At 68.6% G+C, this 57,671-nt stretch carries 44 protein-coding genes (1 of these 44 running past the window's edge); 15 read left to right on the top strand and 29 right to left on the bottom strand.

Annotated features, from left to right (window positions below; genetic code table 11):
- From ilvC to Q333_RS0100205, 4 genes are all read right to left on the bottom strand, one after another.
- Window positions 1–971: the 5' portion of a ketol-acid reductoisomerase gene (gene ilvC, locus Q333_RS0100220; protein WP_029414730.1), read on the bottom strand. The gene continues 40 nt to the left of window position 1, outside the view; the window shows 971 of its 1,011 coding nt (coding positions 1–971); its start codon is at window positions 969–971; the stop codon falls past the left edge of the window.
- 3 nt (window positions 972–974) lie between these two features.
- Window positions 975–2,702, bottom strand: a complete 1,728-nt coding sequence (ilvD, locus tag Q333_RS0100215; RefSeq protein WP_029414729.1) for a dihydroxy-acid dehydratase — start codon at window positions 2,700–2,702, stop codon at window positions 975–977.
- A 96-nt stretch (window positions 2,703–2,798) separates the two neighbouring features.
- The gene (locus tag Q333_RS17475) at window positions 2,799–2,951 is read right to left on the bottom strand and encodes a hypothetical protein (RefSeq protein WP_157072318.1); all 153 of its coding nucleotides are present in this window, start codon (window positions 2,949–2,951) and stop codon (window positions 2,799–2,801) included.
- Window positions 2,952–3,076: 125 nt separating this feature from the next.
- Window positions 3,077–3,646 carry a TetR/AcrR family transcriptional regulator gene (locus Q333_RS0100205; protein WP_245591442.1) on the bottom strand — a complete coding sequence of 190 codons (570 nt, stop codon included), beginning with the start codon at window positions 3,644–3,646 and terminating at the stop codon, window positions 3,077–3,079.
- A gap of 191 nt (window positions 3,647–3,837) precedes the next feature.
- On the opposite strand from Q333_RS0100205, the gene Q333_RS0100200 reads away from it, so the two are divergent.
- The 6 genes from Q333_RS0100200 to Q333_RS0100175 all read left to right on the top strand — a co-directional run bounded on the left by Q333_RS0100200 (window position 3,838) and on the right by Q333_RS0100175 (window position 17,135).
- Complete coding sequence (locus tag Q333_RS0100200) at window positions 3,838–5,052, top strand: efflux RND transporter periplasmic adaptor subunit (protein ID WP_029414727.1); 1,215 nt, start codon at window positions 3,838–3,840, stop codon at window positions 5,050–5,052.
- Window positions 5,053–5,063: 11 nt separating this feature from the next.
- On the top strand, window positions 5,064–8,351 hold the full coding sequence (locus Q333_RS0100195) for an efflux RND transporter permease subunit (RefSeq protein ID WP_029414726.1): 3,288 nt from the start codon (window positions 5,064–5,066) through the stop codon (window positions 8,349–8,351).
- Window positions 8,348–9,790: an efflux transporter outer membrane subunit gene (locus tag Q333_RS0100190; RefSeq protein WP_029414725.1), complete on the top strand. Its 1,443-nt coding sequence runs from the start codon at window positions 8,348–8,350 to the stop codon at window positions 9,788–9,790. Before Q333_RS0100195 ends, Q333_RS0100190 begins: the two co-directional genes overlap by 4 nt.
- 106 nt (window positions 9,791–9,896) lie before the next feature.
- Window positions 9,897–11,327 carry an NAD(P)-dependent oxidoreductase gene (locus Q333_RS0100185; RefSeq protein WP_029414724.1) on the top strand — a complete coding sequence of 477 codons (1,431 nt, stop codon included), beginning with the start codon at window positions 9,897–9,899 and terminating at the stop codon, window positions 11,325–11,327.
- Window positions 11,324–15,847, top strand: a complete 4,524-nt coding sequence (gene gltB, locus Q333_RS0100180; protein ID WP_029414723.1) for a glutamate synthase large subunit — start codon at window positions 11,324–11,326, stop codon at window positions 15,845–15,847. The genes Q333_RS0100185 and gltB overlap by 4 nt, the downstream gene beginning before the upstream one ends.
- 40 nt (window positions 15,848–15,887) lie before the next feature.
- Window positions 15,888–17,135 carry an ammonium transporter gene (locus tag Q333_RS0100175; RefSeq protein WP_029414722.1) on the top strand — a complete coding sequence of 416 codons (1,248 nt, stop codon included), beginning with the start codon at window positions 15,888–15,890 and terminating at the stop codon, window positions 17,133–17,135.
- 188 nt (window positions 17,136–17,323) lie between these two features.
- Here the strand turns inward: Q333_RS0100175 and Q333_RS0100170 are convergent, their stop codons facing one another.
- From Q333_RS0100170 to Q333_RS0100155, 4 genes are all read right to left on the bottom strand, one after another.
- The gene (locus Q333_RS0100170; RefSeq protein WP_029414721.1) at window positions 17,324–20,899 is read right to left on the bottom strand and encodes an ABC transporter permease/M1 family aminopeptidase; all 3,576 of its coding nucleotides are present in this window, start codon (window positions 20,897–20,899) and stop codon (window positions 17,324–17,326) included.
- Between the two features lie 3 nt (window positions 20,900–20,902).
- Complete coding sequence (locus Q333_RS0100165) at window positions 20,903–21,784, bottom strand: ABC transporter ATP-binding protein (RefSeq protein ID WP_029414720.1); 882 nt, start codon at window positions 21,782–21,784, stop codon at window positions 20,903–20,905.
- A gap of 67 nt (window positions 21,785–21,851) precedes the next feature.
- Window positions 21,852–22,241, bottom strand: coding sequence for an AprI/Inh family metalloprotease inhibitor (locus tag Q333_RS0100160; protein WP_029414719.1), 390 nt, complete (start codon window positions 22,239–22,241; stop codon window positions 21,852–21,854).
- A gap of 49 nt (window positions 22,242–22,290) precedes the next feature.
- Window positions 22,291–24,396: a malate synthase G gene (locus tag Q333_RS0100155; protein WP_029414718.1), complete on the bottom strand. Its 2,106-nt coding sequence runs from the start codon at window positions 24,394–24,396 to the stop codon at window positions 22,291–22,293.
- Between the two features lie 163 nt (window positions 24,397–24,559).
- Here Q333_RS0100155 and Q333_RS0100150 point away from each other — a divergent pair, with 163 nt between their 5' ends.
- A complete protein-coding gene (locus Q333_RS0100150; protein WP_029414717.1) occupies window positions 24,560–26,125 on the top strand; it encodes a carboxylesterase/lipase family protein in 1,566 nt (521 codons plus the stop codon).
- Between the two features lie 276 nt (window positions 26,126–26,401).
- On the top strand, window positions 26,402–27,910 hold the full coding sequence (locus Q333_RS0100145) for a DEAD/DEAH box helicase (protein WP_029414716.1): 1,509 nt from the start codon (window positions 26,402–26,404) through the stop codon (window positions 27,908–27,910).
- Between the two features lie 4 nt (window positions 27,911–27,914).
- On the opposite strand, the gene Q333_RS0100140 is transcribed toward Q333_RS0100145, so the two are convergent.
- Window positions 27,915–29,702 carry a hypothetical protein gene (locus Q333_RS0100140; protein WP_029414715.1) on the bottom strand — a complete coding sequence of 596 codons (1,788 nt, stop codon included), beginning with the start codon at window positions 29,700–29,702 and terminating at the stop codon, window positions 27,915–27,917.
- A 184-nt stretch (window positions 29,703–29,886) separates the two neighbouring features.
- Window positions 29,887–33,207 carry a TonB-dependent receptor gene (locus tag Q333_RS0100135; protein WP_051651004.1) on the bottom strand — a complete coding sequence of 1,107 codons (3,321 nt, stop codon included), beginning with the start codon at window positions 33,205–33,207 and terminating at the stop codon, window positions 29,887–29,889.
- 392 nt (window positions 33,208–33,599) lie between these two features.
- Between Q333_RS0100135 and Q333_RS0100130 the strand changes: the two genes are divergently transcribed.
- Window positions 33,600–34,079, top strand: a complete 480-nt coding sequence (locus tag Q333_RS0100130) for an Lrp/AsnC family transcriptional regulator (protein WP_029414713.1) — start codon at window positions 33,600–33,602, stop codon at window positions 34,077–34,079.
- 24 nt (window positions 34,080–34,103) lie between these two features.
- Here Q333_RS0100130 and Q333_RS0100125 read toward each other — a convergent pair whose 3' ends face one another.
- Both Q333_RS0100125 and Q333_RS0100120 read right to left on the bottom strand, forming a co-directional pair.
- Window positions 34,104–34,520 carry a helix-turn-helix domain-containing protein gene (locus tag Q333_RS0100125; protein ID WP_029414712.1) on the bottom strand — a complete coding sequence of 139 codons (417 nt, stop codon included), beginning with the start codon at window positions 34,518–34,520 and terminating at the stop codon, window positions 34,104–34,106.
- Window positions 34,507–34,779 (bottom strand): hypothetical protein, encoded by a 273-nt coding sequence (locus tag Q333_RS0100120; RefSeq protein WP_029414711.1) that lies wholly within the window; start codon window positions 34,777–34,779, stop codon window positions 34,507–34,509. Before Q333_RS0100120 ends, Q333_RS0100125 begins: the two co-directional genes overlap by 14 nt.
- Before the next feature lie 415 nt (window positions 34,780–35,194).
- Here Q333_RS0100120 and Q333_RS0100115 point away from each other — a divergent pair, with 415 nt between their 5' ends.
- Both Q333_RS0100115 and Q333_RS0100110 read left to right on the top strand, forming a co-directional pair.
- The gene (locus tag Q333_RS0100115) at window positions 35,195–35,899 is read left to right on the top strand and encodes a response regulator transcription factor (protein WP_029414710.1); all 705 of its coding nucleotides are present in this window, start codon (window positions 35,195–35,197) and stop codon (window positions 35,897–35,899) included.
- 129 nt (window positions 35,900–36,028) lie between these two features.
- Entirely contained in the window at window positions 36,029–36,628 is a 600-nt protein-coding gene (locus tag Q333_RS0100110) for a helix-turn-helix domain-containing protein (RefSeq protein WP_029414709.1), read from the top strand.
- A 127-nt stretch (window positions 36,629–36,755) separates the two neighbouring features.
- Here the strand turns inward: Q333_RS0100110 and pufM are convergent, their stop codons facing one another.
- The 9 genes from pufM to Q333_RS0100065 all read right to left on the bottom strand — a co-directional run bounded on the left by pufM (window position 36,756) and on the right by Q333_RS0100065 (window position 45,251).
- Window positions 36,756–37,676 (bottom strand): photosynthetic reaction center subunit M, encoded by a 921-nt coding sequence (gene pufM, locus Q333_RS0100105; protein WP_029414708.1) that lies wholly within the window; start codon window positions 37,674–37,676, stop codon window positions 36,756–36,758.
- A gap of 15 nt (window positions 37,677–37,691) precedes the next feature.
- Window positions 37,692–38,516 (bottom strand): photosynthetic reaction center subunit L, encoded by an 825-nt coding sequence (pufL, locus tag Q333_RS0100100; protein ID WP_029414707.1) that lies wholly within the window; start codon window positions 38,514–38,516, stop codon window positions 37,692–37,694.
- A gap of 117 nt (window positions 38,517–38,633) precedes the next feature.
- On the bottom strand, window positions 38,634–38,801 hold the full coding sequence (pufA, locus tag Q333_RS0100095; RefSeq protein WP_029414706.1) for a light-harvesting antenna LH1, alpha subunit: 168 nt from the start codon (window positions 38,799–38,801) through the stop codon (window positions 38,634–38,636).
- A gap of 83 nt (window positions 38,802–38,884) precedes the next feature.
- Window positions 38,885–39,040, bottom strand: coding sequence for a light-harvesting antenna LH1, beta subunit (gene pufB, locus Q333_RS0100090; protein WP_029414705.1), 156 nt, complete (start codon window positions 39,038–39,040; stop codon window positions 38,885–38,887).
- Between the two features lie 114 nt (window positions 39,041–39,154).
- Window positions 39,155–40,624, bottom strand: a complete 1,470-nt coding sequence (gene bchZ, locus Q333_RS0100085) for a chlorophyllide a reductase subunit Z (RefSeq protein WP_029414704.1) — start codon at window positions 40,622–40,624, stop codon at window positions 39,155–39,157.
- Window positions 40,621–42,141: a chlorophyllide a reductase subunit Y gene (gene bchY, locus Q333_RS0100080; RefSeq protein ID WP_029414703.1), complete on the bottom strand. Its 1,521-nt coding sequence runs from the start codon at window positions 42,139–42,141 to the stop codon at window positions 40,621–40,623. The genes bchZ and bchY overlap by 4 nt, the downstream gene beginning before the upstream one ends.
- Window positions 42,142–42,144: 3 nt before the next feature.
- Window positions 42,145–43,137: a chlorophyllide a reductase iron protein subunit X gene (locus tag Q333_RS0100075; protein WP_029414702.1), complete on the bottom strand. Its 993-nt coding sequence runs from the start codon at window positions 43,135–43,137 to the stop codon at window positions 42,145–42,147.
- A complete protein-coding gene (gene bchC, locus Q333_RS0100070) occupies window positions 43,134–44,057 on the bottom strand; it encodes a chlorophyll synthesis pathway protein BchC (protein WP_029414701.1) in 924 nt (307 codons plus the stop codon). Before bchC ends, Q333_RS0100075 begins: the two co-directional genes overlap by 4 nt.
- A 99-nt stretch (window positions 44,058–44,156) precedes the next feature.
- Entirely contained in the window at window positions 44,157–45,251 is a 1,095-nt protein-coding gene (locus Q333_RS0100065; RefSeq protein ID WP_029414700.1) for a methyltransferase, read from the bottom strand.
- Between the two features lie 92 nt (window positions 45,252–45,343).
- On the opposite strand from Q333_RS0100065, the gene crtD reads away from it, so the two are divergent.
- Window positions 45,344–46,909, top strand: coding sequence for a 1-hydroxycarotenoid 3,4-desaturase CrtD (gene crtD / locus Q333_RS0100060; RefSeq protein WP_029414699.1), 1,566 nt, complete (start codon window positions 45,344–45,346; stop codon window positions 46,907–46,909).
- Between the two features lie 122 nt (window positions 46,910–47,031).
- Complete coding sequence (locus Q333_RS0100055) at window positions 47,032–47,760, top strand: hydratase (RefSeq protein WP_245591440.1); 729 nt, start codon at window positions 47,032–47,034, stop codon at window positions 47,758–47,760.
- Here the strand turns inward: Q333_RS0100055 and Q333_RS0100050 are convergent.
- Genes Q333_RS0100050 through bchI form a run of 4 tightly spaced genes read right to left on the bottom strand, consistent with a single transcriptional unit; the run spans window position 47,689 to window position 51,587 of the window.
- Window positions 47,689–47,877 carry a hypothetical protein gene (locus Q333_RS0100050; RefSeq protein WP_029414697.1) on the bottom strand — a complete coding sequence of 63 codons (189 nt, stop codon included), beginning with the start codon at window positions 47,875–47,877 and terminating at the stop codon, window positions 47,689–47,691. The two genes, Q333_RS0100055 and Q333_RS0100050, sit on opposite strands and share 72 nt — an antisense overlap.
- Window positions 47,874–48,770: an alpha/beta fold hydrolase BchO gene (bchO, locus tag Q333_RS0100045; protein WP_029414696.1), complete on the bottom strand. Its 897-nt coding sequence runs from the start codon at window positions 48,768–48,770 to the stop codon at window positions 47,874–47,876. The genes Q333_RS0100050 and bchO overlap by 4 nt, the downstream gene beginning before the upstream one ends.
- Window positions 48,771–48,772: 2 nt before the next feature.
- On the bottom strand, window positions 48,773–50,530 hold the full coding sequence (locus Q333_RS0100040) for a magnesium chelatase subunit D (protein WP_029414695.1): 1,758 nt from the start codon (window positions 50,528–50,530) through the stop codon (window positions 48,773–48,775).
- A 46-nt stretch (window positions 50,531–50,576) separates the two neighbouring features.
- On the bottom strand, window positions 50,577–51,587 hold the full coding sequence (bchI, locus tag Q333_RS0100035; RefSeq protein WP_029414694.1) for a magnesium chelatase ATPase subunit I: 1,011 nt from the start codon (window positions 51,585–51,587) through the stop codon (window positions 50,577–50,579).
- A gap of 146 nt (window positions 51,588–51,733) precedes the next feature.
- On the opposite strand from bchI, the gene Q333_RS0100030 reads away from it, so the two are divergent.
- Entirely contained in the window at window positions 51,734–53,020 is a 1,287-nt protein-coding gene (locus Q333_RS0100030) for a DUF3422 family protein (RefSeq protein ID WP_029414693.1), read from the top strand.
- A gap of 108 nt (window positions 53,021–53,128) precedes the next feature.
- Window positions 53,129–53,656 (top strand): c-type cytochrome, encoded by a 528-nt coding sequence (locus tag Q333_RS0100025; RefSeq protein ID WP_029414692.1) that lies wholly within the window; start codon window positions 53,129–53,131, stop codon window positions 53,654–53,656.
- A 53-nt stretch (window positions 53,657–53,709) separates the two neighbouring features.
- On the opposite strand, the gene Q333_RS0100020 is transcribed toward Q333_RS0100025, so the two are convergent.
- The 4 genes from Q333_RS0100020 to chlG are packed head-to-tail and all read right to left on the bottom strand — an operon-like array spanning window position 53,710 to window position 57,415.
- A complete protein-coding gene (locus Q333_RS0100020; RefSeq protein ID WP_029414691.1) occupies window positions 53,710–53,967 on the bottom strand; it encodes a hypothetical protein in 258 nt (85 codons plus the stop codon).
- Window positions 53,968–53,971: 4 nt separating this feature from the next.
- Window positions 53,972–55,189: a geranylgeranyl diphosphate reductase gene (locus Q333_RS0100015; protein ID WP_029414690.1), complete on the bottom strand. Its 1,218-nt coding sequence runs from the start codon at window positions 55,187–55,189 to the stop codon at window positions 53,972–53,974.
- Window positions 55,176–56,504 carry a BCD family MFS transporter gene (locus tag Q333_RS0100010; RefSeq protein WP_035293415.1) on the bottom strand — a complete coding sequence of 443 codons (1,329 nt, stop codon included), beginning with the start codon at window positions 56,502–56,504 and terminating at the stop codon, window positions 55,176–55,178. The genes Q333_RS0100015 and Q333_RS0100010 overlap by 14 nt, the downstream gene beginning before the upstream one ends.
- The gene (gene chlG / locus Q333_RS0100005; protein WP_029414688.1) at window positions 56,504–57,415 is read right to left on the bottom strand and encodes a chlorophyll synthase ChlG; all 912 of its coding nucleotides are present in this window, start codon (window positions 57,413–57,415) and stop codon (window positions 56,504–56,506) included. The genes Q333_RS0100010 and chlG overlap by 1 nt, the downstream gene beginning before the upstream one ends.
- Window positions 57,416–57,671: the final 256 nt, after the last annotated feature.

Raw genomic sequence — 57,671 nt, 5'->3', positions numbered from 1 at the left:
ATGCGTTCACGCAGGGACGCTCCGACCGACTCGATCAGATGCTCGCCGTCGGCCTTGACCAGGGCGTCGTAGGCGCCCTTGCCCGCCTCGTTCTCGGCGATCCATTCGCGGGCGAAGGTGCCGTCCTGGATCTCGGTCAGGATTTCCTTCATCCGGGCGCGCGTCTCGCCGTTGATGACGCGCGGACCAGACGAGACCGAGCCCCACTTGGCCGTCTCGGAGATGAACTCGTTCATCTTGGTGACGCCGCCCTCGTAGAACAGGTCCACGATCAGCTTCAGCTCGTGCATGCACTCGAAGTAGGCGATCTCGGGCTGGTAGCCGGCCTCGACCAGGGTGGTGAAGCCGCCCATGACCAGCTCCTTGGCCCCGCCGCACAGGACGGCCTGTTCGCCGAACAGGTCGGTCTCGGTCTCTTCCTTGAAAGTGGTTTCCAGCAGGCCGCCCGTGGCCCCGCCGATGCCCTTGGCATAGCCCATGGCCCGGTCGCGCGCCTTGCCGGTCGCGTCCTGCTCGACGGCGAACAGGGCGGGCACGCCGCGCCCACGCACGTATTCCCGGCGAACCAGATCGCCCGGCCCCTTGGGCGCGACCAGGATGACGTCCATGTCCTTACGCGGCTGGACCCGGCCGTACAGGATCGAGAAGCCGTGGGCGAACAGGATGGCGGAGCCCTTCTTGGCGTGGGGCTCGATCGTCTCCTTGTAGATCGCCGCCTGGGCCATGTCGGGCGTCAGGATGGCGATGATGTCCGCCCCCTTGACCGCGTCCGCGGGCTCGGCCGTGGCGATGCCGTCGGCGGTGGCGTTCCGCCAGCCCTTGCCGCCGTGACGGACCCCGGCGATCACGTCGTGGCCGCTGTCCTTCAGGTTCCGGGCATGGGCGCGGCCCTGGGAGCCATAACCGATGATGGCGATGCGCTGACCGGCGATGGCGCCCGGTCGGATGTCGTCGTTGGTGTAGATCTGCATGGCTCAGGCTTCCTCGGTCTGACGGTTGTCGGCCCGGACTTGAGCGGGCGGCGGGTTGGGGATGGTCACGGCGCCTTGCGCGGCCGAGGCCACGGTGGCGCGATACTTGGCGAAGACGCCCGTGGCGGCCTTCAGCGGCGGCTGGACGTGGCCTGCGCGGCGCGAGGCCAGGTCGGCCGCGACGTCGATCCGGCGGTTCGTGACGTCGATGGTGATGCGGTCGCCGTCGCGGATCAGGGCGATGGGCCCGCCCGCCGCCGCTTCCGGCGACACATGGCCCGCGACGAAGCCATAGCTGGCGCCTGAGAACCGCCCGTCGGTGATCAGGGCGACGTTGTGGACGCCCCGGCCCTTCAGGGCGGCGGTCACCTGCAGCATCTCGCGCATGCCGGGGCCGCCCTGGGGCCCTTCGTAGCGGATGACGATCACGTCGCCCTCGCCCACCGAGCCGTCCTGCACCGCATGGAAGGCGTCTTCCTCACTGTCGAAGACGCAGGCCGGGCCTTCGAAGCGGTCGACCTTGTGGCCGGTCAGCTTGATAACGGCGCCGTCGGGGGCGACGTCGCCATAGATCACGGCGTAGGAGCCGCGCGGGCTGAAGGGCTCGGCGATCGTGGATACGACCTGCTGGCCCGGCGCGGCCTCGGCTTCGGCGGCCTCGGCGAACAGGCTGCGGCCCGAGACGGTCGGGGTGTTGGTGATCTTGCCCGCCTCGGCCAGACGCTGGGTCACCAAGCGCGTGCCGCCGGCCGCGTACAGGTGGCTGGCCAGGAAGCGCCCGCCGGGCTTCAGGTCGCAGATGACCGGCGTGGCCTCGCAGGCCGCGTTCATGTCCTCGACCCCAAAGGCGATCCCGGCCTCCGCCGCGATCGCGGTCAGGTGCAGCACGGCGTTGGTCGATCCGCCCGAGGCGGAGACGGCGGCGGCGGCGTTCTTCAGGCTGGCGCGGGTGATGTATTTGCGGGCCGTGTCGCCGGCGAAGACCCGCTCCACGATCAGGCGGCCGCAACGTTCGCCCTCCCCCGCCTTCGCCGGATCGACGGCGGGCACGTCGTTGGCCCCCATCGGCGACAGGCCCATGACCGACAGGGCCATGGCCATGGTGTTGGCGGTGAACTGACCGCCGCAGGCCCCGGCGCCGGGACAGGCCGCGCTCTCGACCGCCTTCAGGCCGTCGTCGTCCAGCGTTCCCGCGCCATGCGCGCCGATGGCCTCGAACACCTCCTGAATGGAGACCTCGCGCCCGCCGACCACGCCCGGCAGGATGGTGCCGCCGTAGTAGACCAGGCCCGGAATATCCATGCGCGCCAAGGCCATGGCCGCCGCCGGGATGGTCTTGTCGCAGCCGACGATGCAGACCACGCCGTCCAGCTGGTGCCCCTGCACCGCCAGCTCGATGGAGTCGGCGACGACTTCCCGGCTGATCAGCGACGCCTTCATCCCCGGCGTCCCCATGGAGATCCCGTCGGTCACGACGATGGTGTTGAAATCGACCGGATATCCGCCCGCCGCCCGGATGCCTGCGCGCACATCCGCGGCCAGCCGGTCCAGGTGCATGTTGCAGGGCGTGACCGACGACCAGGTGTTGACCACCGCGATCATCGGCTTGTCGAAGTCGGCGTCCTGCATGCCCGCCGCGCGCAGATAGCTGCGGGCCGCCGCCCGGTTGGGACCGCGCGTGACCACCGCGCTGCGGTGCCGGGGGCTGGAGGTGAAATCTTGCGTCGTCACGAAATCGGGTCCGGTGGCTTTTCCGGACCGCGCGCAACAAAAAACCCGCTTCCTTTCGGGAGCGGGTGGCTGCGGGCGATCCTGTTTTGGTTGGGTTCAGGTCGTCAGCGTCCACGCCGCTCCGGCGAGCAGGCCAAGAAGTACGGTGAGAATGAGGGTGTTCAGGGCGATCGAAACGGTCTGGACTCGCGAAGCCGCGACGGCGCGAGCCGTGCGGGCGTTCGGGGTGTGACGGGTCGACTGGCTCACGGCCGGCTCCTTGCTGCCCGCCCATAAGGCCAGACATCGCTGCGCCGCACAAGGGCAAATTGGAAGAATGTTCCAAAACGGGGCATCCGAGCGCCCGCTGTGGCAATTTCAACCCGAGACGGGTCTCAGCCGTCCACCAACTGCTGGAGCATGGGCGCGAGCAGAGCCTTCATCCGTTCGCATTCCTCGGGCGACAGCTTCATGCCGCCGGACAGGTCGCGGCCGACCGCGATCCCCATCAGGATGCCCGCGATGACCCGCGCCCGGATCGGCGCATCCTCTCCGCCAAGCCATTCGGTGAAGGGCTGGTAGAATCCTTCGATCGCCGCCTGCTGCACGATCTCGGCGGCCTTGGGCGAGCCCGCGGATTTCAGCATGATCAGCAGCCAGGCCAGATCCTCGTCCTTGGCCGGGCCATAGACCAGGTCATCGGCCATGCGCTCGCCGAAGGTTGCGCGGTCGCCGTCCATCAGCTCGTCGCCGTCGCAGTCGTCCAAAACCGCGCGAAACAGTTCTTCCTTCGATCCGAAGTAGCGGGAGATCAGGGCCGGATCGACGCCGACGTCGCGGGCGATGTCGCGCATGCCCACCTGCTCGTAGCTCTCGGCCGCGAATCGTTTCGCTGCCGCGTCCAGGATGGCGGTGCGCGTGGCGGCGGCGTTGCGAGGGCGAGGGCAGACGGCGGCGAAACCCAATGTGATCTCCCAGTGGAGGCCCGAATCTGCGGCGTTCAGGTCCTGTCTTGCTGTTATCCCGATATGACGATGTCACCACGTGTTGACAAGCGTGAGGGTTCGCCGCATCTAAGTCAACAGGCGTTGACCACCCCCCGGTAGATTGGGTCGGTGCCTGACAGGGAAATCGCTCCGACAGGGAGATTGCGCGCATGCGCGGGCTGAAGATTCTGGCCGTGTCCGTCCTTCTGACGGGCGCGCTTTACGGCTGTTCGCAACGTTCGGAGGCGCAAGGTCCGCCCCCCGCCGCACCGGTCACGGTCGCCGTGCCGTTGGCCGAGCGCGTGGTCGATTGGGACGATTTCACCGGCCGGTTCGAGGCGACCAGCCAGGTCGAGGTGCGCGCCCGCGTCGGCGGCTTCGTTCAGGCCGTCCACTTCCGCGATGGCGACTTCGTGCGGCGCGGCCAGCTTCTGTTCACGCTCGACCCCCGTCCGGCCCAGGCGCAGCTGGCCGCCGCCCGGGCGGCGCTGAGCCAGGCCGAGGCGCAGTTGGCGCTGGCCCGCACCAATCTGACCCGCTCCGAGGGGTTGCTGGCCAGCCAGGCCGTCAGCCAGTCGGAAGTCGACACCAACCGCGGCGCCGTCGAACAGGCGGAGGCCGCCGTCGCGTCCGCCCAAGCCAACGTCCGCGCCCGCGCGCTGGACCTGGAGTTCACCCGCGTCGTCGCTCCGGCGTCGGGCCGCGTGTCCGACCGCCGCGTCGATCCGGGCAATCTGGTCGCCGGCGGCTCGTCACAGGCGGACGTGCTGACGACCATCGTCTCCTCCTCGCCGATCTATTTCGTGTTCGAGGCGTCCGAAGCCCTGCTGCTCAAGTATCAGCGCGACGCCCGCGCGGGCCGCTCGGCGCCGGTGCGCGTGCGCTTGCAGGACGAGGCCGAGTTCACCCGCTCGGGCACGCTCGACTTCACCGACAACGCCGTCGATCCGGCGTCCGGAACCATCCGCGCCCGCGCCATCATCCCCAACGCCGACGGGTTCTTGAAGCCCGGCATGTTCGCCCAAGGCCGGGTCGCCGGGGCCGGCGCCTATGACGCCCTCCTGGTGCCCGATAGCGCCGTGGCGACCGATCAGGCGCGCCGCGTGGTCATGGTCGTCAACGCCGACGGCACGGTCACGCCGACGCCCGTTCAGCTGGGGCCGCTCGTCGATGGTCTGCGCGTCATCCGCTCGGGCATCCGGCCGACCGACCGCATCATCATCGACGGCCTGCAACGCGCCATGCCCGGCATGAAGGTCCAGCCGACCAACGGCCGCATCCAGCGCCAGGCCCGCCCGGAACAGGCCCCGGTGACCACCGCGCCGCCCGCCGCCACCGGCACCTCGGCCGGCGCGCTGACGCAGTCCACCGTTTCCGGCGACTGAAGGCCTGATCGATGAACATCTCGCGCTTCTTCATCGACAGGCCGATCTTCGCGGCCGTCCTGTCGGTCTTCATCACCCTCGTGGGCGTCTTCGCCTATCCGCTGCTGCCCCTGTCGCAGTATCCGGAGATCGCGCCGCCGACGATCACCATCAACACCGCCTATCCCGGCGCCTCGGCCGAGACCCTGGCCGAGACCGTCGCCGCCCCGATCGAGCAGGAGGTGAACGGCGTTGAGAACATGCTCTATCTGACGTCGTCCTCGACGTCGGACGGGGCGGTGGCCATCACCGTGACCTTCCAGCCGGGCACGGACCTGGATCAGGCCCAGGTGCTGGTCCAGAACCGGGTGGCGCTCGCCGAACCTCGCCTGCCCGAGCAGGTGCGCCAGGTCGGCGTGGTCGTGAACAAGCAGACCACCAGCTTCCTGATGGTCATCGGTCTGACCTCGCCGGACGGAGTCCTGTCCAACGACTATGTCGGCAACTACGCCAACGCCAATCTGCGCGACCGACTGTTGCGGCTCGAGGGTGTGGGCGCCGTTCAGGTGTTCGGCGGCGGCAACTATTCGATGCGGATCTGGATCGATCCGAGCAAGGCCGCCGCGCGCGGGCTGAACGCCACCGACATCACCGCCGCGCTTCAGGCTCAGAACGTCCAGGCCGCCGCCGGCTCCATCGGCCAGCCGCCGTTCGCCACCAATGCGGCGGCCTTCCAGCAGCCGATCCAGGTCCAGGGCCGCCTGTCCGACCCCGAACAGTTCGCCGACATCGTCATCCGGACCGATCCCACGACCGGCGCCGTCACCCGCATCCGCGACGTGGCCCGCGTCGAGCTGGGGGCTCAGGACTACGGCATCCGCGGCTTCTTCGACGGCGAGCGCGGGGTCGGCATGGCCATCCTGCAGCAGCCGGGATCGAATGCTCTGGGCACCGCTGACCGCGTGCTGGCCGAGGTCGAGGCCATCCGCGCTGAACTGCCCCAGGGCATGGAGATCAGCGTCCCCTACAACCCCACGGAATTCGTCGCCAAGTCGGTCGAGAAGCTCCAGACCACCCTGATCGAGGCCGTGGCCCTGGTCGTGCTGGTGGTGCTCATCTTCCTGCAGAGCTGGCGCGCGGCGATCATCCCGATCGTGGCTATTCCTGTCTCTCTGGTCGGCACCTTCGCGGTGCTGCTGGGCCTCGGCTATTCGATCAACTCGCTGTCGCTGTTCGGCCTGGTTCTGGCCGTCGGCATCGTGGTCGACGACGCCATCGTCGTGGTCGAGAACGTCGAACGGTATCTGCGCCAGGGCCTCAGTCCGAAGGAGGCCGCCTACAAGTCGATGCAGGAGGTCTCGGGCGCCCTGATCGCCATCGGCCTGGTGCTGGTCGCCGTGTTCGTGCCGACCATGTTCGTGCCGGGCATTCCGGGCATCTTCTATCGCCAGTTCGCCGTGACCATCGCGGCCGCCTCGGTGATCTCGCTGTTCGTGTCGCTGACGCTGTCGCCGGCCATGTCGGCGGTGCTGCTGCGCCATCACCAGCCCCACGACGAGGCCACCGCCCGGCGCGGCGGCTGGCGCGAGATTCCCTATTGGGCCGGCTGGGCGGGACGTCAGTTCAACCGCGGCTTCGAATGGCTGTCGAACAAGTACGGCCGCTTCACCGCCCGCGCGGTGCGGGTCATCGGCCTGGTGCTGGCCGTCTATGTCGGCATGCTGGCCCTGACCGCCTGGCGTCTGATCGACACTCCGTCCGGCTTCATTCCGGAACAGGACCAGGGCTATCTGATCGGCGTCATCCAGCTGCCGGCCGGGTCGTCTCTGGACCGCACCCAAGCGATCATGACGCAGGCCGCCGACATCATGAAGTCGACGGAAGGCGTTGACGGCACCGTGGCCTTCGCCGGCCTGGACGGCTCCAGCTTCTCGTTCGGCTCCAACGCCGCGACCATCTTCGTGCGGCTGGACGACTTCAAGTATCGCACCACGCGAGAGACGGCGGCCGTGGCTCTGGCCGGGGCCATCACCGGCGCGTCCCAGGGCATCCAGGGGGCCAACATCTTCGTCATCGCCCCGCCGGCGGTTCAGGGTCTGGGCAACGGCAACGGCTTCAAGATGATGATCCAGGACCGCCAGTCCGCCGGCTACGGCGCGCTGGAGGGGGCCACCTTCGCCATGATGGGCGCGGCGGCCCAGACGCCGGATCGGGTGCAGCAGGTGTTCTCGCTCTACAACACCGGCTCGCCGCGCGTGACCGCCGACGTCGACCGCGACCGCGCCCTGATGATGGGGGTGCAGCCCAACGACGTATTCAACACGCTGGGCGTCTATCTCGGCTCGTCCTACGTCAACGACTTCAACCTGCTGGGCCGCACCTTCCGGGTGACCGCCCAGGCCGAGCCCGCCTATCGCGACGACCTGGCCGACATCGCCAATCTGAAGGTCCGTGCGTCGTCTGGCGCCATGGTCCCCATCGGTTCGCTGGCGACGCTGAAGGAGGAATCCGGCCCGGCCCGCGTGGTGCGCTACAACCTGTTCACCGCGTCCGAGCTTCAGGGTTCAGCAGCCCCGGGCGTCTCATCCGGTCAGGCCCTGGCCCACATGGAGCAGATGGCCGGACAGGTTCTGCCGCCGGGCTTCAGCTACGAATGGACCGAGCTGGCGCTGCAGGAGAAGGCGGCGGCCGGGGGCGCGGCCCCCATCTTCATCGTCGCCGTGCTGATGGTCTTCCTGGTGCTCGCCGCCCAGTACGAGGCCTTCACCCTGCCGCTGGCGGTGCTGCTGATCGTGCCGCTCTGTCTGCTCGCCGCCATGCTGGGGGTGAACGCACTCGGGCTCGACAACAACATCCTGGTGCAGGTGGGCCTGATCGTGCTGATCGCGCTCGCCGCCAAGAACGCCATCCTGATCGTGGAGTTCGCCAAACAGGCCGAGGACGATCACGGGCTGGACACCCGGGATGCCGCCGTCGAGGCCGCCCGCATCCGCCTGCGCCCGATCCTGATGACCTCCTTCGCCTTCGTGCTTGGGGTGCTGCCCCTGGTGCTGGCGACCGGTCCGGGGGCGGAGATGAGCCGCTCGCTCGGCGCCGCCGTCTTCTTCGGCATGCTAGGCGTGACCCTGTTCGGCCTCGTCTTCACACCGGTCTTCTACGTGATCACCCGGGCGCTGGCGAAGCGGCTGCCGCAGGGCGCGAAGAAGAAGCCGCCGACGCCTGGCGGCCACGGCGAGGGCGACTTCGCTGGACCGTCCTCCATCACCCAGCCTGGACCCGCGCCTGCGCTCGGCGCGCCGCGCCAGGGAGACGCCGCATGATCCGCTCCAAGATCACCCCCCTCCTGACCGCGGTCGCCGCCACCGCCCTGTTGGCGGCCTGCGCGGTCGGGCCGAAGGCGCCTGACGCCCCTCTCCCCCCCTCGGCGTCAAGCGCCTTCGTGAGCACGCCGATCGGGACCGCCAACGGCGCCGTCCAGACGGCCGAGGCACGCGACGACTGGTGGCGGCTGTACGACGATCCGGTGCTCGATAGTCTGATCGAACAGGCCTTCGCCGAGAACAACGAGCTGGAAGCCGCCATCGCCAACGTCCGCTCGGTGCGCGCGACGCTGAGCGAGACGCGCGGCGGTCGCCTGCCGACCCTCAGCGCCACGGCATCGGGCACCTACAGCCGTCAGTCGGCCGGCTCGATCCCGCCCGGCCAGGGTCCGGGCGGGACGCAGGAAGAGCTTGAGACCTACGACGTGGGGCTGGAGACCAGCTATGAGGTCGACCTGTTCGGCCGCGTCTCGGCCGCGATCCGCGCCGCCCGCGCCGACGCCGAGGCCGCCGAGGCCGCCATGCGCACGGTCCAGATCATCGTCGCGGCCGAGACCGCCCGCGCCTATGCCGACGCCTGTTCCGCCAACGCCCAGATCGCGGTCGCCGAACGGACCATCTCGCTGCAAGGCCGCACGGCCGACCTGACCCAGCGTCTTCTGGATGGGGGAGCAGGGTCGGGTCTCGATGTCGCGCGCGCCCAGTCCCAGCTGGCCTCCACCCGCGCCCAGTTGCCCACGCTTCGCGCCCAGAGGGACGGGGCCCTGTTCCGCCTCGCCACCCTGACCGGCCGCACGCCCGCCGAAGCCAGCGAGGCCGCCCGCGCCTGCACCCGCCCGCCCCAGCTGTCCCAGCCTATCCCCGTCGGCGACGGCGCGGCGCTGCTGGCTCGTCGCCCCGACGTGCACGAAGCCGAACGTCGACTGATCGCGGCGGCGGCGCGGGTCAATGTGGCGGTGGCCAATCTCTATCCCCGCATCACGCTTGGCGGCTCTTTGGGCGCCACCGCGCTCGACATCGGCGACCTGGGCGACGAGGACAACTTCCGCTTCAGCCTGGGACCGCTGCTGACCTGGTCCTACACCAACCCCGGCGTTGCCCAGGGACGGGTCAACCGGGCGGAGGCCAACACCGACGTGGCGCTCGCCACCTTCGACCAGACCGTTCTCCTGGCGCTCCAGGAAACCGAGACGGCGCTGACCAACTACGCCAACGAGCTGGACCGCCGCTCAGCCCTGACCGAGGCCCGCGACCAGGCCGCCGAGGCCGCGCGCCTGGCCCGCCTGCGGTTCGACGCCGGGGCCGACAGCTTCCTTTCGGTTCTCGACGCCGAACGCACCGAAGCCGCGGCCGAGGCCACGCTGGCGCAATCGGAAGCCCTCGTCACGACCTACCAGATCGCCTTGTTCAAGGCTCTGGCCGGAGGTTGGGAAGCCTGACCTCGTAAAGGGGCATCGAAGCATATTTCATGCCCTGACGGGCCTGAATGTCGCGTGGATGGGAAATCATTTGCGCTGGCGGCCCTGCTTGTCGTTAAATGCTGCCATGCAGCAAAAGGGCCCCTCCGAGCCGCAAGGCTTCGTCGTCCAACCGCGCCGCCTGCCCAAGGCGGACGCGACCGCCCGCGTGCGCGATTTCGGCGAGATCATCGTCAAGCCGACGGCCGAGGCGCTGGAGACCCAGGCCGGACGATGCACCGACTGCGGCGTGCCCTTCTGCCAGAACGCCTGCCCGCTTCAGAACAACATTCCCGACTGGCTGAACCTGACCGCCGAGGACGATCTGCGCGAGGCCTGGCGCGTCGCGTCGGCGACCTCGACCATGCCCGAGATCTGCGGCCGCATCTGTCCGCAGGACCGGCTGTGCGAAGGCTCCTGCACGCTCAACCAGTCCGGCTGGGAGGCCGTGACCATCGGCTCAGTCGAGGCCTTCATCGGCGACACGGCCTTCGACAACGGCTGGGTCGAGCCGATCCATCCGGCCCATGAACGTGGCGAGAGCGTCGGCATCGTCGGCGCGGGGCCGGCAGGGCTCGCCGCCGCCGACCGCCTGCGCGAGCAGGGCTACGCCGTCACCGTCTACGACCGGCATGACCGGCCCGGCGGTCTGCTGATCTACGGCATCCCCGGCTTCAAGCTGGAGAAGCGCATCGTCCAGCGCCGCATCGACCGCCTGGTCGACGGAGGCGTGGTCTTCGTCACCGGCTGCGAGGTCGGACGCGATGTGACCCTGGCGGAACTGCGGGAACGGCACGACGCCGTGCTGCTGGCCTTCGGCGTCTATCAGGCGCGGGCCTTGCAGGTCCCGGGCGCGGGGCCCGGCGACACGGTCGCCGCGCTCGACTTCCTGATCCACCAGAACCGCCGCGACCTGGGCGACGCCGCCGGGGCCGACTGGCACACCGCCGAGGGCCGCGAGGTCGTGGTCGTCGGCGGCGGCGACACGGCCATGGACTGCGTCCGCACCGCCGTCCGCCAAGGAGCCAAGTCGGTCACCTGCCTCTATCGCCGCGACCGCGAGAACATGCCGGGCTCGGCCCGCGAGGTCGCCAACGCTGAGGAAGAGGGCGTCGTCTTCGAATGGCTGGCCGCGCCCAAGGCCCTGATGTCCAAGGGCGAGGCCGTGACCGCCGTCCGCGCCGCCCGCATGGCCCTGTCCGAGCCCGAGTTCGGCAAGCGCCGCGAGATCGTGCCGGTCCCCGGCGCCGACTTCGACGTCAAGGCGGACATGGTGATCGAGGCTCTCGGCTTCGAACCCGAGGCCTTCGCCGCCCACGACCCGGACCTGGCCCTGACCGACTGGGGCACGCTGAAGGTCGCGGGCCGCAGCAGCGCCACCAGCCTGCCGGGGGTCTTCGCGGCGGGAGACGCCGTGCGCGGCGCCTCACTCGTCGTCTGGGCCGTGAAGGACGGTCAGGACGCCGCCGCCGAGATCGACCGCTACCTCCGCGCCCGCACGCAGGAGGTCGCGGCATGAGCTGGCTGACACAATACGAGGCGGATCGCGCCCGGCTGATCGACGCCCACGCCTATGACCCCTCATCCGAGCGCGATGCCTGCGGCGTGGGTCTCGTCGCCGCCATCGACGGCAAGCCGCGCCGCGAGGTGGTCGAACTCGCCATCAAGTCCCTGAAGAACGTCGCCCACCGCGGCGCGGTCGATCCCGACGGCCTGTCGGGCGACGGCGCGGGCCTGATGGTCGAGGCGCCGCAAGGATTCTTCGCCGAACAGGTCCGCACCATCGGCCAGAGCCTGCGGCCCGGCCCTATCGCCATCGGCCAGGTCTTCCTGCCGCGCACCGATCTGGGCGCCCAGGACCGCGCCCGCGCGATCGTCGAGACCGAGGTGCTGCGGGCCGGCTTCTATATCTACGGCTGGCGCCAGACGCCGATCGATCTGTCGGTCGTGGGCTCCAAGGCCGACGCAACCCGGCCCGAGATCGAGCAGATCATGCTGGCCTGTCCCGCCGATCTGATCGACGGCCGGGACGATTCTGGGGAGGTACTGGAGCGCGAGCTCTATCTGGTCCGCCGCCGCATTGAGAAGGCGATCACGGCCGAGGCCGTGCCCGGCTTCTACGTCTGTTCGCTGTCGTCGCGGTCGCTGATCTACAAGGGCATGGTTCGGGCCGAGCTGCTGGATCGGCTCTATCCCGACCTGCTCGATCCACGCTTCGAGGCGGCTTACGCCATCTTCCACCAGCGGTATTCGACCAACACCTTCCCGGAATGGCGCCTCGCCCAGCCGTTCCGCATGCTGGCCCACAACGGCGAGATCAACACGCTGAAGGGCAATCTGAACTGGATGCGGAGCCACGAAATCCGCATGGCCGCCACGGCCTTTGGCGATCACGGCGAGGACGTGAAGCCGGTGGTCCAGGCGGGCGGGTCGGACTCCGCCTCGCTGGACAACGTCTTCGAGGTGCTGGTTCGCGCCGGCCGGCCCGCGCCCATGGCCAAGGCTCTGCTCATCCCCGAGGCCTGGGCCAAGGACGAGGGCCTGATGAAGGCCGAGCATCGGGCGCTCTACGCCTACTGCAACGCCGTGATGGAGCCGTGGGACGGTCCCGCCGCCATCTGCGCCACCGACGGCCGCTGGATCGTCGCGGGCAAGGACAGGAACGGCTTGCGCCCTCTTCGCGCCATGGAGACCCACGACGGCCTGTTGCTCGCAGGCTCTGAAGCGGGTCTGGCGGGCCTGCCGGAATCCCGCATCAAGCGCCGTCTGCCCATCGGCCCCGGCCGCATGATCGTCGCCGACCTCAAGACTGGCGTGGTGCTGGACGAGGCCCAGGCCATCGACGCCCTGGCCGCCGACCATCCCTATACGGAGTGGCTGGAGAACATGGTCGATCTGGAGCCCCTGATCGGCCCCGGACCCGAGCCCCGCGCCGCCACCGGCGAGGCCCTGACGCGCCGCCAGATCGCGGCGGGATACTCGCGCGAAGACCTCGATCTGCTGCTCGATCCCCTGATCAAGGAAGGCAAGGAGGCGGTCGGCTCGATGGGCGACGACGCCCCGCCGGCGGTGCTGTCGGCCCTGCCACGCCCGCTGGCCCACTACTTCCGCCAGAACTTCTCCCAGGTCACAAACCCGCCGATCGACCCTTTGCGCGAAGCCGGGGCCATGAGTCTGAAGACCCGGTTCAAGAACCTGGGCAACATCCTGGCCGAGGAAGAGGCCCAGACGAACGTCTTCGTGCTGGACAGCCCGGTCCTGACGACCGGCATGTATGAGCGGATGCTGGATGTTGTGGGCGCGGGTTCCACCGTCGTCATCGACTGCTCCTATCCTCTGCCAGCGTCCGAAGATCGGGCGGGCGCTGGTTTGCGCGCGGCGCTGGACCGCATTCAGGCGGAAGCCGAAGCGGCCGTCCGGGGCGGCTCAGGGCTCGTGGTGCTGACCGACGAACGCGCGTCCGAGACCCGCATCACCATCCCGATGATCCTGGCAACCGCGGCGGTGCACAAGAGACTGACCGACACGGGACTGCGCAGTTTCGTCTCCATCGTCGTGCGCTCGGCCGAGGTGCTGGACCCCCACGGGTTCGCCGTTCTGGTCGGCGTCGGCGCCACCGCCGTCAACGCCTGGCTGGCGCAGGAGATGTTCCAGGAGCGGCTGGATCGCGGCGCCTACCCCGGCCTGTCGCTCCGCGACGCCTGCCTGAACTACAAGGCCGGCATCGAGGCGGGGCTGATGAAGACCCTGGCGCGCAAGGGCATCAGCGTCATCTCCGCCTATCGTGGCGGCTGCGAGTTCGAGGTGCTGGGCCTCAGCCGCGCCGTCACGGCCGAGTTCTTCCCCGGCGCCCCGTCGCGCATTTCCGGCATCGGCCTGGCGGGTCTGGAGAAGGCGGCCATGACCCGCCATGCCCTGGCCTGGACCGAGGCGACGCCGACCCCGGCCATGGGCGGCTTCTTCCGCATCCGCGCGGGCGGCGAGGCCCACGCCAACGAGGCTCGGACGATCCACCTGCTGCAGGACGCCTGCAATCGTGGCGACTACCGCCGCTTCAAGCAGTACTCCGAGGCCGTGCGCGAGCAGCCCGATCTGGCCCCGCGCGACCTGCTGGACTGGAAGGAAGGCCTGACGCCGGTCCCAATCCATGAGGTCGAGAGCGTCTCTGACATCCGCCGCCGCTTCCTGACGCCGGGCATGAGCCTGGGCGCGCTCAGCCCCGAGGCCCACGGCGTGCTCAACGTCGCCATGAACCGGATCGGCGCGCGCAGCGTCTCGGGCGAAGGCGGCGAGGATCCGGAGCGGTACGCCACGCGCCCGGACGGCGACAACATGAACTCGGCGGTCAAGCAGATCGCGTCGGGCCGCTTCGGCGTCACGGCCGAGTATCTGAACCAGTGCCGCGAGATCGAGATCAAGATCGCCCAAGGCGCCAAGCCCGGCGAGGGCGGTCAGCTGCCCGGCTTCAAGGTCACCGAGTTCATCGCCCGGATGCGGCATTCGACACCCGGGACGACCTTGATCAGTCCGCCGCCGCACCACGACATCTATTCGATCGAGGACCTGGCCCAGCTGATCTACGACCTGAAGTCGATCAACCCGGACGCCCGGGTGACGGCGAAGCTGGTCTCGGCCTCCGGCATCGGCGCCATCGCGTCTGGCGTCGCCAAGGCCAAGGCCGACTGCATCCTGATCGCCGGCCACAACGGCGGCACGGGCGCCTCGCCCCAGTCCTCGATCAAGCACGCGGGCCTGCCGTGGGAAATCGGCCTGGCCGAGACCCATCAGGTGCTCAGCCTGAACAACCTGCGCAGCCACGTCGTCGTCCGCGCCGACGGCGGCATGCGGACGGGCCGAGACATCGTCGTCGCCGCCATCCTGGGCGCGGAGGAGTTCAACATCGGCACGGCCAGCCTGATCGCCATGGGCTGTCTGATGGTGCGCCAGTGCCACTCCAACACCTGTCCGGTCGGCGTCTGCTCCCAGGACCCGCGTCTGCGCGAGAAGTTCACCGGCACGGCCGACAAGGTCGTGAACCTGTTCAGCTTCATCGCCGAGGAGGTGCGCGAGATCCTGGCCTCACTGGGCGCGCGGACCCTGGACGAGATCGTCGGGCGCACCGACCTGTTGCGCCAGGTCCGGCGCGGCGGCTCGCATCTGGATGACCTCGATCTCAACCCTCTGCTGGTCCGCGTCGAGGCCGCCGAGAAGAAGGCCTGGGCCGAAAAGGGCCGCGCCGAGGTCCCGCCGACGCTGGACGCGCGCATCCTGAACGACGCCTGGGCCTTCCTCGACCGGGGCCAGACGTCGGAGCTCAGCTACCCGATCTCCAACGTCATGCGCACGATCGGGGCGGGGATCAGCTCGGCCATCGTGCGCCGCTGGGGGCCAACGGGTCCGACAGGCGTGCTGACGCTGAAGCTGGTGGGTTCGGCCGGTCAGTCCTTCGGCGCCTTCGGGGCCAAGGGGCTGAAGCTGGAGCTGACGGGCGAGGCCAACGACTATGTCGGCAAGGGCCTGTCCGGCGCCGACATCGTGGTCAAGCCCATCGAGTGGCGCGAGCACCAGCCCGCCATCGGCAACACGACCCTGTATGGCGCGACGTCCGGACGGCTGTTCGTAGCGGGCAGCGCGGGCGAGCGGTTCGCGGTGCGGAACTCGGGCGCGCAGGCCGTGGTCGAGGGAGCCGGCGCCCACGCCTGCGAATACATGACCGGCGGTCGGGTCGCGATCCTTGGTCCGGTCGGCTGGAACCTGGCGGCGGGCATGTCCGGCGGCGAACTGTTCGTGCTGGACGAAGCCGGCCGCACAGGACTGGCGCTGAATGGCGACCTGGCCTCCTTCGGGCCGGTCACCGAAGCAGCGGCGGGACGGCTGAAGGCCCTGATCGAGGCGCATCTGGCGGCGACGGGATCGCCTCTGGCGCGGCGGCTTCTGGGGGCCTGGGGCGACAGCCTGAAGCGGTTCGTCCGCATCGTGCCGACCCCGGTCGCCGAGGCCGAGCGCAAGCTTGACCAGGGAGAAGCCGTCCCCGCATGATCCGTCCACCCGCATAGATCATCTCAAGGCCTCCCCGCCGATGACGACGCCCGCCCTCCTCGCGCATCAGGCGCCGCTGGCCATCGACGCGGCGGCGACAGGTTGGATTCTGGTCTCGACGGCGCTGGTCCTCATGATGACCCTGCCCGGGCTGGCGCTGTTCTACGGCGGCATGGTCCGCAAGAAGAACATCATCTCGACCATCGCTCATTCGGCTGCGTCCTTCATGGTCGTGACGGTGCTTTGGTTCGTGGTCGGCTACAGCCTGTCCTTCGGCGTCTCGGGCGAACCGACCAACGGCTTCATCGGCGGCCTGCAGGCCCTGTTCCTCAACGGGGTCACCATCGAGACGGCGCACAGCCTCGCGCCCGGCCTGCCCGAATACCTCTGGATCGCGTTCCAGCTGACCTTCGCCATCATAACGCCCGCCATCATCGCCGGCGCCTTCGCAGAGCGGATGAAGTTCTCGGCCAGCGTCCTGTTCTTCGCCCTGTGGCACCTGATTGTCTACGCACCCGTATGTCATCAGGTCTGGGGCGGCGGCTGGCTGGGCGGCTGGGGCGTTCTGGACTTCGCGGGTGGGGCGGTGGTGCACGTCAACGCGGGCGTGGCGGGGCTGGTCTGCGCGCTGGTCCTGGGTCCGCGCCACGGCTTCGGTCGAGACAACATGGCGCCCGCCAACCTGGCCTATGCCGCCATCGGTACGGGCCTACTGTTTGTCGGCTGGCTGGGCTTCAATGCGGGCTCAGCCTGGGCGGCGGACGGCATCGCGGCGGTGGCGGCGCTGAACACCATCCTGGCCCCAGCGGCTGCCGCCTTCGGCTGGATGGTGGTGGAGTGGATCGACCAGAAGCGGCCGACGCTGCTGGGCCTCCTGTCCGGTCTGGTCGGCGGCCTGGTGGCGGTGACGCCGGCGGCGGGCTTCGTCGACCCGAAGGGCGCCTTCCTGATCGGCCTGGTCGGCGGCCCCGCCTGCTACGCCGGATCGGTCTGGCTGAAGCGCGCTTTGAAGTACGACGACAGCCTCGACGCCTTCGGCATCCACGGGGTGGGCGGCATCGTCGGCGCGGTTCTGACCGGCCTGCTCGCCAGCGCCTCGATCAACGCCCTGTCGGAGGGGGCCGACGTCGTGAAGCAGGTTCTCGGCCTGTTCGCCGTCATCGCCTGGAGCGCGGTCGGCACCTGGATCGTGCTGATGGTCTGCCGCTTCACCACCGGCCTGCGCGTCGACCGCGAGGGCGAGATCGAGGGGCTGGACTACTCCCAGCACGGCGAAACCATTCACTGACTTCGCTACCCTCTCCCAAAGGGAGAGGGCTTGAGGTTCGGAGAGCGAAGCGATCCGCCAACCGAAAGGGTGAGGGGTTTCCCTCCTACCGGTTGGCCCCGTAACCCCTCACCCTTTCGCGCAAGGCCGATCGCCCTGACGGGCTCTCGGGCGCTCAAGCCCTCTCCCCCTGGGAGAGGGATCAAACATCACTCCAGCGCCCGCACGTTGTCGTTCGAGTTCCGGTCGATCCACTTGTTGTAGGGATCGACCCCCGCGAACTCGGGCCTCTGCGCCGTCGTGAAGCGGAAGGTCTGCACCCCCGTCCGCAACGGTCGCCGCTCGAACAGCAGGACGTCGCGCGCATCGAACGCCCTGTCCCCCGGCTCGGCGGCGAAAAGGCCGATGTCGAAGGTCTCGTTCAGCGGGGCCTCGGTCTCCTCGCCCTGGCCGTTGGCGTAGAGCTTGCGGGCCTCGACCGTGACCGTAACGTCCCAGCGGCCGTCCGACCGCCGCGTCGCCGTGGTCTCATTGACCTTCACGTCATAGAGCGTGATCCGCTCGAACAGGTCGGTGATCAGGGCCTGCTTGTCCGCTGGGGCCTGGGCCCGCAGCGCCGCCACCAGGTCCAGCGAGCGCGGATAGGGCGCGCCCTGGAAGGCGAACCTCTGCAACAGGGTCCGCAGCGCGGCGTTGACCCGATCCTCGCCGATCTGGTCGGCCAGCAGATACATCACCGACCCACCCTTCTGGTAGTGGATGTAGCCCTGGTTCTCGACGCGATAGAGCGGCAACTCCTCCAGACGCTCGGTGCCCCGGGCGCGCAGATAGCGGTCCAGCTCATACTTCAGGAACCGGCGGATCTGATCGGCCCCATAGCTCTCCTTCATCACCATCAGGGCCGAGTACTGCGCCAGCGTCTCGGTCAGGGTCGTGGACCCTTGCGAGTCCGCGCTGACCACCTGATGCGCCCACCACTGGTGCCCCAACTCGTGGGCCGTGATGTAGGTGACGTAGTCGATCTTCTCCGGATCGCGGAAGTCAGCGATGAAACCGAGCCCCTCGGAGTAAGGGATCGTATTGGCGAAGGCCTGGGCGAAGCTGGCGTAGGCCGGGAACTCGATGATCCGCACCTGCCGGAACTGATACGGGCTGAAGTTGGCCTGGAAGTAGTCCAGCCCGGTCTTCAGCGACTGGAACATCCGGTCGATGTTCCGCTCGTGGCCGGGGTGGTGATAGACGGCCAGCTCGATGCCGTCGTGCACCTGGCGCTCGACCTCGTAGCGGGCCGACTGCACCGACAGGAAGTTCAGGATCGGCGCCTCGGTCACGAACCGCGCCGTGCGCCGCCCGTCCCGCGTCACATCCGAGACCTTGTAGCCCGGCGCGATCGGCGTCTGGTCCGCCGTCGTCGTGATGGTGATGTCGGACGTCACCCAGTCCGCGCCGATATAGTTGCGACGTTGCGCCGAGGTGTCCTCCAGACGCGCCTGCCGCAGTTCGGCGGGCAAGCCGTACTTGCGACGGGTCGTGCGATCCCGCAGCAGCCCTTGCCGGCTCATGCCGATGATGGGCGCGAACTCGTTGTTGGAGACGAAGGTGCCGTTGTCGACCAGTCGCGTGGTGTTGCCGCGATGCTTGAAGCCGCGCTGCTCGAACACGGTCTCGAACCGCACCGTCCGGCGCTCGCCCGGCGCCATCGGCGTGGCGAAGCGATAGATGCGATAGTCGAACTCCTCCCACTCGCGCGCCACCGTCGCGCCCTCGACCTCCATGCGGGTGACCTGCAGATCGGGCAGCCAGCGCAGGTGCATCTCCGACAGAGGCGCCCCCGTCCGGTTCTCGACCACATAGGTCCCCTCGGTCACCAGACGCGGCGCGTGGGGATCAAGGTCCATGACATAGGTCACGCTGACCGTGGACGGCTGCGGCGTATCCTCGAACTGCAGCAGCGCCTTCTCGTAGTCGGCCTGACGCTTCTCCTCCTGATCCGAGGTCACATATTCATTGAGGACATTGGTGTTGTAGAAGATGAAGCCGCCCAACCCGACGAAGGCGACGGCGGCGACGGCCATGATGACGCCCGCCGGCCCCGCCAGACGGCGCGGCATGCGACGCACGCGCGGCAGCAGCCGGGTCTCGGTCCCCCGCCGCCACAGGGCGTAGGCGACGACCAGCAGGATCACGGCGAAGGCGGTCCAGTAGGCGTCGGTCCAGTTGGAGAAGCCGCGGAAATCGCCCTGCCCGTTCATATCCGACAAGGGCACGCCGATGCCGCCGCCGTACCGGTACAGCACGTGCTCGAAGCCCAGGTTCGACAGCACGATGGTCGAGACCAGATAGACCACCATGATGGCCCAGCCGACGAATTTGTTGGGTGACAAGGCCTGGATGAACATCGCCAGCACCGCGATGAAGGCGAAGTTCAGGGTGCCCGGCAGCAGCAGCCACAAGAGGTACTTGTCGAGCTCGTAGTCGACCCCGCCCTTGTAGGTCTGGACGGCGACGCCGGTCAGGATGCCGACGATCAGGATCGAGCCCAGCACCAGCACAAGCGCCAGAGTCTTGGGAACCAGGAAGGTCCAGTCCGGCGTCGGCGTGGCGTCGATGATCTCGTGCGTCTTGCGCTCGCGGTCGCGCCAGACCAGTTCGCCCGCGTAGTAGATGGCCACGATGATGGCCACGAGACCGAAGGCGCCCTGCAGCAGCTCAACCACCAGACGGGTGACCAGAAACACCGGCGCGCCATAGACCTCGCCCGCGAACAGCAGACTGCCCACACCCTGGAAGGCGCCGAGCACCAGGAGCACCAGGAAGGCCGGGCTCTTGAAGATCAGCCCCATCTCGAAGCCGGTTCGCCGGCTCAGCTGGGCCCAGCCCGAGCCGAAGCCGTAGCTGGGAGCCGGCAGCGATCCGGCGGGCGCCGAGGCGGCCGGCGTGGTCTCGGCCAGCTTGCGCAGCTTGTCCTGCTTGGACGCCTTGGCTCCGCGCGTCGCCGGTCGATAGAGGAAGTAGGCGGCTGCTAGGAAGACCACCCCCACGCCCGTCCAGATCAGGCGATTGTAGAGGAAGACCCCCTCCAGCGCGGGTTTCAGGGTATTGCGCTCCACCGGCGTCCAATAGCGCGTGACAAGACCATAGGCCGAGGCGCCGAACGGTTCCAGCCATGCCAGGATGTCCTCGAACTCGGGCCGCGCCAGCGCCGAGGTCAGACTGATGTAGAGGATGAAGACCGCGACGACGCCGACATAGGTCGCCATCATCGAGCGGGTGACGGTCGCAAGGGCGAAGAACAGGGCCGAAGTCAGGAAAACCCCCGGCAGGCCCATCACGAAATAGGACCAGGCATAGTCACCCGGCCGGAAGGCCCCGATCGTCTCCTGATCGACCCACGGCATGAAGGTGCCGACGATGGTTCCGATCGTCACGCTGAGGAAGCACAGGGCGACGGCGGCGAAGGCGCCGACGAAACGGCCGTACAGATAATCGAACTTGGTCGCCTGGCTGGCCTGGATCATGGGTCCAAAGCCGGTGGTGGCGTCACGAGCCACGACGTTGGCGACGATGGCGGTGGTCGCCAGCATGAACAGGATGGCGAAGACGGTGTTGGCCTGCGCCAATGCATAGGGCGCGTTGACGTTCACATTGCCCCCACCCCCGATCGAGATGTTGTCGGACGCGGCGACGAGCCCGAAGCTCATCAAGGCGAACAGGATTCCGATGACCCAGAAGGCCGGCTGGCGCAGCTGGTAGCGGAATTCGAATGCGGCGATCTTCCCGAACATGGCTCAGGCCGCCGCTTTCCGGGACGCCGACAGGGTCGAGAAATAGACGTCCTCCAGCCCGCCGGGCACGGGCTCGAAGCCTTCGCCGGGGCGGCGGTCCGACAGGACGTGGATCACGGTCCGGCCCGCGAACAGGCGCGTGGAGATGACCTCATGCTTGGCGCGGTGTTCCTCCAGCGCCTCCTTGTCGATGGTCTTCTTCCACACCCGGCCGTTCAGCCGTTCCATCAGCTCGGCGGGCGCGCCCTCCAGCTGGATCTTGCCGCCGGCCAGCACCGCCATCCTGGGGCACAGGTCGGCGACGTCTTCCACGATATGGGTCGACAGGATGATGACGACGTTGTCGGCGATCTCGGCCAGCAGGTTCAGGAACCGGTTGCGTTCCTCCGGGTCCAGGCCGGCCGTCGGTTCGTCGACGATGATCAGCTTGGGGTTGCCGATCAGGGCCTGGGCGATGCCGAACCTCTGACGCATGCCGCCCGAGAAGCCGGCCAGCGCCTTCTTCCGCACCGACCAGAGATTGGTCTGGTTCAGCAGGGTCTCGACGGTTTCCTTCCGCTCCTTGCCGCCCGCGATGCCCTTCAGCACCGCCATGTGATCCAGCATGTCGTAGGCCGAGACGCGCGGATAGACGCCGAAGTCCTGGGGCAGATAGCCCAGCGTGCGCCGCAGCTTGTCCGGCTCGGCGATCACGTCGATACCGTCGAAGTCGATGGAGCCCGAGGTCGGCGTCTGCAGCGTCGCGATCGACCGCATCAGCGTCGACTTGCCCGCCCCGTTCGGCCCCAGAAGGCCGAACATCCCGGTCGGAACGCTCAGCGTCACATCATCGAGCGCGCGCGTTCCATTGCCATAGACGTGGACGAGATTCTTCACCGACAGCATTTCAGAGTCCCCTGCTAGGTCAAGGAGACTTGTCACGCCGAGCCACGGCCCGCAAGTTACGAATGCGTCAGGAAATGGGCGCGCGGGTCAGGCGGTAGCGTCCACCGACCTCCTCGAAGGCGTCCTCACCCGTGCGGCGGAAGGCCATCAGGACGGTCCCCTCGACGCTCAGCACCTCGAAGCCGTTGGCGGTGGCCCGCCACGACCTGGCCGCCGCTAGGGCCGGAACCGCACACCGCTCCACCAGGACCGGCCGGACGCCTTCGATGATCAGGTTCGACAGCGAAAGCTGGCACCGCGCGCCGCCGCCGCTTTCCGACAAGGCCCAGAAGCCGGCTACCTGATCCACCGCCAGCGTGCGCATTTGCGGCTCCGACGCGGCAGATTGCGGCGTGCAGGCGGTCACCAGCAGGGCTCCGGCGAGCGCGGCGGCGGTGCGGATCGGGGCATGGGGCATGACATCCTCTGACAGGACATTCCGCTCGGATCAGGGCGAGGACAAGGCCTCAGCCGCCCTTCATCCTCAGCCGATACGCATGCAGCAGCGGCTCGGTATAGCCGTTCGGCTGCTGCACGCCCTCGAAGACCAGCGCCCGCGCCGCCTGATAGGCCAGCGACCCCTCCGGATCGGTCGCCATCGGCCGATACAGCGGATCGCCCGCGTTCTGCGCGTCCACCTTGGCCGCCATGCGCAAGAAGGCCGCCTCGACCTGCGCGGCTGTGCAGACCCCATGCAGCAGCCAGTTGGCGATGTGCTGGGAGGAGATGCGCAGCGTCGCCCGATCCTCCATCAGGCCCACGTCGTGGATGTCCGGCACCTTGGAACACCCTACCCCTTGATCGATCCAGCGCACGACGTAACCCAGGATGCCCTGGGCGTTGTTGTCGAGCTCGTCGGCCACCTCTTGCTCGGACCAGTTGGCCCCCTGCGCCAGCGGCGGCGTCAGCAGGTCGTCAAGGCCAGGCGTCGGCCGCTGGGCCACCTCCTTCTGGACCGCGAACACATCGACCGCGTGATAGTGGAGGGCATGCAGCGTCGCCGCCGTCGGGCTGGGTGTCCAGGCGGTGTTGGCGCCTGTCCGGGGATGGCCGATCTTCTGCTCCAGCATGTCGGCCATGCGATCCGGCGCCGCCCACATACCCTTGCCGATCTGAGCCCGGCCCGACAGGCCGCAGGCAAGACCGATCGAGACGTTGCGCGCCTCATACGCCGTGATCCATTTGGAGCTCTTGATGTCGGCCTTGCGCACCATGGGCCCGGCTCGCATGGCCGTATGGATCTCGTCGCCGGTGCGGTCGAGGAAGCCCGTGTTGATGAAGACGATCCGGTCCTTCACTGCGTGGATGCAGGCCGCCAGGTTCGCCGAGGTTCGCCGCTCCTCGTCCATCACCCCGACCTTGATGCTGTGCCGCTCAAGTCCCAGCAGGTCCTCGACAGCGTCGAACAGGGCGTTGGTGAAGGCGGTCTCGTCGGGGCCGTGCATCTTTGGCTTGACGATGTAGATCGACCCGGCAGTCGAGTTCCGGAACCGGCCCAGCGCCTTTAGATCATACAGACCGATCAGCGACGTCACGATCGCATCGAGAATGCCCTCGAACGCTTCGGACCCATCCGGCAGCCGGATCGCCGGATTGGTCATCAGGTGGCCGACATTCCTCACGAACAGCAGCGACCGCCCCTTCAGCGACCGGGTCGAGCCGTCATCGGCGGTATAGGACTTGTCGGCCTCCAGCGTGCGTTCCAGCGTCTTGCCGCCCTTCTGGAAGCTGGCGCTGAGGTCGCCCCGCATCAGGCCCAGCCAGTTGCGATAGGCGGCGGTCTTGTCCGCCGCATCCACCGCAGCGACCGAGTCCTCCAGGTCGCAGATGGTCGACAGGGCGCTCTCCAGGATTACATCGGCGATCCCTGCGGGATCGCTCGCGCCGACCGGATGGTCCCGGTCGAACACGACCTCGATGTGCAGTCCGTTGTGGCGATACAGCACGCCCTTGTCGGTCCGCCCGACGAACTGCTCCTGATGCTTCAGAGCGATGGCGTGGGCGAAGCTCTCGTCCACATCGGCCCACGACATGGTTTCCAGCGGCACGGCCTCGTCCAGGAACGCCTTCGCCCGCGCCACCACCCGCGCCCCGCGCTCCGCGTCGTATCCGCCCGGAGGCGGCAGGTCGCCCAGCGCATCGGTGCCATAGAGCGCGTCGTACAGACTGCCCCACCGCGCGTTCGCCGCGTTCAGCAGGAACCGCGCATTCAGGATCGGCACGACCAGCTGCGGCCCCGCCAGCCTGGCCAGCTCGTCGTCCACCCGCTCGGTCCCGACCTGGAACGGCGCCGGCTCGGGCGCGAGGTAGCCGATCTCGCGCAGGAAGCGCTCCGTCGCCGCCGCATCGTGCGGTTGGCCCTTCCGCGCCGCGTGCCAGGCGTCGATCCGCGCCTGAAGCTCGTCCCGCCGCGCCAGCAGCGCGCGATTTACCGGTGTGAAGCGCCCGAAGATGTCGGCCACGCCCGCCCAGAAACCATCCACCTCGATACCCAGACCGGGAAGCACCTCCGCCTCGATGAAGGTCGCCAGCTCCTCGGCGACCGACAGGCCGGCGCGGTCGATGTGGGTCATGCGGATCTCCGTCGAGCCGGACCGGGGAGGCAGCTCGTAACAATGCGTGATCGCACTAGAGCGGGCCGGGCGCGCGGGCGCAAGCATCGCCACGATTGACACCGGTGACAGCTCGGATCGCGCCGCCTAGGCTGACTTGCGCCCGAGGTGCAGGGAGAGTGGGATGAAGCTTCGGCGCCGCACAGTCATGACGGGTCTGTTGCTCCCGACCTTGAGCGGCTTCACCCGCCAGCAGAGGATCGACCACCCGGTCGCTCCGACGACGAACGGTCCTGTGCGCGGCTATCGCGACGGCGGCGTGACCGTCTTCAAGGGCATTCGCTACGGCGCCGATACCGGCCAGCGCCGCTTTCAGCCGTCTGCGCCGCCCAGACCCTGGGCTGACCCCGCCGACGCCTTCGCCTACGGCCCGGCCAGCCCTCAGACCGGCCCTGAGCTGAACCAGAGCGAGGACTGCCTCTTCCTCAACGTCTGGACGCCGGGACTCGACGCTGAACGGCGCCCGGTCATGGTCTACATCCACGGCGGCGGCTACTCGACCGGCTCCGGCTCCAGCCCCCTCTACGACGGGACGCGGCTGGCGGCTCGCAACGACGTCGTGGTCGTCACCCTGAACCACCGGCTGAACCTCTTCGGCTACGCCTATCTGGCCCGCTTCGCCGGCCCCGCCTTCGCCGACAGCGGCAATGCGGGCCAGCTCGACCTGATCCTGGCGCTGCGATGGGTGCGCAACAACATCGCGGGCTTCGGCGGCGACCCGTCCCGCGTCATGGTCTTCGGCCAATCCGGCGGTGGAGCCAAGATCGCCACGCTGATGGCCACGCCGTCCGCCGCCGGCCTGTTCCATCGCGTCGCGACCATGAGCGGCCAGCAGGTCACGGCGTCCGGCCCGATGAACGCCACTCGCCGCGCCACGGCCTGGCTCGACGCGCTGGACCTGCCGCCCGACCGTGCCGCAGACGTCGCGAACCTCCCCGTCGACCGCCTGCTCCGTGCCGCGGAGATCACTGATCCCGTCCTCGGCTACGGCTCACTCTACTTCGGCCCGGTGCTGGACGACCGCACTCTGACGCGGCACCCCTTCTACCCGGACGCGCCCACCCAGTCGGCCGCCATTCCCATGATCATCGGCAACACCCGCGACGAGACCCGCGCCTTCCTCGGCGGCGATCCGGCCAACCACGCCCTGACGTGGGACGACCTGCCCGGCCGCATGACGCTGGCCAACATGCGCATCGACGTCGCGCCCGAGGGCGTCATCGCCGCCTATCGCGCCATGCATCCGGACTGGTCGCCCAGCGACGTCTTCTTCGCCGCGACCACCGCCGCCAGGTCCTGGCGCGGGGCGATCATCGAGGCCGAGGCTCGAGCGGCAGCCGGAACCCCCGCGTTCGTCTACCAACTGAACTGGACCAGCCCCATCGACGGCGGCCGTCGCGGGGCCATGCACACCGACGACATCCCGCTGGCCCTCGACACCGTCGCCGCTCCCGGCAGCCGCGCCCAGGGGCCTCAGGCGCAACCGATGGCCGACATCCTGTCCGGAGCCTTCGCCGCCTTCGCCCGGACCGGCGACCCCAACCACCCCGGCCTGCCCGCCTGGACGCCCTACGACCTGACGCGCCGCCAGACCATGATCATGGACGTCCCGCCCCGCATGGAGGACGATCCCAGAGGCGGCGAACGCCGCCTGTTCGCGCGGGTTCCCTACATTCAGCCGGGGACGTGAACCGCGCTCCGCCTTGACTTCACCGTAATCGAAGCCCATGTGCCCTTCCGTCGCACCTTTGCGGCCCCGGCGTCTCCAGCGCGTGTGGGTCTTCACCCAAGACGAAGACCGCTCTGTAGAAGACGCAGGCTCCTCGAGCTTCATTCGCTGCCCGGACACGCGGGGCGGCGCCCGTCAAAGCCCTCGCCCCATCGGCGCGGGACAGACGGCGCGCGGTCCTTTGGCGTTTCCCGCCCGGCCGATGCGCGTCGTCGCACGCGAAAGAAAACCGCTCCCATGAGCGCCAAGACCTTCGACTCCTTCGGCCTGAACAAGGCCCTGCTGACCGCCCTCGCGACCGAGGGCTACGTCACCCCCACCCCGATCCAGGCCCAGGCCATTCCCTCGGTCATGACCGGCAAGGATCTGCTGGGCATCGCCCAGACCGGCACCGGCAAGACCGCGGCCTTCGCCCTGCCGATCCTGCATCGGCTCGCCGAAAACCGCACCGCGCCCCTGCCCCGCACGACCCGCGCCCTGATCCTGTCGCCGACGCGCGAACTGGCCACCCAGATCGCCGATAGCTTTAAGGCCTATGGCCGTCACCTGGGCTTCCGCGTCGCGGTCGTCTTCGGCGGCGTCAGCTACGGGCCCCAGGAACGCGCCCTGCAACAGGGGCTGGACGTCCTGGTCGCCACGCCCGGCCGTCTTCTGGATCACATGCAGCAGAAGACGCTGGACCTCTCGACCACCGAGATCTTCGTGCTCGACGAGGCCGACCAGATGCTGGACCTCGGCTTCGTCAAGCCGATCCGCCAGGTCGTCGCCCGCCTGCCCCACCGTCGCCAGAACCTGTTCTTCTCGGCCACCATGCCGTCCGAAATTGGCAAGCTGGCTGGAGACCTGCTGAAAGACCCGGTCAAGGTCCAGGTCACGCCGCAGTCGACCACGGTCGAGCGCATCAACCAGTCGGTCATCTGGGTCGAACAGGGGCGCAAACGCGCCCTCCTGACCGAGATGTTCTCCGATCCCAACTATTCGCGCTGCCTGGTCTTCACCAAGACCAAGCATGGCGCCGACAAGGTCGCGGCCTATCTGGAGGCCGGCGGCGTCCAGGCCGGCGCCATCCACGGCAACAAGTCCCAGCCCCAGCGTGAGCGCACGCTCGCCGCCTTCAAGGCCGGCAAGCTGCGGGTGCTAGTCGCCACCGACATCGCCGCGCGCGGCATCGACGTCGACAACGTCTCCCACGTCGTCAACTTCGAGCTGCCCTTCGTGCCCGAGGCCTACGTCCACCGCATCGGCCGCACCGCGCGGGCGGGCAAGGACGGCTCGGCCGTCAGCTTCGTCGCCGGCGACGAGATGAAGCTGCTGCGCGACATCGAAAAGGTCACCCGCCAGAAGATCCCGGCCGTGGATCGCAGAAACGACGCTTCGCTCGGCCGTCTCGACGCCTCCATCATGGCGGCCGGCGTCGGCAAGAAGGCCTCCATGCCCGACGACGTGCGTGGCGATAACCAGCAGCAGTCACGCGGCCCCCGCAACCCGCGCCGCGAGGGCGTCAAAGCCCCCCATGGCGGCCAGCCGCATCGCCAGCGCAAGGGCCATCGCGGCCAGGGCGGCGGCGATCGCGCCATCGCGCCGACGACGCCCTTCGACCCCCTGGCCGCCGACCGCGCCCGCAGCCGCGCGCCTCAGGCGGACGCCCGCGCCGCCGCTCAGCCGGTGAAGGAAGGTGAAATCCGTCGCCGTCCCCGCCGTCGCCGCCCGTCCAACGGCGGCAAGGGCTTCGCCGCCAACGGCTGATCGATCAGCCGCACACCGGATCGAGCGGCGTCGCCGGGGGCGGCGCCAGCTCAACCCAGTCGCCGTAGCGCGCGACGGTCGTCCATCCGTTCAGCGCGGCCTGCGCCTCTTCCGGCGCGACGACGCGCGCGTGACAGGCGGACAGCTGCGCGCTCGTTTCCGCTGACACCTGCCGGGCCTCGACCTCTTCGGTCAGGCGCAGGATCAACGCGTTCTGCTGCGCCTGTCGCTCCATCAGCGCATGGCGCGGCAGGTAGTAGGGATCGCCTGCGATGCCGGACTTGCGCGCCGACGCGTTCCACCGCGCCGCCGCCCAGCCCTGGCTCCCGAGATCGAGAAAGATCAGACGTCGATCCTGGCTCTCCGCCCGGATCGCCTGCAACATATCGGCCGCCCTTGGGGAGATCGCCGCGTCCCGAAACCCGAGGCCCGCATCATGGGCCTGGACCGTTCGCCCCCCCGCCAGATTCAACAGAAACACGGCGGCCATCAGAGGCGCGGCCAGGGCGATCATGCCGGTCAGGCTCAGGCCCTCGGCCATCCGCCCGACGACCGGCCAACGCCCCTCCAGCCAGCGCCTGGCCAGCCAGACCACCCCCGCCACGAGCGCCAGCAGCGTCGCCAGAACCACCCAGGTCAGGTCCGGCGTCACCTTCAGCACCGTCAGCGACAGCAGCAGGGGAATCTTCTCCGGCGTCTTCAGGGCCGGCGCCCGTACGACCTCGCCCAGCGCCAGCAGATAGGCCGCCAGGCCCACGGTCTCCAGCGCGCGCGCCGGGCTCAGGAGCACGAGCGCCGGAACCGGCGGCAGACTGTCCGACAGGGCGAAATAGAGGCCGCCCCCGACAAAGATCGCCGCCGAAACGACGACGATCACCCGCAGTCCCACTCCGACGGTCGGCCCGTAAGACACCCCCCGGAACCACAGGAAACCGAGCCCCGCGACGAACAGGGCCTTGGACATCCAAGAGATGGCGAAGGGATCGTCCTCTCGGGTATAGGCCGCCTTCAGCACCTCCAGCACCGCTCTCGCCTCTTCGGTCGGCAGCCGTGCCGACTGGGTCAGGGCCGCCCACACCGGCACGACCATGGCCAAGGCCAGCAGCGCCCAGGGCCAGACCGACCGTTCGCGTCGCCAGAGCATCGCCGCCCCGCCGATCAGCACCAGCGGCCACCCGACCTTGAACGCGAACAGGTTGATCGGGATCAGCACCGCCGCCATCAGCACCGGTCGCCACGCGAGCAACGCATACAGGAACCAGACCCGCCCGGCCGCCGCCAGCATGGTCAGGCTAAAGTTGTGCTCGAAGATCCACCCGCCCTTGTTGAACTCCACCAGCTTGAAATCGGCGAAGATGGCCAGAAACAGCAGCATCAGCGCCATCACCGGCCGCGCGACCCCCAGCGGCCCGGTCAGAATGCGCCAGACGCCCCACCCCGCGACGCCCGCAGCCGCCAGATACGCCGCGATCACCGGCGCTGGCGCTGTCATGTCCAACTGCAGGGCTTCCAGCAGAGGAAACACCACGGACGACCGCGCCACGATCGCCGCGTTCAAATACATGTCCTGGGCATAGAGCGCGGGTGCCGCCGCCCTCTGCAGGAACGGCAGGACGACCGGGTTCACGTTCTGGAACCGCGCGATCAGCATCATGGCGATCGCCATGACGAACAGACCCACAGTCGCCAATGGCACGACCCTGCGCGCGAAATCCCGCTGATGCCCTGTCACGGTCTGCCCCCAAGCCGTTCGCGGCGAGACATAGCCGATCGGGTCGCCGCCGTCTTGCACGACAACGTTCGGCCAAACGAAAGGCCCCGCCGGCGAACCGGCGGGGCCTCCTCCCCTCAGGTCAGGGTGGGGATCAGAACCGGACGTTGACGCCCAGGAAGAAGCGACGGCCATAGAGTCGACCGGATTTCCTCGTGCTTTCGGTCCGCCTGACCGGTACCCGGTGACTCATCCGGATGAGGGCTTACCAAGGCCTGTAGTTGAGGCCGATGAAGAAGCGTCGGCCGTAAGGATCGAAGTTGTTGTAGATCACACCGGCCGCCAGCCAGCGTGCTGGCTCGCTGTCGAAGGCGTTGACGACACCGAACCGAACCGACAGATCGTCCCGCAGATCGGCCCGGACGGTGAAGTCGTGGCGGGCGAAGTTTCGGGTGTTGAGATACTGCGCGGCGCGGTTGTCGCCGTTGCCGACGAGGGCGCGGGGCTGGACGATGTCCTGCGCCGTCTGCCAGTCCATGGTCCAGTTCACGCTCCATGTATCCGTCGGCGCATAGGTCACCGACTGGGTCAAACGAACGCGAGGATAGGTCAGCTCGCTGTCCTGTTGCGTGATGTTGCCCGGGTTGGCGATGTCGTTGAACTGGGACTGCTGGATCAGCCAGGTGCCCGCCAGCCTGTAGTCCACGCGACCCAGGTTCCAACCGGTCAGGTTCTCGATGTCGTTCGAGTAGTTTGCCGTGAAGTCCAGACCCCGCGTCTCGCGGCGGGCGTAGTTGATCGATCCCTGGATAAAGTCGGCGATCTGGAAACGATCGTCGTAGGCCGTCGTGGGCAGATTGGAGGTCCCCCGGAAAATAGTCGCGCAGGCGGGGCCGTTCAGACCGACTCCGGTGACGCACTGGTTGACCGCCGTCTGCGCGGTGATGGCCGCGATGACGTTGTTAATTTCGATTTCGAAGTAGTCCAGAACCAGCGAGAAGTTCGGGATGAAGTCCGGCGTCCAGACCGTCGAGAAGGTGAAGCTCTCCGAGTCCTCCGGCAGCAAGGCGGGATTGCCGCCATTGCGGCCGGCGATGCCGGACGGATAGGTCGGACGATAGGCGTTTGCAGCGGTCGGATCTGAGAAGGAATAGACACCCGCCAGACCCAGTTGCCCCAGCAGGGTGGTGCAGTTGGCGATGCGCTGATTGGCAACGGTCCGGTCAGCCAGGTTGTTGATGAGCTGCGCGTCGCAGGGGTCTTGCGGGTTGTTGAAGAAGGTCTGCGACTGGGGCGCGAACGACTCCCCGAGCGCGGGCGCACGGATGGAAGTGTTCACGCTCGAACGCAAAGCCAGCTGGCTGTTCAGGCGATAGACCAGGTTGACCCCGTAGACGTCCTGTCCACCTGTGGTCGAGAAGTCCGAGTAGCGGTACGAACCGCTCAGTTCGGCGTAGTCGCCGAGCCACAGATCGCGGAACAGAGGAAGCGACAACTCGGCGAAGCCTTCATTGGCCTCATACGACGCTGGCAGGAAGGCCCCGCCCGTATTGCCCTGGAGCCAGCGGCCGGCGACGCCCGCGGAGCGGCCCGTGCCCTCGGTCGTTTCCTTGCGGTACTCGTAGCCCAGAACGACGCCGATCGGACCCGCGCCCCAGAAATCCCACAGCTGGCCGCCCACCGTGCCGAGGAAGTCCTGCTGGGTGTTCTCCTCGGTGTAGTTGATGTCGGCGCGGATATAGGCCAGGGCCTCCGCGCTCTGGTTGCCCTCGCCGAACACGTTCAGCGGCACGCACTGGGCGATATCTGGATCGGTTCGGCCGATCTGCAGGCCGGTGTTTCGGTCCGTGACAGTGCCGCCGCCAGCAGTCAGCAGCTGAGCGCGACAAACGATGCGGCCCGGCGTACCAAGCACGCCCGCCGTATCGACCACGGCATCGGCCGCGTAGGAGAAGCGTTCGCCGTCGTCGGTGCCTTCACGCTCGGTGATGTCGACCCGGCCGTAGGTGTAGCCCAGGTCCCAGTCGAGGTTCTTGACGAACAGCAACTGGTCCAGCGAGCCCCGGGCACCCAGAACGAAACGCTGGAGGTCGCGTGTGTTGGCCTGGTCGCGGTCCGTGGTCCAGGAACTGTAGCGTGCATAGGGGGCCGAACGGGTCGTGGCCGGGTTCAACACGCCCGGCGACGTGGCCGTGGGCGCAGTGTAGTTCGTGATGGTGTTACTCAGGATCGCCTGCTGCAGGTTGGTCGGCAGGAAGGCGTTGTCCAGGCGCAGGGTGAACAGGCGCGGCGTCGACGCGCGGCTGCTGAGGATCGGCGCCGTGTCGGTACCCGAATACAGGTTCGACAGGTAGATTGTGTTGAAGTTGGGACCGGTGGTCAGATAGGTGTCTTCAAAGATCGCCTTGGCTTCGCCGTATAGCTCGATGTTCGGCGTGATGTCGAAGTTGAAGCCAACTTGGAACCGCTGTGACTCCGACTGCGGAATGCTGGAGTCGACGTTGACGCGGGTGTTGAAGCCGACACCGTCACCGCCGATGTTGAGGCCACGGCTGTAGCCCGTGTTACCGATGCGTTGCCCGAAATTGGCCAGGCGTGCGGTTGGGCCGGAGAACACATAGGTCAACCCCGGCAAAAGCGGGAAGCAATTGTCGGTGGTCTGGGGCGTCGCCAGCGCGCTCGTGCAATTCGGGTTCGGCACTGGCACATCTGCGTCGGTAGTCATGCTGGACGGCTGGGCGTTGGCCAGGGTCACAGTTCCCCAGTTAGTCGTTCCCAGCGATCGGATGTCCCGCCACAGCAGGTTGTCGTAATCACCGTCAACGGGGGCCGTCGAAGGATCGACGTCGTTTCCGACCAGGCCCCAGCCATCGCGCATCCAGTCGATGTCCTCATAATAGACGGCCTCGCTTTCCTCATGCTCGGCGAAGCCATAGACGTTCAACGTGTCGTCCAGGAGGTTGGCGCCCCAGAGCGCCGACAGGCGCCGTGTGGTCTGGCCGTCCTGGTTGATCATGCCGTAGTTGGCATCGATCTCCAGGCCTTCGAAATCGTCGCGCAGGACGAAGTTCAACACACCCGAGACGGCGTCGGCGCCGTAGACCGACGAGGCGCCGCCAGTGACGATCTCGATATTTTCGATCAGCAGACGCGGGATGCTGTCGGCATCGACTGCCAGCGAACCGGCGGCTGAGCCGATATGACGGCGACCGTCGACCAGGGTCAGGGTGCGCCCCGTGCCCAGAGACCGCAGGTTCGGCAGCGCCAGACCGCCGATGCCTAGCGCGCCCGTCGTGTCGGAGGGCACCTGTGAGTTCGATAGGGCCGGGATGGTGGCCAGGTAATCGATAACGGTCGACTGACCCGAGGTCAGCAGGTCCTCGCGGCTGACCTGAATCAGCGGCGTCGGCGCATTGGCGGGATTGCGGCGGATGCGAGAGCCCGTCACCACGACTTCTTCCAGTTGGGAAGCGTCTTCCTCCTCCTGGGGCGCGGCGGTCTGGGCGTTGGCCGGGGCGGCCGCTGCCACAACGGCCCCGGCGAAGATCGTCGTCGCCAGAAGACGCGAACGGGTGATGTGTCTCATCGTTGAAATCTCGATCCTGAAGCGATGGCCGTCTGCGTCCCGGTGAACCGATGGCTCACTCGAACGCGACGCCCTCCAGGGTCGGCGGATCCGACCCTGTTCCCAGCGGGACCCTATGAACGGTTGCTTGGCCAGCCAAGCGACATTGAACGTCTGTATTCATAATCTGCAATATTCGTCACGGAATAGCCACATCATTACATATTACGCGTGTGTAAATGAGTCTGGCACGACGCCTTGGCGGATAATTACACTCTCGTAATACATTAATTTGCTGTTAGTTTCGCGACCTAGACTTGACGGCCATGGCGATTGGGTCGCTTTTGAAGCAGTGCACCCGCCGGGCGCACAGCGCGACGAAGCGACGCCGCGCCCTCTTGGGGTCGTCCTGGATGCCGCCTGTTCTCGTCGATGTCCTGGACGGACGCCTGCTCATGGAGTTGCAGCGCAACAGTCGGATCGGCGTCGCAGAGCTTTGCGACACCGTAGGCCTGACTCCGGCCACCTGCCATCGCCGCCTGAAACGTCTGCGCGAAAGCGGCCTGATCGTGGGCGAGGTCGCGCTGGTGGACCCCCGCCATACCGCCCGGCCCCTGACCGTGATCATCGAGCTCAAGCTGGACCAGCGCAGCGGCGGCGAACGCCTGGCGTTCGAACGCCGACTGGCGGAACAGCCCGAGCTTTCGATGGCCTGGGCGGTCAGCGGCGACACCGACTTCGTGGCCATCGGCCAATTCCGCGACATCGAACACTATCGCGACTTCATGCTGCGCCAGCTGATCGCCGACGACCTGGTCCAGCGTCACAAGTCGACGCTCGCGCTCGAACGCCTTCGCTTTGACCTGTCGCTGGAGTTCGCTATCGAACGGTAATGCCCCGGCCGTGGACGGGTCGTCTCAGGACGCGCCGGCCGTCCGCAGCGAGACGACGGTCGCGCGCGGCGCCGCCCCGATCGGCCGTGCCGAGACGATCAGTCCGTCGATCCGTTCGGCCAGTTCGAGACCCGCGTCGGTCAGGAACAGATGCCGCGAGATCGCCTCGCGCCCGTTGGACGCCATCAGCAGCCACCCCCGCCCCGGCGGCAGGACCCCCGCGTCGCCCGGCGAAAGCAGCGCCCGCGACGCGCGCGATGCCGTCGCCCCCGTCGTCGCCATCAGCTCGGCCAGCTCCTTGACCCGCACACCCGGATTCTCGGCCACATAGAGGAAGGCCAGCATCTCCGAGACCGTGATGTCTGGTGCCAGGCGACGCAGCAGGACCAGGCTGGCCAGCAGGGTGTTGCGGCGACGTCCTCCTGCCTCAGTCATCGACATAGGGGTCGACGATCAGACCCGGCAGGCCTGCGCGCGGCGCGGTCCGGGGTTTCCTCTGGCGGAAATCCAGCTCCGCGCCAGGATAGCTCCGACGCAGATTGTCATACTCCGCTGCGAGCGTCGCCTTGACCTGCTCTGCGGTCAGGAAGTCCTCGGCCTCGATATCGATGGTGATGGTCGCCCGCAGCCGGACTGGAGCGCAGCCCGAGGGGCGGCGAAGCGCGGTGGCGACCGATGCGGCTTCAAACGTCACAGACATGATCGAGGGCCTCCTTCCGACTCAATCATGCCCAAAGGCCGCCGTCGCTGAAACCAAAATGGGTGGCGAATTTTGAACAGGTTCGATCATCGGTCGCGGCCGGACGATCGAAAACTCTCAACGACCAGCGAATATTAAACCAGGTTTAGAATCCTGTCTTCATGATGTCGGAAGGTTGTCGGAAACAGACGAGCGATTTCTTCCGTTCAGCCCGCCCCCACCAACATGAACTTAACGTAATAATTCCCGACCGGCTACCGACTTGCATGTCACGATAAGGTAATATGACGATCAAACCGTTACAGCTGCGCAATGCCAGGCGGATACGTTTGAACTATATTTCATTTGATTAGAAACGGCGCGAAGCCGACACAGACGAGACGGGATGCACCCAGACGGTTCAGGGAGAGACATCATGGCCTTCGATCGCTTCTCGACCGTCCTGTCCGCAGAGGCCACGATCCTGCTCGTCGGGTTTGCCGGACCGTCCCGCGGCCGCGTCGCCAATCTGCTGAGGAGCGATCGCGTTTCAGTCCTTGCCGCGGACGATCCGCAGGCCGCCCTCACCGTCGTCACCGACCAGGCCATCGACCTCGTGATCCTGGACGAAAGGACGTGTGGTTCTTCCGCCTATGACTTCTGCCGCACCAGCGCCGTTGAAGGCGGGCCGTCGATCCTGCTGCTCGCCGCCAGAGACGATGTCGTCAGCCAGATCGTGGCGCTAGAGGTCGGCGCCGATGAGGTCCTGCCGGCCGACGTGGACGATCGTTTGCTGGGAGCGCAGGTCCGGGCCCGCCTGCGCCGCACGCGCCGCCCGACACCGCCCACGGTGGCGTCGGGCCGATGGTCCATCGATTCCGAGACCCGGATGGCGACCGGCCCGAACGGCACCCGCGTTGAACTGGCTCGCCATCAGGTCCGCCTGATGCAGGTCTTCCTGGCCCATCCCGGCGAAGTCATCACCGCTGAACGCCTCGCCGAGCAGATCCCGGACATGTGTCTGGAGCCCGCCGCCTTCCGAACGGCCATGTCGCGCCTGCGCCGCCGCCTCGCGCCCCTGGACAGCCGGGAATTCCTCCGAATCGTTCGGGGTCGCGGCTACGTCCACCTGCCGAGCTAAGGCGACTGCCATTCGCCGCAAAGGCGACGCGGAGCCGACGCAAACTGGACACATTGACAAGACCGCGTCCGATCGGACTGAATGGCGTCCGGACGGGAGCGCGGCGCGCTCCGTGGCAGGAGCGGCCCCTTGGTCGATCGGCGCCTTCGCGAGCTGGAGGCGCAGACCCTCTGGATCGAAAATATCGATCAGCTGTCCGTCGGCCTCGCCGCCCGACGCCAGGACATGGTCGACCGCCTGCTGGCCTTTGGTCCCCTGTCGGTCAAGGAACTCGCCGCCCGGCTCGAGGCCAAGCCCTCGGCTCTCTACCACCACCTGCGAATGCTTCTGGCAGCCGGTCTGGTCGTCGAGGCCGGCTCGCGCGTGACCAACCGCAAGCGGGTACAGCTCTATGCCGCGCCGGCTCGCGCCATCCGCCTGCGCATCCGGCCGGGCGACCCGGCCAACGGCGCGGCCGTCCAGGGGTTTGTGCGCGCCCTTGCCCGCCAGATCGACGGCGACTTCGCCCGGGGCCAGGACCTGCCCCAGGCCGAGGCCGAGGGACCAGGACGCAACCTGGCGCTTCGGCGCCTCTGTGCCAGCCCCGACGCCGCCACCCTGGCCGAGATCAACCGCAAGCTCGAGGAGATCAACGCTCTTCTGATCGACGGTCCCACGGCGCCGGGCGGCGGGATCGTCCTGTCGTGGACCCTGGCGCCCCTCCCGGATCCCGGCGGCGCTGAGGACTGAGCCCCCGCCGTCCTCCGCCACCCCGGACAGGAAAAGGCCCCGCGCGACGGACGCGCGGGGCCTTTGGCCGGTCGGTTCGCGAGCAGGGGCGGGAACCGGCCGGCGTCTCTGGGGCCTGATCGACTGATCAGCGCGCGTAGTCGTGCGCGATGGCCCAGTCGAACCAGTTGTCGACCACGGTGCCGGTCAACAGGATGCCGATGCCGCCCGTCAGGGTGGTCAGGACGGCGAACCACCAGGCCCAGCGGTGGATGGATTCCATCGTGGCGTTGAAACCCATGGTCCAGCGCCAGAACAGCGCGCCCCGTTCGGCGGCGGTGCCGCGATCGGTGATCTGCTCGACTTCCCGATCCGCGCCGTAGCGCGTCGTGGCCAGGATGGTCGCGCCGTGCATCGCGAACAGCAGGGTGGAGCCATACAGGAACACGATCGAAAGCGCGTGGAACGGATTGTAGAACAGGTTGCCGTAAGTGATCGAGAAAGCCCCGGTCCAGTCGAGGTGCGGGAAGATCCCGAACGGCACGGCTTCGGACCAGCTGCCCATCATGATCGGGCGGATGAAGCCCAGCACCAGATAGAGCCAGATCGCCGAAGCGAAGGCCCAGGTCGTGTGGGTGCCAAGACCCAGGGCCTTGGCCCGCTGATAGCTGCGGATGCACCAGCTGATCAAAGACACCGTCAGGAAGAAGCCGGCGATCAGCCACCATCCACCCTGGTTGAGCGGAGGCAGGATGTTCAGACCCTGCTCGGGCGGCGGCGGGTAGAGACCGAGCCAGAGAAGCTGCCGGACGAACTCGAACGGGTTCCAGTCCACCTGGGCCATCATGTTCAGCCCGATGATTTCGAACGCAAGGAACCCGGTCAGGAGGGACACCACGCCAGTCCAGCCGAGATGCACCGGTCCGATCTGGGCATTGCCGATCTTGCCAATCCAGTAGCTGAAGAAGGGCGTACCGACGCGTTCGCTATCGATGTCGGCCGTCGGCGCGCCCATCTCGGCATGCCCCCGAACCTGAACCTGGGTGAAGATATTCTGATAGGCGTTCATTTCAGTCGCCCTCCCCTATTGCCAGATCGGCAGGTTGCGCCAGCCATCCCACCATTCGGGCCAGCCCTTGTCCCAGAGGGGACCGCTAATGACGATGCAGATCGCGCTCCAGATCCCGGCCTGAAGGGCGAGGAACAGGCCGACCCGGTGAATGCCCAGGGTGCCGACCGAATAGCCGATGAAGTCGCGGAAGAAGGTGTCCTCATGCTCGGGCTGGCGAACTTCCTTGCCCGGTCCCGGGTTAGCTGCCGCCAGCACGAGAGAGCCGTGCAGCGCGAGCGCCATCGTGGTCGTGAAGAAGAAGGTAATCGCGACCATGTGGGCCGGATTGTAGTGGAAGTTCAGGTACTGGTAGCCAACGTTGGACACCCAATCGAGGTGGCTCCAGATGCCGTATGGGAAGCCGTGTCCCCAAGCACCCATCAACCACGGACGGATAACGTTGAGGGTGACGTAGGCGAAGATGGCCACCCCGAAGGCAATCGGCACATGCAGACCGATGCCGAGTTTTCGGCAGATTTCGACCTCGCGCAGCGCCCAGGAGCCGAAGGCCCCGATGGCGCAGATCGTCACCAGCTGCCAGATGCCGCCTTCGCGCAGAGGTGCCAGCGACAGACCATAGGCGATGTCGGGCGGATTGATCGAGATCAGCCACGGGTTCCACGTATCGCCGAGCGCGGCTCCGTAGAAGATCAGGGCGGTCCCCAGCGAGGCGAAGAACGCCGTCGTGACGCCGAAGAAGCCGACGTAGAACGGCCCCACCCAGAAATCGAACATGTCACCGCCGATCAGGGTGCCGCCCCTGATGCGGTATTTTCGCTCAAAACTCAGCAAGGCCATGACCGTCTCCTCGCCCGTGTCGCCGCATCACGCGGTCTGGGCTTAAATTATCGGGGGTCGCGACGGACGGGATCGGATCGCTCCGGTCCCGCCCGCGCGCCGCATGCGCGGTTCCCGTCAGGGGGTGGCCGTAGCCGCCGCCGCTGCGCGTTCTGCACCGTCGATCCAGTTGTACCGAGGCGAGCTGAGCAGGATGAAGTGGATCAGCAGAGCCAGGGTGAACAGGAAGACGGCGAGCGCCACGAGCGCCCTCCGGGGATCGAAAAGGAGCCAAATTCTCCACATGACTGTAGTCCTCCATAGCCGGTGACCGGCTTTGTTGGCGTCGACCAGTCAAAGTGACAGGCCGACAAGTAAAGTGGAGAGGTTTAAGCCCCCAACCACGGTTTCCAGGCCCAGACGAGCCCATGGGCGACCACGGCAATAAGCGTGAAGCCAATGAAGCTGGTCATGAACAGGCCGTGGAACTCTTTGGCCGCTTCCGGCGTGAGACCCGTGAGGGACCCACCAGAGTGGTCAGACATAATCTCCTCCTTTCGTTGGAGCTCTTCCCAGCCACGGGGAAGTCCCGTGGCTGTTTCCGCCGCCCGGCGAACCGGACTTCGGAACTGGGGTCCAAGCCAGGGAGACGGCGCGCGTCATGCGGCCCTCCCGCTCAGGACGATGGCGTTGGCGGCGGCGAGGCGGTCGATGGTGACCCGGTCCTCCCCGGCCTGACGGGCGGCGCGCTCGGCGGCGTCCCTCAGGCGTTTGGCCGCGGAAATGCGAACGATGACGGGCTGCGATGCGACCAGCTTCTCAAGCTCGTCGGAGGCCGCGTCTTCCCAGACGATCTCGGCGTGGGGCCGCGCCGGCGTGGCCTCCACCGCGTCCAGCTGGGACGCCAGCGGCAGGATGGCGAACAGGGCGTCGAACAGGGCGTTGCAGACCTCCTGGATCAGGAAGGTGCAGCCCGCGTAGCCCATGAAGGGCGTGCCCGTATGCCTGCGGATCGCCGCGCCCGGGAAACTCGCCGGCACCCAGACGCCCTGCGGCCCGTGGCCCCCACCGCCGGCTTCCGCCAGATAGATCCGCTCGTTGATGCTGCCGAACAGCACCAGCGGCTTGGTGTCCCGCACCAGGTCGCGGATGGCGCCGTTGTCGGTCTTGGTCCCGGCCACGCGCGAGATGGCGAACTGGCAGGGCAGGCCGAGGTCGTCCTCGAGGAACTTCCTGACGCCGCGCGTATAGGTCTCGTTGGCGACGATGGCGAAGCTCGCCGTGCCGAAGAAGTCCTGCGTCACCGATCGCCACAGGTCCCACAGCGGCTTGATCGTCGTATGCTTCTCGCGCTCGATGAAGGGCTCGGGATCCAGCCCCGTCAGCTCGCCCAGCCGGCGCAGGAACAGGGTCGTGGAGTCGAGCCCGATCGGCGCCTGCAGATAGGGCTTCTCCAGCGCCTCGCAGAGCCCGCGCCCGAACTCGCGATACAGACAGATGTTGACCTCGGCGTCGGCCAGGTTCCGGACATCCGCCAGATGGCTCCCCAGCGGGAAGACCATGTTGACCTTGCAGCCGATCCCCTCGACCAGGCGCCGGATCTCGGCGAGGTCCGAGGGCATGTTGTACACGCCGTACATCGGCCCGATCAGGTTGACGCGCGGCGGGTCGCCCTCCTCGCGGTCGCGCGGCCGGGGCATCTTCTTCGGACCGAACTGGGTCCACAGCCAGGTCAGGGCCCGGTCGGCCGACTGCCATTGATCCTCGTCGATCGTGCGCGGCAGGAAGCGCTGGATGTTGGTGCCTTCCGGCGTCACGCCGCCGCCGATCATCTCCGCGATCGAACCGGTGACGACGACCGAGGGAAGATCCTTGTCGAGCGTCTTCCACGCCCGCTTCATCGCGCCTTCGGTGCCGTGCCTCCCCAGTTCTTCCTCGCCCAGACCTGTCACGACGATGGGCAGCTCATGCGGTGGCAGGCCATCGGTGTAGTGAAGCACGCTGGTCACCGGCAGGTTCTCGCACCCAACCGGCCCGTCGATGATGACCTGGAGGCCCTTGATGGCAGTGAAGGCGTAGACCGCGCCCCAGTAGCCGCCGGCCCTGTCGTGATCGAGGATCAGCGTCATGTCCCGACGTGCTCCTCGGCCTTGGCCGCCGCCGCCATCTGCTTGGCATAGCGCGCCTTGAACTCGGGCCGGGCGACCGGCGTCTCGGACCAGATGCCCGAGGTGTCGCCCGAGCCGACGCCGTCGAAGAAGGCGCTCATCCTGTCGAACCGCGCCTTGTTGGCGATGGCCGCGTTGATGACCTGGGCCAGCGAGCCTGCGCCCGCCGGTCCCATCAGGGGCCGCGCCGAGATCAGGTTGGTGAAATACAGCGCGGGGATCGACATCGCCTTGGCGTGCTGAACGACCGGCGTGGTGCCGATGGCCAGATCCGGCTTGATCGCATCGACCGCCGACAGATCCTGCTCCAGCGAGGCGCGATAGTTGACCGTGACGCCCTTGGCCTCCAGCCACTCGCGGTCGGGATCAGACCACTTGGTCTGCGGACAGGCCGTGCCGACATACTCGACCTCGGCCCCGCTCTCGATCAGCAGGCGGGCGACCAGCAGTTCGGAGCCTTCATAGCCCGACACCGTGATCCGCCCCTTGATCGGGGTGGCCGCCAGCGCCGCGCCGATGGTGCCGAGCATGGCGTTCTTGACGGCGTCGATCTGCGTCTGCGGCACACCACAGGCTTCACCAATCGCCTGGAGCCAGCCCGCGGTGCCGTCGCGGCCGACCGGGGCCGAGCCCACGACCTTGCGACCCGCGGCTTCGAACTCGCGGACGCTGGCGGTATAGAAGGGGTGGATGGCGGCCACCACGGCGCAGTCCAGCGCGGCGTAAAGCTCGCGCCATTCCCGCGTCGGGACGACCGGTCCGGGGGCCAGGCCCATCGGGTCCAGCATGCGGCCGATGATCATGGGATCGGCCGGGAACATCTCGCCCAGCAGGATGACGGTCGGTTTGTCGGTCTTGTCTTTCGGCGCTGCGACGGGGCCGGCCTCGGCCTCCTTACGCGCATAGTTCAGCATGGCGCCGGCCAGCACGTCCTTGGCCTCGGCGTGGGTGGGAATGCCGAAGCCCGGCACGTCGATGCCGACGATGCGGACGCCGTTGATCTCTTTCGGCAGCAACTGCAGCGGCACGCCCGACGCCGTCGGCACGCACAGGTTCGTCACCACGATGGAATCGTAGAGCGCCGGATCCGCCATCTCGTGGACCGCGTCGCGGATGTCCTCGAACAGCTTGCCGGTAACCAGGCTCTCGGAGTTGAACGGCACATAGCCGACCGAGCGGCGCGCGCCGTAGAAGTGGCTGGTGAAGGTCAGGCCGTAGACGCAGCAGGCCGACCCAGACAGGATCGTCGCCGTCCGCCGCATCCGCAGGCCGACCCGCAAGCTGCCGAACGCCGGGCACATCGACTGCGGCTGGTCGTGCGGCCCGACCGGATAGTCCGCGGCGTACTTGGCGAGGATCTCCGACTTGCCCGCGCGGGCGGCGGCCGCCTGCAGCTCGGCCTTCCCGCCGTGGCAGCCGCCGTCGACCGAGACCGGCTCGGGCGTCACGCTGTCCATGCGGGCGGGACCGTCGGCCATCGACTACACCGCCTCGTCGTATATGACTTCGAGCGAGGCCTTGGGCACATAGTTCGCGCCGCGCATGTCGCTCTGGCTGGCAGGCACCAGCCGCACCTCGCCGCCGACCTGATCGGGGCTGAACAGACCCAGCAGGCCGTCCTGCGTCAGGGGCTTGGGATGCTGCGGCAGGCTGTCGGTCACGGCCTGGGCCAGGCCCGCGAACAGGCTGCCCCACTCGCCGTCCGGCGTGCCGATGATCTGATAGTTGGCGGACTTCCTGCGAATGTCCTCATTGGCCGGGATCGAGGCCAGGACCGGAATGTCGACGGCCTCGGCAAAGGCGCGCGCCTCGCCCGTGCCATCGTCCTTGTTGATGATCATGCCGGCGACGCCGACATTGCCGCCCATCTTGCGGAAGTATTCGACCGCCGAGCAGACGTTGTTGGCGACGTAGAGCGACTGCAGGTCGTTCGATCCGACGACGATGACCTTCTGGCACATGTCGCGCGCGATCGGCAGGCCAAAGCCCCCGCATACCACGTCACCGAGGAAATCGAGCAGGACGTAGTCGAAGCCCCAGTCGTGGAAGCCCAGCTTCTCCAGCAACTCGAAGCCGTGGATGATGCCGCGCCCGCCGCAGCCGCGACCGACCTCGGGCCCGCCCAGCTCCATGGCGAAGACGCCGTCGCGCTGGAAACAGACGTCCTCGATCTTCACTTCCTCGCCGGTCAGCTTCTTTGCGGCCGAGGTGGCGATGATGGTCGGGCAGGACTTGCCGCCGAACAGCAGGCTGGTCGTGTCGGACTTGGGATCGCAGCCGATCAGCAGCACCCGCTTGCCCTGCTGGGCCATCATGTAGCTGAGGTTCGACAGGGCGAACGACTTGCCCGAGCCACCCTTGCCGTAGATGGCGATGATCTGGGTTTCCTTGGTGACCTCGCCGGTATGGACGGGAGGCGGCTCTTGCTTCGCCTCTTCGCGCAGGTGCTTATGGGTGATCAGTGTCACGGTCATGCGCAGGTCCTCCAGTCGAGGATCATCTTCAGACAGGCGGGATCGCCGAAGGCTGTGGGATAGGCGTCGTTGGCCTCGGTCGCGGCCATGCGGTGGGTGATGAGACCTTCCAGGCTGAGCCGCCCGGCTTCGATCAGGGCGGTCACGGCCGCTACGTCGTCGGGCCGGAACTCGGCGGCGATGCGGAACTTGGCTTCCCGCATGAAGGCCGCCGGAAACGCGAACGACACCCGCGCCTCGTAGAAACCCGCCAGGACGATCTCCCCGCCCCGCGCCAGACGCGCGACCAGGAAATCCATCAGGTCCTCGGCCCCCGAGGCATCGTAGATCGAGCGATAGTCGCGGCGGTCGTCCGCGTCAGGATGGATCGCCACCCCATGACGACGCGCGGCGTTCGTTTCCCAGACCGTCGGCCGCTGGGCACCCAGAGCCTCGGTGATCCTGAGCAGCAGCCGCCCCAGCGTCCCATGCCCGACGATCAGGTCCGGCGCCGTCCCGCCCGCGATGGCGTGATAGGCCGTCGCCGCCAGCGACAGCAGCACCCCCTCGTCGCCCAGCCCGTCGGGCAGAGAGACCGTCCGCGCAGACGGAGAGATCAGCGTCCGCGCCGCGCCGCCGAACAGGCCCCTCGCATCGATGAAGTTCGACGATCCGGGCACGAACACCCGCTGGCCGATGCGGTCGCGCGCGGCCTCGCCTGCCTCCACCACCCGGCCGATCGATTCGTATCCGGGCACCAGCGGATAGCCGAGGCCGGGGAAGTGGGGCATGCGCCCGTCCCACAGCAGACGCTCCGTACCCGTCGAGATTCCGCTGACGTCCACCTCGACCACGACATCGTCGGGTCCGGCCGGGCGCAGAGCGAGCCGCCGCATCGCCAGGCGGCGGGGCTCCTCCATCACGACGGCCAGTGTGTCCATCTCAGCGCCTCGGGGTCGGCGGGCCAAGATAGGCGCCTCCCCAACTGTCAGCTTAGATTGACAGTAAAGGTTGTCAAACTTTGATTACACTTTGTTCTGTCAATTCCGCGCGACAATCACGCTCGCGATCACCGGCATGGCCGTCCGAACGCGGCGGGCGCTGAAAAAGCCCGCTTCCCGACACATGGCGATTATTTCTCGCGCGGGGCGAGGCCGGCCCGAGCCCATGGCCAGCAGATACATGCCGAAATAGGCGTCCCCGACCCGCTCCGCGCCGCGCTCCTGCGCCATCGGCTCGCCGATCAGCAGCGTCCCGCCCGGCGGCAGAGCCGCCTGCGCCGCCTTCAGAATCGCCAGCGCCGGTCCATCGTCGTGATCGTGCAGCACACGGATCAGGCTGACGACATCCGCCCCGGTCGGCAGGGCGTCCTGGAACACGTCCCCGCCCGTCGCCTGCAACGCCAGTCCTTCCGCGCCGAACCGCGCCCGCGCCCGCTCGGCCACCGCGGGCAGGTCGAACAGCATCCGCTCCACCCCAGGCGCCCGCGCCGCCACCGCCCGCAGGAAGGTCCCCTCCCCGCCGCCGACGTCCAGCAGCCGCCGATGCCGCGCGATCGACCAGGCGTCCAGCACCTGGGCCGCCACCATGGCCTGGCTGTCGCTCATCAGGCGCGAATAGGCCTCGGCCTCCGCCGCATCCGGCGGTCCGCCCTCCGCATAGGTCCAGTAGGCCGCCAGCGCCCCGCCCCCGCCGCCGCGCCGCAGCAACGCTATCGGGTCGGCCAGATCCGCATAGAGCAGCGCATGATGCCGGATCATCGCCGCCACGCCCGGCGCGCCCAGCAGGGAAGCCCCCTCGACCCCCAGCGCCCAGCGGTCCTGGCCCGTCGGTTCCGCCAGCTTCAGCGCCACCGCCGCCCGCAGCAGCCTCAGCGCCCCATCGCGATCCAGCTCCACCGCCGCCTGAACCGCCTCGACCGTCATTGGCCCCTCGGCCAGCCGTCCCAGCAGCCCTGATGTCACGCAGGCATGGGCGATCTGCGAATAGACGAACCCTGCCGTCACATCGAACAGGGCCGCCGCCCGTCGGCGCGCGACAGGCAGGGTCAGTGGAAACCGCGCCGCCCACCTCTGGAACGCGGGCGAACCGATCAGCCCGTTCCGCCAGGCGCGCCATCGATCGTGCAGCTTCATATGGCGCGCATCGACCCACCAGGCCGATTTCCCTTGTGTCAATCCGACTGGACACCTTTAGTGTATCCCTCGCAAGACACGAAAGGCGGGTCATGTCCCGCGACCGGGTCGTCATCATTGGAGCCGGCATCGGCGGTCTCGCCGCCGCGGTGGACCTGTGCGCCCAGGGGATGGACGTCACGGTGGTCGAAAAGGCCGCCACCCCGGGCGGCAAGCTGTCGGAACAGTCGATCGACGGACGCGGCATCGATTCGGGTCCCACCGTCTTCACCATGCGCTGGGTGTTCGAGACCCTGTTCGAGCGCGCGGGCACCTCGCTGGACCGCCACCTCACCGTCCGCCGCGCCGAGACCCTCGCCCGCCACAGCTGGCCCGACGGCTCCACCTTCGACCTCCACGCCGACCTCGACCGCTCCGCCGAGGCTGTGGGCGACCTGTCCGGCGCGGACGAGGCCCGGCGCTTTCGCGCCTTCGCCGCCCGCGCGGCCAAGATCTACGAGGTGCTAGAGCGCCCCTTCATCCAGCGGCCCAAGCCGACCATCGCCGGGCTGACGCTCGACATCGGCCTGCACCGTCCGCTCGATCAGTGGTCGATCATGCCCTACCGCTCGCTGTGGTCCGAGCTCGGGACCTACTTCCGCGACCCGCGCCTGCGCCAGCTGTTCGGCCGCTACGCCACCTACGCCGGCTGCTCCCCGTTCAAGTCGCCCGCCACCCTCATGCTGATCGCCCATGTCGAGCAGCAGGGCGTCTGGCTGGTCGACGGCGGCATGCAGCGCATCCCCGAGGCCCTGACTGGCCTGATCCAGTCGCTGGGCGGCACCGTGCGCACGGGACAGGCCTGCACCGAGATCCTGACCGACCGGGGCCGGGCGTCCGGCGTCGTTCTGTCATCTGGCGAACGCATCAAGGCCCGCACCGTCATCGTCAACGCCGACCCGTCCGCCGTCGCCCAGGGCCGCTTCGGCACGGCCGCCGCCCGCGCCGTCTCGGCGACCCCGCCCCGCGCCCGCTCGCTGTCGGCCGTCACCTTCGCCTTCACGGCAGAGGCGCGGGACATCCCGCTCGTGCGCCACAACCTGTATTTCTCGCCCGACTACGTCGCCGAGTTCGACGACCTGCACGCGGGCCGCGCTCCCAGCATTCCCACCGTCTACATCTGCGCCCAGGACCGGGCCGACGACGACGGACCACCGCAATGCGAGGGGCCGGAACGGTTCTTCGCCATCACAAACGCGCCGCCGAACGGCGACGTCCACACCTGGTCGCCAGAGGAGATCGACTTATGTCGCTCGCGCGCCTTCGCCTCGATCCGAGCCTCGGGGGTCGACTTGCGCCCTCACCTCCCGACGATGGCGGTCACGACGCCAGACTCCTTCGAGAAGCGCTTTCCGGGGACGGGTGGAGCCCTCTATGGCCGCGCGGGTCACGGCTGGGACGGGGCCTTTCGACGGCCCGGAGCCCGTACGCGGACGCCGGGACTCTATCTCTGCGGCGGGGCGACTCACCCTGGGGCGGGCGTCCCGATGGCGGCCCTGTCGGGACGGCAGGCCGCCCTGGCCGTCATGGCGGACCGCGCTTCGATGCGCCGGTCGGCGCCGGCGGCTACGCCTGGTGGTATGTCGACGCCCTCAGTGACGACGGCCGTTTCGGCCTGACCATCATCGCCTTCGTCGGCAGCGTCTTCTCGCCCTGGTACGCCTGGTCGGGACGCGGATCGCCAGAGAACCACTGCGCCCTGAACGTCGCCCTCTATGGCGAGGGCTGCGAGCGGTGGTGCATGACCGAGCGCCCGGCTGGTCAGGTCTTCCGCGACGCCGAGACCTTGCAACTCGGCCCCAGCTCTGTCCGCTGGGACGGCGACGACCTGATCATCCGCTTCGACGAGACCACCGCCCCCGTCCCGCCCATGCCGATGATCCCCAGGCGGATGCGTGGCACCGTCCGGGTCCGCCCCCGCGCCATCAACGAGATCGCCTTCCCGCTGGACGACGAAGGCAAGCACGTCTGGCGCCCCATCGCGCCCCGCGCCCGCGTCGAGGTCACGCTGGACGATCCCTCCCTGTCCTGGACCGGCGAGGGCTATCTCGACACCAACGCCGGGTCGGAACCGATGGAGGATGCCTTCGAGGTCTGGGACTGGTCCCGCGCCCATCTGCGTCGGGACAGCGCCGTCCTCTATGACCTGAAGCGCAAGGACGGCACGGCGCTCAGCCTCGCGCTGCGCTTCGATACGGGCGCGGTGCCCGAGACGGTCGAGCCGCCGCCCCACGCGCTCCTGCCCCCCACGGTCTGGCGCATGCCGCGCCACACCCGCGCCGACGCGGGTCGGCCGGTCCATGTCGAGACGACCTGGGAGGACACCCCCTTCTATTCCCGCTCGACGCTCTCGACCCATCTGCTGGGCGAGCCCTGCCAGGCCGTTCACGAGAGCCTGTCACTGGGGCGGCTGCGATCGCCCGTCGTCCGCGCCATGCTGCCCTTCCGCATGCCGCGCTCGCTCCGCTGAGGCCTCCCGGTCGCGCTTCAGGGAGCGCTGGGTCGAGAACAGCTCCCATACGGCCCAGGCCAGGATCAGGCCGAAGACGAGCACGCTCTCGACGATGAACACCTGGGTTCCGCTCATGCGGTCGCCTCCTCGATCAGCCCATGCCGCGCTGCGACCTCCTCGATCACCGCCGCGACCAGATCGGGCCGTTCCTCGTGCGCCAGATGGCCCAGCCCGTTCAGAGTTACGATCCGCGCTTCGGCCAGGGATGCACGCACCTCCTCGGCCACCGAAGGCGGCACCGCCTGATCCCGCGTCCCCACCACCAGCGTCAGCTCGGCGATCAGCTGCGGCAGGCTCCTCAGCACATCGGAAATGTCCCAGCTGCCCATCATCCCCAACGTCCCCGCGACATGGCCGGGCTTTCTCAGCAGGCGGCCATAGAGTTCCACGCCCCGGTCATCGATCATCGATCCCGTCCCCCGGATCAGCCGCGCCACCCGCCCCGGATCGCGCGCCGCCTGGGCGAACAGACCGACCGCAAGCGGATTGACGAACAACCCCATCGCCAGCCCACGGAACAGCGGCGCCACCGGCCCGGCGAAGGGCTGCAACGCGCCATTGATCGCCACGACCGGCGCCTCGCCGAACCGTCCGTCCAGCGACATGCGAAGCGCGATCGCCGCCCCCGCCGAATGCGCCACGACCAAAGCCGGCCGCACATCCATCATCTCGATCAGCGCCGTCGTCCGCCGCGCCATGTCCCACAGCGATTGCCGATTGTCCCTGGGCATGGCGGTGAAGCCGTGCCCCGGCAGGTCAGGCGCCACCACCGTGAACCGCTCTGCCAGCCTCGGCATCAGATCGCGCCAGCTGTGCGTCGCCGCCCCCGCCCCATGCAGCAGCAGAACCACCGGCCCCTGCCCCATCGTCTGCACATGCCAGGTCAGATCGCCCGCCGTGACGAAGCGGCTCGCCTCGCGGTTGGGCCAGTCGCGGCCCTCCACGGCCCAGTCCGGACGATCGCCCATGCTCAGGCGTCCAGCGAGCGGACGAGGTCGCGCACCCGCTCGGCCTCGACATAGGGCAGCGCCGCGAACGTCGCCCCCATCGCCTCGGCCAGCTTCGCCCCCTCGCCCCTCGGCCGGGGCGAGACGTCGATCAGCGCCGCCGATACCCCCGCCGCCCGGATGCGGCGGCACGCGGTAAGGGCGTCCTGCTCGGCTCGCGTCCGGAACGACGCGCCGTCCAGCGCGATATTGCCCCGCCCGTCGGTCATCACGACCAGCAGAGGCGTCCGCCCCTTGGCCCGCTCGCCCAGCGCCAGCGCCGCCGCCGTCTCGAGCCCCGAGGCCAACGGCGTCGTCCCGCCCCCCGCCAGAGCCGCCAGCTCGCGTCTGGCCCGCGCCAGCGACCGCGTCGGCGGCAGCAGCACCTCCGCCGCATCTTTCCGGAACGCCACCAGCGCCACCTGGGTGCGCCGCACATAAGCTTCGGCCAGCAGCAACTCGACCGCCCCCTTGGTCTCCGCCAGCCGCTGCAAGGCCGCAGACCCCGAAGCATCGACCACGAAGATCACCGTCGCCTCGGCCCTCTGCTCGAAGCGCCGCACGCGGAAATCGTCGCGCCGCACCCGCATCGGCTGGCGCATGCCCAGCCGCCCGCCCCGCAGCCTCTGCCACGGCGACGCCGCCTTCAGCGTCTCGACCAGGTCCAGCGCCACCGCCCCATCCGGCCGTCCCGGCCGCGACCCGATCCGCCGCCCGCGTTTCGCCGCCGGTATCTTCGCCCCCGCCGGTCCTGACCGCGCCGGCGCGCCCCTGACCGTCTGCCCCGACGCCGCCCACAACGCCTCGAGCCCCTCGGGCAGCGCCGCCCGCGCCGCCTCCAGCACCAGATCGTCCAGCACCTCCGGCGTCCGCTCCGAGGCCTCGGTCTCGTCCGCGCCTTCCGCCTCCGCCGGATCAGGCTCGGCCTCGGGCTCCAGGTCCTCGGGAACAGGCTGGGGCGGAAGCCGCGTCGCGCGCGGGCTCAGCACCAGCCGCGCGGCGGTCGTCAGGTCGTCCGGCTCGATGACATCCCGCCCCTCCAGCGCCGCCAGCGCCGCCGCCGTTCTCAGCGTGAGCCGCGGGGCCCGGAGCGACGCCACCCCCAGCGCCTCGCACGCCGCGCAGACCGCATGGATCGCCGCCTCGTCCGGCGCCGCGACCACGGCGAGGGCCGCCCGCGCCTCGGTAATGTCGTCGGGCGTCGCGCTGATCGACTGGGCCTCGCGCCAACCCACGCCGTCCAGATCGATCCGGAACGCCAGCCGCTCCAGCAGGGCTTCGGGTGGCCTCTCGTCCTCCAGCCCCTCGTCCAGCGCCACCAGCACGAACCGCGTCGGCGCCCGTTCCGACGCTCCGTCACGCTCGATCCGTACCGCGCCCTCGTCGATGGCCCCGGCCAGCCGCGCCGCGACCCCGCCGTCCAGCCGCTCGGCCATCGGCGCGATCAGCACCCCGCCATCGGCCTCGACCAGAATGCCCTTCTGCAAGACCCGCGTCCCTGCCCCCAGCGCCGCCGCCAGATCCAGCCCGCCCAGCAGCCGATCGTCGCCGATCCCCGGCGGCAACCGCTTCCACGGCGTTCCGTCGGCATGCAGCGCCCTCAGCCCGCTCAGCCAGTTGTCCCGCACCGGCCCCGGCCCGGCCCTTACCGCCGCGCCGCCCAGCTCCGGATCAACCGCCAGCAGCGCCGCCGCCAGCATCGCATCGGCCCAGACCTGGGCGTGATCAGAAAAAGTGGTCACCGGCTTTCCGCCCGGATCACGCCCCAAGGAGAAAGGGCGGGGTCGGTCATGCCGCCAGCAGGTCGTCGATCGCCCGCTCGATCCGGCCGGTCCCCGCCTGATCATCCAGCGGCCCGCGCCGCAGCCGGTGCCGCAAGGCCATCGGCGCGATCCGCCGCAGGTCCGCCTCGGTCACCGTCTCCCGGCCTTCCAGCGCAGCCAGCGCCCGTGACGCCCGCAGCAACGTCAGCTCGCCCCTCAACCCGTCGGCCCCCACCGCCATGCATAGCCGCGATCCGGCCTCCAGCACCGAGTCGGGCACGGTGACCGCATCCAGCACCCCTTGCGCCGCCGCCACCTTCTTCCTGACAGCCGCGTCCTTGCCCTTCCAGGCTTTCACGAACCCGACCGGGTCGCGGTCGAAGGCGTCGCGCCGTTTCACCACCTCTATCCGTTCCGCCAGCGTGTCGGGCGTCCGCACCTCCACCGACAGGCCGAACCGGTCCAGCAGCTGGGGCCGCAGCTCGCCCTCCTCCGGATTGCCCGAGCCGACCAGCACGAACCGCGCCGGGTGCCGCACCGACAAACCCTCGCGCTCCACCACGTTCTCGCCCGACTGCGCCACGTCCAGCAGCAGATCGACCAGATGATCCTCCAACAGGTTCACCTCGTCGATATAGAGAAACCCGCGATTGGCCCGTGCCAGCAGCCCCGGCTCGAACGCCTTCTCCCCCAGGGTCAGCGCCTTCTCCAGATCCAGCGCGCCCACGACCCGGTCCTCGGTCGCGCCCAGCGGCAGGTCGACGACCGGCGCTGGCGTCTGGCCTGGCCCCTCGTGGCGGCACACCCCGGCGCAGGCCGAGGACGGCGCATCGGGCTCGCAGTTGAACCTGCATCCCGATATCACCGGTAAGGCAGGCAACAGGGCCGCCAGCCCCCGCACCGCCGTCGTCTTGCCCGAGCCCCGGTCGCCGAAGACCATGACCCCGCCCAGCGTCCGGTCCACCGCCGCCAGCAGCAGCGCCAGCTTCATGTCCGCCTGGCCGACGATGGCCGAGAAGGGAAAGACGAGGCGCATGAGTGTCCAATCAGTTTGACACTCACGGTCACACCATTGCGCCGCCGGGTCAACGCGCCGCAGACATCGCAAACCCGCGTCGTTTGAGTTTGCCGCCCGGTTCTGCCTATCGTGGCGGCCGGGCGCTTCGCCCTGCGGAGGGGCCGATGGCCACATCGACGGCGACAGGCTGGCGCTATCATCCGCAGAGGGACGCCCTGCTGGCCGAGGCCCACGCCCGGCCCTTCACACCCCTGACCGGCCCGGCGCTGGTCACCCGCATCGCAACCCTGTCGGGCCAGGACGGAGAGGCCGCCGACCGCGATCACATGGCCGCCCTGTGCCGTCGCCTGGGTCAGCCCGAGCCCGGCCCCACCGCCCGCTGGGCCGTGCTGGACGGCGGCACATGGCGTCTGCGCTGGGAACGGCACACCGAACTCTCGACCTGGACCGGCTTTCGCACGCCCACCGGCAACACCGCCTTCGACGAGACCGCCTTCGACCTGGTGCCCGAAGACTGGCTGGCCAGCTTCCCGGGCGAGGTGCTGGTCGCCACCCGGCTGGAGGTCTGGCCCGCCGTCGATCCGGCTGCGGCGGCGGCCATGTTCGGGATCGAGGTCGTCGGCTCGCGCCTCTCCGACGACGCCGCCATCGTCTTCACCGACTTTCGCCCGGACGGCCGAGGCATGACCCGTCTGCTGATGCTGGCCCACGCGGGCGACGCCTCCCAGACCGGACGCCTGGTCCAGAGCCTGCTGGAGGTCGAGACTTACCGCCTGATGGCGCTGCTCGCCTTCCCCGTCGCCGGCCAGACGGGCCGTGAACTCGCCGCGATCGAAGCGCGCGCGGGCGAGCTGGCCGAAAAACTGACCGAGGACGGCGATCCCGAGGCCGATCGCCGCCTGCTGGACGAACTTTCCGTCCTCGCCGGCGAGACGGAGGCTTTGATCGGCCGTACCGGCTTCCGTTTCGATGCGGCCGCCGCCTACCACCGCATCGTGCGCGAGCGCATCGACATGCTGCGCGAGGCCCACATCAACGGCCTGCTGACGCTCGGCGAGTTCATGCAGCGCCGCCTCGATCCCGCCATGCGCACATGCGACGCCGTCGCCGAACGCCAACGCGCCGCCATCGGCCGAATCGCCCGCATGGCCCAGATGCTGAACACCCGCGTCGAGGTCGCCGCCGAGGCGACCAGCGCGGCGCTTCTCGCCTCCATGGATCGTCGGGCGGGCGCGGCGCTCAAGCTGCAGCAGACCGTCGAAGGCCTCTCGACCGTCGCCATCTCCTACTACGCCGTGGCCTTGCTCGGCTTCCCGCTCAAGGCGATGGAATCCTCGATCGAGGGGTTCAATGCGACCCTGGCCACCGGCCTTGCGGCTCCGGTCGTCGTGGCCGCTGTCTGGTACCGGCTGAGGTCCTTCCGCAGGAAGCTGACGGGCGAGCACGGCTGACCCAATTTGTCGCGCCACCACGGGAACTTGCCGCCAGCGCCGCAGTTGACAGGCCAAGCGCCGGGTCTATGGTCCGCCCAACTCTGTATTCCTAGGGAGGCTGCGGGTATGCGTAAGTTTGGTATCGCGGGTGTCGTTGCGGCGAGCGCCCTTCTCGGTCTGGCCGCCTGCTCGGGCGGTGGTGAAGAGGCCGAAGCTCCGGCCGCTGAGGCCCCTGCCGCCGAGGCCCCGGCCGCCGAAGCCCCCGCGGCTGAGGCTCCGGCCGCCGAGCCCGCCGCCGCCCCGGCTGCTCCCGCCGCCGCGGGCGCGACGCTTCAGGTTGCCGGCCTGACGGGCGACCCGGCCAACGGCCAGCGCATCTTCGGCCAGTGCCGCACCTGCCACGTGGTCGAGCCCGGCGTGAACCGCGTCGGCCCGTCGCTGCACGGCGTCGTCGGCCGCACGGCCGGCACCGTTCCCGGCTACAGCTACTCCACCGCCAACCAGAACAGCGGCGCGGTCTGGGACGCCCAGACCCTGTTCACCTACCTGGAAAACCCGCGCGGCTTCATGCCGGGCACCAAGATGGCCTTCGTCGGCCTGCGTGACCCGCAGCAGCGCGCGGACGTGATCGCCTACCTGGCGACCCAGTCCTGATCTGACGGATCGCTGAACGATCAAGGCCCCGGCGGAAACGCCGGGGCCTTTTTCTATGCCTTGGACGTCAACCGCCGCCTCAGGTCCAGCAGGTGCAGCGGAAACGACGCCAGGAGCGCCAGACTGACCCACCACCAGTCGGCCCCGACCAGCGCCGCGCGCACGCCGAGCAGAATGAAGACGCCCGGACCCAGCACCAGCACAGCGGACCACAGGCGCATCCGCCGCATCCCAACCAGCCACGCGGCTTCCAGCGCGATGACGACCAGCACGACGTCGACGGCATGACCGCTGGCGAACAAGGCCTGCATAGGTTCAGGCCGGGCGCAGGCCCAGCAGGTGGCCCATGTCCTTGAGGAAAATCCGCGCGTGCGCCGCCGGCTTCGCCCGGACCAGCTCCTTATTCATATAGGCCTGCCAGGTCAGGGCCTGGACGTCCGGATCGGCGCACATGGTGACGAACCGCTCGCGCCGCTTGTCCGAGCGGTACCAGAAGTGCTGCATGACCCCCAGCACCATGAAGACCTTGCCGTGGGCCTTCATGAAGCGGCTCCGCGCTGATTTCAGATGGCGCGGGTCCTTGTGCAGAAGCGCGGCCTCGACCGCCTCGGCCGCCAGCCGCCCGCACTCCATCGCATAGTAGATGCCCTCGCCCGACGCCGGCGCGACCACGCCCGCCGCGTCGCCCGCCACGATGACGTCGCGGCCATTGTCCCATCGCTTCAGCGGCTTCAGCGGGATCGGGGCGCCTTCGGTCCGCACGGTCTCGCAGGCGTCGAGCCCGGTCAGCTTGCGCAGCGCCGTCGTCGCAGTCCGCAGCGAGAAGCCCTTCTGCATGGACCCCACGCCGATCGAGGCGGTGTCGCCGTGCGGGAAGATCCAGGCATAAAAGTCCGGCGACAGCTGACCCTGATACCAGACATCGCACCGCTGGGCCTCAAAGTCGGCGACGCCGCGCGCCGGCGCCTTGATGATCTCGTGATAGGCGAAGACGTAGCGCTGCCTGTCCGCGCCCTTGACCTCCTGCGCCGCCACAGAGGATTTGGCTCCGTCGGCCCCGATCACCATCCGCGCCCGCACGGCCATTGGGGCTGAGTCCTTGTCGGCACCGACCGCGCGATACAGCACTACGGCCGAGCCATCCGCTTCGCGCTCGATGCCGGTGTAGATGCCCGTCCGCCGCTGGGCGCCGGCCCGCTCGGCGCGGACGCGCAGCCATTCGTCGAAGGTCTCTCGGTTGACCATGCCGACATAGCCGCCCTCGATCGGCATGCGCACGCGCTTGTCCGACGGCGCGATCATCCGGGCCTCCGAGGCGCGGGCGCAGATCAGGCTGTCGGGAATGTCGAAGTCGCGGATCAACCGGGGCGGAATGGCCCCGCCGCACGGCTTGATGCGCCCCTGCCGGTCCAGCAGCAGGACGGTGCGCCCCTGCTCGGCCAGATGCCGCGCGGCGGTCGAGCCCGACGGCCCTCCGCCCACCACGACGCAATCGAAGGTCTCGGCGACGACGCCGAGTTCAGGCCTGGACATGACGGGCTCCCGTGACGGGTGAGGCGACGGAGGATGCCGGTGCGCCGATCCGTGAGGCGATGATCGCCGAGGCCAGGAACAGCCCCGCCTCCAGCGTGAAGACCAGGCCGAAGGCGGGCGCATCAGCCCCCATCAGCCCTTTCCCGATATCGACGCCGACCGCGCCGAGGAAGCCGCCAGCCGCGAAGCCCAGGGCCTGGGCCGCGCCCCAGACACCCATGCGGATGCCTTCGCGCGGTCCCTCTCCTTCGCCCGCCAGCCCCATCATGGAGCCGATGGCCGCGACCGCGAACATGCCGTTGAAGAAGCCGAGGCCGAACACCGTCGGCAGGATCGGCCAGCTCGGTCCGATCGCCGCGGCCGCCGTCAGCAGCCCCAGCATCGCCGCAGACCCGACGCACCCCGCGATGGTCCAGCCGCGCATCCAGCCCTTGCCGCGACCGCCGACGAATCCGCCAAGCGCGCCGACCAGCACCATGCCAAGCAGCACCCCGCCGTTCTGCACGCCCGACATCTGGGTCGACTGTCCGGGCGTCATGGCGAAGACCAGCCCCGCGAACGGCTCCAGGATCAGCTCCTGGGCGCTGTAGGCCACCATCGACACGAGAACGAACACCGCGAAAACCCGCGCCTTCGGATCGGCGAGCGTCTGCTTCAAGGCTTCGGCGAAGGGCGTCGGCGCCTCCGACGCCGCGACCTGCGCGACCGCCGGCCCCTCCATCCGCCACGTCGCCAGCAGCGTCACGACAAAGGCGATCAGGGCCACGCCCGACGCCACCACCGCCAGCCGCGCCATCGAGAACGGATCAAGTAAGCCCCCGCCGATCCCGGCGGTCAGCACGATGCCGACGATCATCATGATCCAGGTGATGGCCGCGGCCGCCGGTCGCCTCTGTGGCGCGACCCGCGTGGCCAGAAGCGCCAGCAGCGACGTCCCCGCCGCACCGACGCCCGCGCCGATCATGGAAAAGGCGATCACGGCCAGCGCGATGCCCGCCCAGGTCGATGTGGCCATCAGGGCCGTGGCGTTGGTGGCCAGCAACGCCCCCAGCGCCAGCACTCCCATCCCGCCGACGATCCACGGCGTGCGCCGCCGTCCCTGGTCCGAGCCGTGGCCCCAGCGCGGCCGCGACAGCTGCACCACATAGTGCCAGGCCACGAGCGCGGCGGGCAGCGCCACCGGCAGGGCCAGCTCCACCGCCATGACCCGGTTCAGCGTCGAGGTGGTCAGCACCACGATCGAGCCGAGCGCGCTCTGCACCAGACCCAGCCGGACGATGCCCAGCCACGACAGCCCTGTTTGCTGGCCCTGCATCAGTTTGCTCCCGACAGGCCCGCGACCGCGAAGGCCGAAACCATCATGCCGATGACGTAAAGCGTGGTGCCCGTGGCGTTGTACCAGGGCGTCAGATCCTTAGGTCGACCGAGCAGGCGGACCATGCAGGCGATCTGCGCGGCCACGAGCGCCGTCACCGCCAGCCCGTGCCACGGCCGATCCCAGGCGGCGAACAACAAGGCTACGACCACGACCTGCGGCGCCGCCATCGCCACGCAGGCGATGCGGGCGGCCTTGTCCTCGCCCAGCACGGCCGGCAGCGACCGCAGACCCAGCGCCCGGTCGCCCTCGACCGCCTTGAAGTCGTTCAGCACCATGATGCCGTAGGCGCCCAGGCTGTAGAGCCCGGCGAGCAGCAGCACTGGCATGCTCGGCAGGGCCCCGGCCATAACCGCCGCCCCCGTGAACCAGGTCAGCCCCTCATAGGAAAAGGCGCAGGCCAGCGGTCCCGCCACGCCCGACGCCTTCAGCCGGAACGGCGGCGCCGAATAGGCCCAGGCCAGCACCAGTCCCAGCGTCGTCGCCGCCAGCACCCACGGCCCGGTCAGGGCGGCCACGACCAGCGACAGGCCGGTCCAGACGATGGCGATCCAAAGCCCCCAGCGACCGGGAATGCGGCCCGAGGGGATCGGGCGGTGCGGCTCGTTGATGGCGTCGACGTGCCGGTCGAACCAGTCGTTGACGGCCTGGCTGGTGGCGCAGACCAGAGGCCCGGTCAGGGCCACGCCCGCGATCAGGAACAGCCAGCGCCCTTCGAACGACGCGCCCGACGAGATCACCCCGCAGACGAAGGCCCACATGGGCGGGAACCAGGTGATGGGCTTGAACAGCTCCAGCACGGCGCCCGGCGAGGGTGCGGCAGGCGACGGCGCGGGCAGCGTCCTGTCCATGTCGGACGGTAGGTCTGGACAGGGCGAAGTGTCAATCTGGATTGACACACGGCCGCTCTCTCCGTTCTCCCCTTGTGGGAGGAGCCAGATTGACGCTGATTTTCTCAATCATCCAACGACGCGCGGATTTCCTCAACGAATCCAGCGCCTGTCGCGATTGAGAGCCCGCGAACGCGCCCTCATATCCAGTCCCCTTAAAATCGGCCCCGTCCCGTCGCGAGGGGAAGGCGTCCTGGGCCCAGGACCCGGACGCGCG

The sequence above is a fragment of the Brevundimonas bacteroides DSM 4726 genome, from assembly GCF_000701445.1.
GTDB lineage: Bacteria > Pseudomonadota > Alphaproteobacteria > Caulobacterales > Caulobacteraceae > Brevundimonas > Brevundimonas bacteroides.
Note: the sequence above shows the minus strand (reverse complement) of the source record. Positions and strands in the feature narration are given on the sequence as shown.

Coding starts and splice junctions, on each gene's coding strand:
- Q333_RS0100200 (WP_029414727.1), top strand. CDS start 3,838: ATGCGCGGGCTGAAGATTCTGGCCGTGTCCGTCCTTCTGACGGGCGCG.
- Q333_RS0100195 (WP_029414726.1), top strand. CDS start 5,064: ATGAACATCTCGCGCTTCTTCATCGACAGGCCGATCTTCGCGGCCGTC.
- Q333_RS0100190 (WP_029414725.1), top strand. CDS start 8,348: ATGATCCGCTCCAAGATCACCCCCCTCCTGACCGCGGTCGCCGCCACC.
- Q333_RS0100185 (WP_029414724.1), top strand. CDS start 9,897: ATGCAGCAAAAGGGCCCCTCCGAGCCGCAAGGCTTCGTCGTCCAACCG.
- gltB (WP_029414723.1), top strand. CDS start 11,324: ATGAGCTGGCTGACACAATACGAGGCGGATCGCGCCCGGCTGATCGAC.
- Q333_RS0100175 (WP_029414722.1), top strand. CDS start 15,888: ATGACGACGCCCGCCCTCCTCGCGCATCAGGCGCCGCTGGCCATCGAC.
- Q333_RS0100170 (WP_029414721.1), bottom strand. CDS start 20,899: ATGTTCGGGAAGATCGCCGCATTCGAATTCCGCTACCAGCTGCGCCAG.
- Q333_RS0100165 (WP_029414720.1), bottom strand. CDS start 21,784: ATGCTGTCGGTGAAGAATCTCGTCCACGTCTATGGCAATGGAACGCGC.
- Q333_RS0100160 (WP_029414719.1), bottom strand. CDS start 22,241: ATGCCCCATGCCCCGATCCGCACCGCCGCCGCGCTCGCCGGAGCCCTG.
- Q333_RS0100155 (WP_029414718.1), bottom strand. CDS start 24,396: ATGACCCACATCGACCGCGCCGGCCTGTCGGTCGCCGAGGAGCTGGCG.
- Q333_RS0100150 (WP_029414717.1), top strand. CDS start 24,560: ATGAAGCTTCGGCGCCGCACAGTCATGACGGGTCTGTTGCTCCCGACC.
- Q333_RS0100145 (WP_029414716.1), top strand. CDS start 26,402: ATGAGCGCCAAGACCTTCGACTCCTTCGGCCTGAACAAGGCCCTGCTG.
- Q333_RS0100135 (WP_051651004.1), bottom strand. CDS start 33,207: ATGAGACACATCACCCGTTCGCGTCTTCTGGCGACGACGATCTTCGCC.
- Q333_RS0100130 (WP_029414713.1), top strand. CDS start 33,600: ATGCCGCCTGTTCTCGTCGATGTCCTGGACGGACGCCTGCTCATGGAG.
- Q333_RS0100125 (WP_029414712.1), bottom strand. CDS start 34,520: ATGTCGATGACTGAGGCAGGAGGACGTCGCCGCAACACCCTGCTGGCC.
- Q333_RS0100120 (WP_029414711.1), bottom strand. CDS start 34,779: ATGTCTGTGACGTTTGAAGCCGCATCGGTCGCCACCGCGCTTCGCCGC.
- Q333_RS0100115 (WP_029414710.1), top strand. CDS start 35,195: ATGGCCTTCGATCGCTTCTCGACCGTCCTGTCCGCAGAGGCCACGATC.
- pufM (WP_029414708.1), bottom strand. CDS start 37,676: ATGAACGCCTATCAGAATATCTTCACCCAGGTTCAGGTTCGGGGGCAT.
- pufL (WP_029414707.1), bottom strand. CDS start 38,516: ATGGCCTTGCTGAGTTTTGAGCGAAAATACCGCATCAGGGGCGGCACC.
- pufA (WP_029414706.1), bottom strand. CDS start 38,801: ATGTGGAGAATTTGGCTCCTTTTCGATCCCCGGAGGGCGCTCGTGGCG.
- pufB (WP_029414705.1), bottom strand. CDS start 39,040: ATGTCTGACCACTCTGGTGGGTCCCTCACGGGTCTCACGCCGGAAGCG.
- bchZ (WP_029414704.1), bottom strand. CDS start 40,624: ATGACGCTGATCCTCGATCACGACAGGGCCGGCGGCTACTGGGGCGCG.
- bchY (WP_029414703.1), bottom strand. CDS start 42,141: ATGGCCGACGGTCCCGCCCGCATGGACAGCGTGACGCCCGAGCCGGTC.
- Q333_RS0100075 (WP_029414702.1), bottom strand. CDS start 43,137: ATGACCGTGACACTGATCACCCATAAGCACCTGCGCGAAGAGGCGAAG.
- bchC (WP_029414701.1), bottom strand. CDS start 44,057: ATGGACACACTGGCCGTCGTGATGGAGGAGCCCCGCCGCCTGGCGATG.
- Q333_RS0100065 (WP_029414700.1), bottom strand. CDS start 45,251: ATGAAGCTGCACGATCGATGGCGCGCCTGGCGGAACGGGCTGATCGGT.
- crtD (WP_029414699.1), top strand. CDS start 45,344: ATGTCCCGCGACCGGGTCGTCATCATTGGAGCCGGCATCGGCGGTCTC.
- Q333_RS0100055 (WP_245591440.1), top strand. CDS start 47,032: ATGACCGAGCGCCCGGCTGGTCAGGTCTTCCGCGACGCCGAGACCTTG.
- Q333_RS0100050 (WP_029414697.1), bottom strand. CDS start 47,877: ATGAGCGGAACCCAGGTGTTCATCGTCGAGAGCGTGCTCGTCTTCGGC.
- bchO (WP_029414696.1), bottom strand. CDS start 48,770: ATGGGCGATCGTCCGGACTGGGCCGTGGAGGGCCGCGACTGGCCCAAC.
- bchI (WP_029414694.1), bottom strand. CDS start 51,587: ATGCGCCTCGTCTTTCCCTTCTCGGCCATCGTCGGCCAGGCGGACATG.
- Q333_RS0100030 (WP_029414693.1), top strand. CDS start 51,734: ATGGCCACATCGACGGCGACAGGCTGGCGCTATCATCCGCAGAGGGAC.
- Q333_RS0100025 (WP_029414692.1), top strand. CDS start 53,129: ATGCGTAAGTTTGGTATCGCGGGTGTCGTTGCGGCGAGCGCCCTTCTC.
- Q333_RS0100020 (WP_029414691.1), bottom strand. CDS start 53,967: ATGCAGGCCTTGTTCGCCAGCGGTCATGCCGTCGACGTCGTGCTGGTC.
- Q333_RS0100015 (WP_029414690.1), bottom strand. CDS start 55,189: ATGTCCAGGCCTGAACTCGGCGTCGTCGCCGAGACCTTCGATTGCGTC.
- Q333_RS0100010 (WP_035293415.1), bottom strand. CDS start 56,504: ATGCAGGGCCAGCAAACAGGGCTGTCGTGGCTGGGCATCGTCCGGCTG.
- chlG (WP_029414688.1), bottom strand. CDS start 57,415: ATGGACAGGACGCTGCCCGCGCCGTCGCCTGCCGCACCCTCGCCGGGC.